The sequence below is a fragment of the Streptomyces sp. NBC_01257 genome, from assembly GCF_035917255.1.
GTDB lineage: Bacteria > Actinomycetota > Actinomycetes > Streptomycetales > Streptomycetaceae > Streptomyces.
In genome coordinates, this window is the sequence record NZ_CP108472.1 from 2,849,945 (window position 1) to 2,906,936 (window position 56,992).

Sequence of the window (56,992 nt, forward strand, 5' to 3'; positions counted from 1 at the left end):
AGCGGGACGTCGGCGCTGGAGGTGGTGACGATCCGGCCGGGCACCTCTGCAACGGCGGGGTCGGGCGACCACAGGTCGGTGTCGGCGCCGATGTGCACGACGTGGACGCGGCGGGGGTCCACCCCGAGGTGGTCGACGATCTCCTGCTTGGAGGAGCCGGAGACGGTGAGCACGGACGACAGCCTGCGGGCGACGCGCTTCTGCATGCGGGTGAAGGCGTACCAGCGGCGGACGGAGGCGCGGCGGCGGCGGTTCGGGGCCGCGTCCAGGTCGAGCTTCCGGTCGACGGTGATGGGGTGGTGGATCGTGGTGACGAGGGGGGCGCCGAGGTCGGCGAGGAGCCCGTAGCCGAGCGTCTGGTTGTCGTGGATGACGTCGAACTCGCCGCTGCGGGCGGCGAGATGGCGCCGGGCCCGCAGGCTGAAGGTGAGCGGTTCGGGGAAGCCGCCGGTCCACATGGTGGCGACCTCGGTGGCGTCGATCCAGTCCCGGAACTCGCCACGCTTCGGGGTACGGAACGGGTCGGGCTGCCGGTAGAGGTCCAGGCTGGGCAGTTCGGTGAGCGGGACGCCCTCGTCGAGCACGGGGTAGGGCTGGGCGCCGATCACCTCGACGCTGTGGCCGAGCCGGGCGAGCTCGCGGGCGAGGTGGCGTACGTAGACGCCCTGGCCGCCGCAGAAGGGGTTGCCCTTGTAGGTGAGGAGGGCGATGCGCAGGGGCCGGTCACCGGCGGCGTCGGCGCCTGTGTCCGACGTGGCGGCGCCCGCACGGGGGCCCGACTCTATGGCCTCAGCGGTCACACTCGGCCCCCTTCTCGCTGCGTGTTCGCCGGAGCGTAACCGCTCACGCTAATCTAGAACAAGTTTCAGACTGGATCGTTCAACCAGCTATGAATCTACCGGCAGGTAGCAACGGTTCCACGGCCGGATCAGGTGATTCGCGCCACGGCACACACCCTGGCATGCTGTGCGCCGCCGGACCCGGCCGCGCGCCCTCGCGGACGCGGACAGAAGCCTCGGGATGGGACACATGACAGCGGAAGCCAGACCGGCATCGCCGCCCCTGACGGAACGCCAGGAGGCACGCCGCCGCCGCATCCTGCACGCCAGCGCCCAGCTCGCCAGCAGGGGCGGCTTCGAGGCCGTGCAGATGCGCGAGGTGGCGGAGGCCGCAGGGGTGGCTCTGGGCACCCTTTACCGCTACTTCCCGTCCAAGGTCCACCTCCTGGTAGCCACCATGCAGGACCAGCTCCAGCACATGCACGGGACGCTCCGCAAGCGCCCCCCGGCCGGTGAGAACGCGGCGGACCGGGTGGCCGACACCCTGATGCGGGCCTTCCGCGCGATGCAGCGCGAACCGCATCTGGCGGACGCCATGGTGCGCGCGCTGACCTTCGCGGACCGCAGCGTGAGCCCCGAGGTGGACACCGTCTCGCGGCTCACCACGGCGATCATCCTGGACGCGATGGGGCTCGACCGTCCGACGCCCGAGCAGCTCTCGGCCGTTCGGGTCATCGAGCACACCTGGCACTCGGCCCTGATCACCTGGCTGTCGGGCCGGGCCTCGATCGCGCAGGTGAAGATAGACATCGAGACGGTGTGCCGGCTGATCGACCTGACCGCGGAGAAGCCCGCCGGCTGAGTCCCCCGGGCTCCTGCCCATGTACGGCACCCACATGGGCCCCGGGTCAGGTGGGGTGCCCTGCACCATATCGACGACGGCACGGTGTTCATACGGTTCGGCGACATCACAGGAACACGCCGAGGAGCCGGTCACCATGCGTCGCAGAGCCAGCAGATCAAGCAGATCCCGCACCCACGTCCGCACCCTCGCCGTCCTGGCCGCAGCCGGTCTGCTGCTGACCGGCTGCACCGCCGCCGGGAAGGCGGGCCAGTCCGATGCCGGCGCCGGCGGGTCCGGGAAGGCCGGTGGGACCGCCGCCGTGAAGGTGGGCCTGGTCTACTCCCGCACCGGGCTGCTCGCGGACTACGGCAAGCAGTACCGCGACGGCTTCATGGCGGGCCTGGACTACGCGACGAAGGGCACCGGGAAGGTCGCCGGCCACCGCATCGAGGTCACCGAGCAGGACGACGCGGGCGACCCCGGCAAGGCGGTCTCCGCGGCGAAGAACCTGATCGGCAAGGGGTACAAGGTGCTGGCCGGCACCACCGACTCCGGCGTCGCGCTCCAGATGGCGCCCCTGGCCGCGCAGAACAAGGTGCTGTACGTCAGCGGCCCGGCGGCCACCGACGCGGTGACCGGCATCAACGGCTACACCTTCCGTTCGGGCCGGCAGTCCTACCAGGACATCCTCACGGCGGGCGCGATGCTCGGCGACGCCGAGGGCAAGAAGGTCACGGTCCTCGCCCAGGACTCCACGTTCGGCCAGGCCAACGTCGCCGCGGTGAAGGCGGTGCTCGGCGCGAAGGGCGCGAAGGTCGGTTCCGTGCTGGCACCGCCGAGCGCGACGGACCTGACGCCGTTCGCCCGGCAGGTCAAGGCGGGCGGGCCGGACCTGGTCTTCGTCGCCTGGGCCGGTTCCACCGCCCCCGCGCTGTGGACGGCACTGGACCAGCAGGGTGTGCTGGGCGCGGGCAAGGTCGTCACCGGCCTCGCCGGAACCGCCTCGTACCCGGTCTTCGGGGCGGCCGGGTCCAAGGTGTCGTTCCTGGCGCACTACTTCCCGGGCGCGGGCGGCGGCAACGCCGTGGAGAAGGCGATGCTCGACTCGGTCACGAAGGCGGGCGGCACGCCCGACCTGTTCACCCCGGACGGCTTCACCGCGGCCCAGATGATCGTGCACGCCGTGGCCGAGGGCAGCGCCACCGACCCGGCCGCGATGGTGAAGGCCCTGGAGGGCTGGACCTTCGACGGCGTCAAGGGCAAGGCGCAGGTGCGGGCCGAGGACCACGCGCTGGTGCAGCCGATGTTCGTGGCCCGGCTGACCGGCAAGGGGGCCGCCCTGAAGCCGGAGCTGCTGGACACCGAGCCGATGGACACCGTGGCACCGCCCGTGAAGCCCTCGGCGGGCTGAACCGTGACCGCACCCCACACCCCCGGGCACCGGAACGGTGGCCCGGCGGACCTGGCGACCCCGGTGCTCCGGCTGGACGGGCTCGGCTGGAGCGTCGGCGGCGCGACCATCGTCCAGGACGTCACCCTGAGCGTCCGCGAGGGCGAGTTCCTCGCCTTCATCGGCCCCAACGGGGCAGGCAAGACGTCCCTGTTCAACCTGATCAGCGGGCTGACGCTGCCCACCGCGGGCACCGTCGCGCTGGACGGCACCGACATGACGCACCGGCCCGCGCACGTCCGGGCCCGGCGTGGCATCGGCCGCACGTTCCAGACGTCCAGCCTCTGGCCCGCGATGACCGTGGCCGACCACGTCCGGCTGGCCGCGCAGGCCGTCCGGGGCGGCTCGTACCGCATCTGGCGGCGCGCCGACCCGTACACCGCCGAGGTGGCCGGCGTCCTGGAGCGCACCGGTCTCGGCCACCGGGCCGGGGCCACGGCCGCCGAACTGTCGCACGGCGAGAAGCGGAAGCTGGAGCTGGCCGTGCTGCTGGTGGGCGAGCCGCGGCTGATGCTGCTCGACGAGCCGATGGCCGGGGTGAGCGCCGAGGAGGTCCCGGCGCTGACCGGACTGATCCGCACCCTGCACCGGGAGGAGGGGCGCACGGTCCTCATGGTCGAGCACCACATGGACGTCCTGCTGGGCCTCGCGGACCGGCTCGCCGTGATGCACCACGGCCGGCTGCTCGCCCTGGACACCCCCGCGGCCGTGACCGCCGATCCGACCGTGCAGCAGGCCTACCTCGGGGAGGGGCTGTGACGACGGAACAACCCCTGCTCGCCGTGCGGGACCTGCGGGTCCTGATCGGCGGCCGGCACATCCTGCACGGCGTCGACCTGGACGTCGCCGGCCACGGCGTGACCGCGCTGCTCGGCCGCAACGGCGCCGGGAAGACCACGACCGTGCGCGGCATCCTCGGCCTCGTCCCGCGCAGCGGCAGTGTCCGCCTGGACGGCGAGGAGACCGCGGCCCTGCCGACGCACGCGCTGGTCCGGCGCGGGATCGGCTACGCCCCCGAGGACCGCGGCATCTTCGCCGGGCTGACCGTCGCGGAGAACCTGCGGCTGGCCGAGCGGCGCGGCGCGGGCGAGCCCGCGTACGCGTTGGTGCACGAGCTCTTCCCCGAACTGAAGCAGCGCGCACGGCAGTTGGCCGGGACGCTGTCCGGCGGTCAGCAGCAGATGGTCGCCATCGGCCGCACCCTGCTCAACACCAACCGGCTGATCATCGCGGACGAACCCACCAAGGGCCTGGCGCCGAAGGTGGTCACCGAGGTGGCGCAGGTGCTGGAGCGGGCCGCCGAGGCGGTGCCGGTGCTGCTCGTGGAACAGAACCTCGCCGTCGTCCGCCGGCTGGCCGGGCACTGCGTGGTGCTGGCCGACGGCCGGACCGCCCACCGGGGCCCGGCGGACGGGCTCCTGGGCGACGCGGAGGCGGCCCGCCGGCTGCTCGGTGTGGGCCACGGCCCGCTGAACCCCCAGACCGCGGAGGCGGATTCCTGATGTCCACCCTCGTCCTGCTCACCATGACCGGACTCGGTCTGGGAGCCCTCTACTTCCTCATCGCGTCCGGACTCTCGCTGATCTTCGGCCTGATGGACGTCCTCAACTTCGCGCACGGGGCGCTGCTGTCCATCGGCGCGTACGGCACCTGGTGGGCCGCGTCCGGCCATCTGCCCGGCGCGGGTCCCGGCGGCGCCGGCTTCGTCCTCGCGGTCCTGTTCGGTACGGCGGTGGGCACCGCGGCCGCCGTGCTCCTGGAACTCGCGGTCGTCCGCCCGCTCTACACCCGGCCGCGCGAGCAGGTGCTCGCCACCGTCGGGGTCGGGCTCGCCGTGCCGGCGCTGCTGTCGGGCATCTGGGGCTCGGACGCCCGGACGTTCCCCGGGCCCGATGCACTGTCCGGCACCTTCGGGCTGCTGGGCGCGCAGGTCCCGGTCAACCGCCTCGTGCTGGTCGCGGCGGCCGTCGTGGTGCTGGTGGCGCTGCGGCTGTTCCTGGGCCGGACCCGGCACGGTCTCGTCGTACGGGCCGGTGTCGAGGACCGGGCGATGGTCACCGCGCTCGGCATCGACGTCCGCAGGGCGTTCACCCTCGTCTTCGCGATCGGCGGCTGCGCGGCCGCGCTCGGCGGGGCACTCGGCGGGCTGTACTTCGGCTCGGTCGACCCGCGCCAGGGCACCTCGCTGCTCATCTTCGCGTTCGTCGTCGTGGTCACCGGCGGCATGGGTTCGGTGACCGGCGCCGCCGTGGCGTCGGTCGTCATCGGACTGGTCCAGCAGTTCGCCAACTACTACACCGCGGCGGGCCTCGGCGATCTGGCGGTCGTCGTCCTGCTCGCCGCGCTGCTGCTGATCCGCCCGCGCGGACTGACGGGGAGGCTCGCGTGAGCACCGCCACCGAGACACACGACCGCACCGAGGGCTCTCCGGCCCCGGTGCTGCCGGTCAAGTCGCCCCGGCTGCTGCGCTGGTGGCCGGCGGCCGTCCTTCTGGTCCTGGCCGTCGCGCCGTTCAGCGCCGTGCCCGTGCCCGGTCTGCTGGACGGTCCGCTCGGCAGTGCGGGCAGCCTGCAACTCCTCGCCACCTGCCTGCTGTTCGGCGCCCTGGCCACGGGCTACGACCTGCTGCTCGGGCGCACCGGACTGCTCTCGTTCGGCCACGCCCTGTACTTCGCGGCCGGCAGCTACGCCACCAACATGTTCCTGCTGGAGGCGGGCCTTCCCTTCGTCCTGGCCTCGGTCCTCGGTCTCCTCTTCGGGATCGCGCTGGCCCTCGTCCTGGGGTCGGTGAGCCTGCGCGTCACCGGGATCGGCTTCTCCATGGTGACCCTGGCCTTCGCCCAGGCGGGCTCGATCCTGGTGTCCCGCAACCCCGGCGGGGTCACCGGTGGCGAGGAGGGCCGGGCGGCCCCGGCCGATCTCCTTCCCTCCTGGCTCGTCGGCATCGACAACACGGCGAACCTCTACTGGCTCGCGCTGGCCTACCTCGTGCTCACCCTGGCCGTCGTCCACCGGTCGGTCCGCTCCCCCACCGGCCGCGTCTGGGAGGGCATCAAGGAGAACGAGCGCCGGGTGGAGGTGCTGGGCCTGAAGCCGTACGGATTCAAGCTGACGGCCTTCGTCGTCGCGGGTGCGCTCGCCGCGCTCGGCGGCATCGTCCACCTGGTCCTGACCGGCGGTTCCACCCCCCAGACGACCACGTCCGACTTCACGCTCTCGCTGCTGGTGATGGTGGTGCTGGGCGGCTCGGGCACCCGCTGGGGGCCGATGGCGGGCGGCATCCTCTACACCTGGGCGGACCACCGGCTCGGCGATCTGGCCGGTTCGGGCGCGGTCGCGGACCTGCCCGCGGTGCTCCGGGTCCCGCTCTCCCAGCCGCTGTTCCTGCTGGGCGTGCTGTTCGTGGCCGTGGTACATCTGCTGCCGGGCGGCCTGGCCCGGTTGCCGTCCAGGCTGAGGTCCGTCCCGTACCGGAAGGAGACCGGAGACCAGTGATTCCGTACGAGGAGATCGAAGTCCCGGTGAGCGGGGGAACGTTGGCCGCTCTGCGCTGGCCCGCCGCCGATCCGGAGGCGCCGGTGGTGGTGGCGCTGCACGGCATCACGGCCAACGGGCTGTCCTGGGGCGCGGTGGCCCGGCAGCTGGCCGGCCGGGTCACGCTGATCGCCCCGGATCTGCGGGGCAGGGCCGGGAGTTCAGCGCTTCCGGGCCCGTACGGCATCGCCGCGCACGCAGACGACGTCGCCGCCCTGACCGAGGCCCTGGGCCTCGGCCGGGTGGTGCTGGCGGGCCACTCGATGGGCGCGTTCGTGGCGGCGCTGGCCGCGGTGCGCCACCCGGACCGGTTCGGCCCGCTGCTGCTCGTCGACGGCGGCGTCGGCTTCCCCGCGCCCACGCATCTGACGCCCGACGAGCTGCTGACGGCGGTGATCGGTCCGGCGATGGACCGGCTGTCGATGACGTTCCCGGACCGGGCCGCCTACCGCTCCTTCTGGCAGGCACACCCGGCGTTCGCCGGTGACGCCTGGTCGGACGAGGTGGACGCGTACATCCAGCGCGATCTGACGGGCGAGGAGCCCGCCCTGCGCTCGTCGTGCCGGATCGAGGCGATCCGTACGGACGGTGTCGGCCTGTTCGACGAGGAGGTGCTCACGGCCGTACGCAGGCTGCCCGCTGAGGCGACTCTGCTGTGGGCGGCGCGCGGTCTGATGGACGAGGAGCAGGGGCTGTACGACGAGAGCCGGCTCGCGGCGGCGGACCTGGACGGGACGCGGGTGGAGCCGGTGGCGGTGAAGGACGTGAACCACTACACGGTGCTCACGGGCGAGCGGGGCGGCCGGGAGGTCGCCGACCGGCTGGTCGCGTACGCGTACGCCTGAGGCGTGGGCCTGGCCCGGCAGTCCGTCTGCCGGGCCCGGCCCACCGCACGTGTCAACCGGTGGTGCAGCCGCTGTCCGCGATCACGAAGTAGCCCGCGGGTGACTCCTTCAGGGTGTGGGTGACGAAGACGTTGTACAGGCCCATGTTCTGGTTCGAGCCGTTGGCGTAGACGTATCCGCCGGTGGTGTGGGCCCTGCCCGCCGTGACCTGGGCGTAGTTGGTGGCGGTGAAGCACTTCGCCGGGGTGCTGCCGCCGGTGGTGGTCGCCGTCACCTGGGCCGAGGCGGTACCCGCCTTGCCCGATCCGTCGACGGCCGCCACGGTGTAGCGGTATGCGGTACCGGCGGTGAGGCCGGTGTCCGTGTGGGTGGTGGCGGTGGGCGACGCGATCTTCGTGCCGTTGCGGTAGACCGCGTACGAGGCGGCGCCCTCGACCGCGTTCCAGGACAGCGCGGCGGTGGTGTCCGTGGTGCCGGTGACCCGTACGCCCGCGGGCGCGGGGAGCTGGTCGCCGCCCCCGCCCGGGGTGCCGCCGTCCAGGCCCCAGAAGACGCCCGTGTAGTACGTCGAGCAGATGGCGTTCAGGAAGTACGCGGCCGTCGTCCCGCACTGCTGGTCGCCCGAGCCGGGGCTGACGGGAAGGCCGTGGCCCATGCCGGCGACGGAGTACGTCTCCACGGCCGGCTTGCCGGAGGCGTCGTTGTAGACGCTGCGGGTGGTGCTGCCGGGGAGGGTGTCGGTGGACGACGGGGTCTGGCCGATGTCCCAGACGTCCGTCCACTGGTCGCGCAGCGCCGTGGCGTTGGCCGGGTAGACCGTGTAGTCCGACGTGCCCTGCCAGATCGCCACCCGGGGCCAGGGGCCGGAGTAGCCGGGGTAGGCGGCGCGGACCTTGTCGCCCCACTGGGCGGGTGTCAGCTTCTGCGGCCCCGTCTGGCAGCCCGAGGCTGCGGCCTGGCTGGTCGCGCACTGGGCGGGCAGCCCGGAGGCGACGGACCCGCCCGCGAACACGTCCGGGTAGGCGGCCAGCAGGTCCGCGGTCATGCCGCCGCCCGCCGACAGCCCGGTGACGTACACCCGGTGGCCGTCGGAGCCGTACTGCTGCTTGGCGTACTCGACCATCTGCACGATGGACGCGGCCTCGCCCTTGCCGCGGGTGTCCTCGGCCGGGTCGAACCAGCCGAAGCAGGAGAGGGAGTTGTTCGCGGACGTGGTCTGCGGGAAGACCACGGAGAAGCCCCACTTGTCGGCGAACTGCGGCCAGCCGGAGTTGGTGTAGTAGGCGGAGGCCGTCTGCGTGCAGCCGTGCAGGGCGACGACCAGGGGCGCGTTCGCGGGGAGCGCGGCGGGGGTGTAGGCGTACATCTGCAGGTTGCCGGGGTTGGAGCCGAAGCCGGTGACCTGCTGGAGGCCGCCGGCGGCAGCGGCGGCCGGCTGCGCGGCGGCCGTGGCCCCCAGCGTCGCCGCGAGCAGGCCGAGGGCGGCCGCGGACGCGACGCGGCGGAAGAGACGTCTCAGGATCGGTGGGCGCACGGGTGCCTCCCTGGTCGGTACGTGCGGGGTACGGGTTGCTGCCGGAACCTATGAGCGGCGCCCGCGCACGCCCATGTGGCAGGCGGACACCGGCGGGTGCCAGGTGTGTGCGGCCGGTCCCTTGTGCCGTCCCCGGGCCCCTCGGCGGGGCGGCCCGGCGCCGGGCGGCACCATGTACGCCGCCACCATGCGGGGGCGGGAGGGTGTGTGCACCGACGCCGTGTGACACGGGCCGCCGCGTACCTACGGTGACGGCCATGGAGACTTCCCGCAGACCGGATCACGAGCCCGCCGCCCCCTCCCCCGGCGGCGGAACCCCGCAGCCCCCCGCAGAACCGGTCCTGGCCGGGCGCACCGCGCTGGTGACCGGTGCGGCGAGCGGGATCGGGCGGGCCTGCGCGCAGGCGCTGGCCGCGGCGGGCGCCCATGTGCACGTCGTGGACCGGTCGGGCGAGGCCGCGAAGAGCCTGGCGGAGGAGATCGGCGGGACGGCCTGGGTGGTGGACCTGTCGGACCCCTCGGTCGTCGACACGCTGCCGGCCGATGTGGACGTCGTGGTCAACAACGCGGGGATCCAGCACGTCGCCCCGGTCCACGAGTTCCCGCCGGACCGGTTCGCGCTGATCCAGCGCGTGATGGTGGAGACCCCGTTCCGCGTCTTGCGCCGGACCCTGCCGGGCATGTACGAACGCGGCTGGGGGCGCGTGGTCAACATCTCGTCGGTGCACGGGCTGCGCGCGAGTCCCTACAAGTCGGCCTATGTGACGGCCAAGCACGCACTGGAGGGGCTGAGCAAGGTGGTCGCGCTCGAAGCGGCGGAGCACGGGGTGACGAGCAACTGCGTCAGCCCCGGATACGTACGCACGCCCCTGGTCGAGAACCAGATCGCCGACCAGGCACGGACGCACGGCATCTCGGAGGCGGACGTGGTGGGGCGGGTGATGCTGGAGCGCAGCGCGATCAAGCGGCTGATCGAGCCGGCGGACGTGGCGGAGGCGGTCCTGTGGCTGTGCGGGCCGCGCACCGGGCACATCACCGGCACCTCGCTCTCCATGGACGGCGGCTGGACCGCGAACTGACCTGCCTCGGCCCCCCTTTCCTACGAACGCTGGACGCCATGCCTGAACCGCTCCCCTCCGCCGCACCCCACCTCCGGCGCCTGTTCGACCTGCTGGCCGACGACGCGCCCGCCGAGGCGCTGGGGGCGGTCTCCTCGCAGGCGCGGGGGGACGGTGTGCCCGCCGACGAACTCGCCGAGGTGGAACGGGCCACGGCCACGGCGCTGCGGATCAGGGGCGCCCTGCGCCAGCACCGGCGCCGGGAGCTCCAGCTGACCGCGCTCTTCGACACGGCGGGCGATCTGGCGGCCTCCCGCGACCTGGACGACGTGCTGAAGGCGATCGTGCGCCGGGCCAGGATGCTGCTGGGCACGGACACCGCCTACCTCACGCTCCCGGACGAGGAGGCGGGCGACACCTACATGCGGGTGACGGACGGGTCGGTGTCGGTGCTCTTCCAGCGGCTGCGCCTGGAACTGGGTGAGGGTCTCGGCGGGCTGGTGGCGCAGACGGCGAGCCCGTACGCGACCCCGGACTACCGCACCGACGACCGCTTCCGCCACACCCGCAACATCAATGCCGGGGTGCTGGACGAGGGCCTGGTCGCCATCCTGGGCGTTCCCCTGCTGCTCGGCTCCAGCCGGGGCGGTACGGGGAAGGTGATCGGCGTCCTGTTCGCGGCCGACCGGGCGCCCCGGGTCTTCAGCCCCGACGAGGTGGCGCTGCTGTGCTCGCTGGCCGCGCACGCCGCGATCGCCATCGACACCGCGCGCGCACTCGCCGACACCACATCGGCCCTCGCCGAACTGGCGGAGGCGAACGCGGAGCTGGCCGAGGCCAACGCCTCCGTACGGGCGCACTCGGCGGCCATGCAGCGGGCCGAGGAGTCGCACGACCGGCTCACCGACCTGGTGCTGCGCGGCCGGGACGTCACGGACGTGGCGGCGGCCGTGGCCGGGCTCCTCGGCTCCCCCCTGACCATCCACGACCCGGGCGGCCGCCCGCTGGCCGCCGTGCGTCCGGACGGTACGGGCTTCGCCGCGGACAGCATGGACGCCGGGTGGCTGGCGGAGGCGGCCGAGGAGTCCCGGACGGGGGCGCGTGCCGTGCACCGCGACGGGCGGGTGGTCTGCGCGGTGCTGGCCGGGCAGGAGCTGCTGGCCGGCCTGGTGCTGCACCGGGGCCGGCCGCTGGACGACTCCGACCGCCGGCTGTTCGAGAGATCGGCGGTGGTCACCGGGCTCCTCCTGCTCCTGCGGCGCACGGTGGCCGAGACGGAGAACCGGATACGCGGCGAGCTGATCGCGGACCTGCTGACGGACTCCGGGCGCGACCCGGCGGGCCTGGCCGAACGGGGCCGCCGCCTGGGCATCGACCTGGACCGCCCGCATCTGCTGCTGGTGGCGGAGACCGCGGCCCGGGAGCGGCTGGCGCCGGCCGCCATGCGCTATCTGTTCGGCGGCGACATCCACGGGGTGAGCGCCGAACACGCGGGTGTGGTGGTCCTGTTGGTCGAGGCGGAAGGGCCGGCGGCCGCGGGCGCCGCGGCCCGATCGGCGGCGGCCCAGCTCGGCCAGCTGGCCCAGTCCCCCGTCACCGTGGCCGCCGCCGGACCGGCCCGCGGCCCCCGGGAACTGGCCGAGGCCTACGGGGAGGCGGCGCGCTGTCTGCGGGCGATGCGGGTGCTGGGGCGGACCGGCGAGGGCGCGTGCGTGGAGGAGCTCGGTTTCCTGGGCGTGGTGCTGGGCAACGCGCAGGACGTCGACGGCTTCGTGTCGGCGGCCCTGGGGCCACTGCTGGAGTACGACGCGCAGCGCGGCACCCACCTGGTGCGGACGCTCAGCGCGTACTTCGGCGCGGGCGGCAGCCTGATCCGGGCCAAGGACGAGCTGCACGTCCACGTGAACACGGTGGTGCAGCGGCTCGACCGGATCCAGGTGCTGCTGGGCCGGGACTGGAACGAGCCGGACCGGGCGCTGGAACTGCAACTTGCCCTGAGACTGCACCTTTTGTCGGGCACCCGGCCCGCCGGCACCCGCTGAGGGCCGCCCGCGTGGCGGGTGTCCTACACTCCGGTCCATGAAGATCGCGACTGCCTCCGTCACCGGGGACCTGGCACCGGCCGGCGTGCTGAGGGCCTCGGTCAACCTCGGGAACCCGGTCCTGGCCCAGGGCACGCCCGCCGATCCGGCCGGGGTCACGGTCGACCTCGCGCGGGAGATCGGCGCGCGGCTGGGCGTGCCGGTGGAGCTCCTCTGCTTCGACGCGGCCCGCAAGTCGTACGAGGCGATGGCCACCGGCCGGGCCGACATCTGCTTCCTGGCGATCGACCCGGCCCGGGAGGCCGAGGTCGCCTTCACCGCCCCCTACGTACTGATCGAGGGCGTCTACGCCGTACCGTCGGGCTCGGACTTCGCCTCCGCGGCCGACCTCGACCGGGAGGGCGTCCGGATCGGGGTGAAGCAGGGCTCCGCGTACGACCTGTTCCTGACCCGCACCCTCCGGCACGCGACGGTGGTGCGTGGTGCGGAGGGCGTCGACGTCTTCCGCGAGCAGGGCCTGGAGGCCGCGGCCGGCATCCGGCAGCCGATGACGGAGTTCGTCGCGGCCGATCCGGACGGGGTGCGGCTGATCGAGGACAGGTTCATGGAGATCCGGCAGGCGGTGGGGACGACCCGCAGTCGGAAGCCCGAGACGGTGGACTTCCTGCGGGACGTGGTCGAGGAGCTGAAGGCCACGGGTTTCGTGGCGGAGGCGCTGCGCCGCTCGCACCGGTCCGATTCCCTGGTGGCCCCGCCCGCCTGAGGGGGGGGCGAGGAGGTGCCGGGTCGTCGATCACCCCTTCGCCCCCGTCCCCTCAGTCCTCCGGCGGGAACACCACTTCCCCCGAGTCGGCCAGCGCGATCGTGATGGCCTCGACCGGGCAGCCCTCGGCGGCTGCGAGGACCTTTTCGTTGGCGTCGGTCTCCGGGTCGACGGGGTGCGACTGCCGGGCGGTGTCCAGCCGGAAGCCGTCCGGCGCGTGATTCACGCACATCCCCGACCCGATGCAGACACCGCGGTCCACCTCAACGCTCCACCGGTCGCCCATCAGGCCTCTCCCCCGTACCCGGCGGGCAGGTGGATCATCTTGTGCTCGAAGTACTCCCCGTACCCCTCGGGCCCGAACTCCCTTCCCACACCGGAGTTCTTGTAGCCGCCGAACGGCCCGAGCATGTCGAGGCTGAAGGTGTTCACGCTGTACGTGCCCGTCCTGACCCGGCGGGCGATGTCGATGCCGCGCTCGGTGTCGGCGGTCCAGACGCTGCCGCTGAGCCCGTACTCGGAGTCGTTGGCGATCTTCACGGCCTCGTCCTCGTCGCCGTACGGCAGCAGACAGATCACCGGCCCGAAGATCTCCTCGCGGGCGACGCGCATGGAGTTGTCGACGTCGCCGAAGAGCGTCGGCTCGACGTACCAGCCGCGCTCCTGGGACGCCGGGCGCCCACCCCCGGTCAGGACCTTCGCGCCCTCCTCCTGCCCGATCCGGATGTAGTCGAGGGAGCGCTGCTGCTGGCGCTGCGCGACGAGCGGGCCGAGTTCGGTGGCGGGGTCGAGCGGGTCTCCGACCTTCAGCGCACCGGCGGCGGCGGCGAAGGCCTCGGCGGTCTCCTCGTAGCGGGACCGCGGCACCAGGATGCGGGTCTGGGCCACGCAGGCCTGCCCGTTGATCATCCAGGCGAAGGGCACGATGCCGGCGACGGCGGTGTCCAGATCGGCGTCGGGAAGGATCACGGCGGCGGACTTCCCGCCGAGTTCCAGGGTCACGCGGGTGAGGTTGCGCGAGGCGACCTCCATGACGCGCCGCCCGGCGGCGACGGACCCGGTGAACGAGACCTTGTCGACGCCCGGGTGCCCGACGAGGTACTCGCTGACCTCGCGGTCGGCGGGCAGGATCGACAGCACGCCCTCGGGCAGGCCGGCCTCGGCGACGATCTCGGCCAGGATGTAGGCGTCGAGCGGCGATTCGGGCGACACCTTGAGGACGGCCGAGCATCCGGCGAGCAGCGCGGGCGCGAGCTTGGCGGCGGCGGTGAACTGGGGGACGTTCCACGGCACGACGGCCGCGACGACCCCGACCGGCTCCCGCCGTACGAGCAGCGGCCCGAGCGCCCCGTCGCGGCGCTCCTCGTACGGGAAGGTGCGGGCGACGGTGATGGCCGCGTCCCACACCATCATCGCGGCGAGGGCCTGCACCATGACGCTGGAGGTGTACGGGGTGCCGTTCTCCGAGCTGATGACCCGGGCTATCTCCTCGTACCGCACGGCGAACGCGTCCTTGATCCGCGTGACGACGGCGATCCGCTCGTCCAGCGGCATCCGCGGCCAGGGCCCGTGGTCGAACGCCTGCCGGGCGGCGGCGACGGCCCGGTCCACGTCCCCCTCGGCGGCATGCGGCACCCGGCCGATGACCTGCTCGGTGTGCGGGGAGATGACCTCGATGACATCCCGCCCGAGCGGATCGACCAACTCCCCGCCGATGAACAGTTTTCCGTGTTCGACAAGCTCGCTCATGGCTGCTGCCTCCCGCGACGCGGCACGTGACCCGACCGACTCGATGACCGACTCGATGACGGGCTCCGCAATTGCCTGGCTTCAGATCTGACTCCGTGTCAGAACTGATACCAGTTCCAGTTCCAGGAGTCCACGGCTGGGACAGCAACCGCGGCACGACCCGGGCCGCAGACTGGCACCCATGACCGCGTCCCTGCACCACATCGTCATCGACACCCACGACCTGCCGGCCCTGGCCCGTTTCTGGGCCGCGGTACTGAAGTGGCGCATCCTGTCCGAGCGGGAGCGCGAGGTGGTGATCGGGCCGGACATCGGCTCCCCGGTCGGCATCTGCTTCATGCCGGCTCCCGAGACGAAGACCGTGAAGAACCGCCTGCACCTCGACCTGACGACGGCCCCGGGCGAGGGAGAGGCGGAGATCGAGCGCATCCTCGCGCTCGGAGCGCGCCGCGCGGACATCGGTCAGACCGGAGACGAGTCATGGACCGTGCTCGCGGACCCGGAGGGGAACGAGTTCTGCGTCGTGCGGCCGAAGGCCACGCTGATCGGATGACGGGCCCGTGCGGCCGATACGGATAGTCGACCGGGGCTACCACTGGAACAAGTTCTCGTTACAGTGGACGCGGCGCGTCGTGGCCGTATCCCGCACGCCGCCCAGGCCGCTCGGAGATGGGGAGCCCATGACGCAGGTGATCAACCACGGTGGCGGCGTCCACAGCATCAAGGTCCCCATCCCGGACAACCCGCTGGGCCACACCCTGGTCCATCTGCTCGACACGGACCGGGGCCCGGTCCTGATCGACACCGGCTGGGACGACCCGGAGGCCTGGGACACGCTCACCGCCGGGCTCACCGGCGTGGGCGTGGACGTCGCCGACATCCACGGCGTGGTCATCACCCACCACCACCCCGACCACCACGGCCTCTCCGGCCAGGTCCGTGAGGCGTCCGGGGCCTGGATCGCGATGCACGCGGCCGACACCGCGATCGTCCGCCGCACCCGCGCGTCGGAGCCGGGCACCTGGCTGGCCTACCTCGCGGCGAAGCTGGCGACGGTCGGCGCCCCCGATGACCACATCGCCCCGCTGCTGGCCGCCCGCGAGAAGGGCGGCCGGATGCGCACCCTGCCCGGTCTGCGGGCGGCGATCCCGGACCGCGAGATCGTGCCGGGCGAACTCCTCGACCTGGCGGGCCGCACCCTGCGCGCGATCTGGACCCCGGGCCACACCCCCGGCCACGTCTGCCTGCACCTGGAGGAGGACCACCCGGCCAACCTCCCGGGCCGCGGCCGCCTCTTCTCCGGCGACCACCTGCTCCCCGGCATCAGCCCGCACGTCGGCCTCTACGAGGACCCGGACGACGCCACGGCCGCCACGGACCCGCTGGGCGACTACCTCGACTCCCTGGAACGCATCGGCCGCCTGGGCGTGGCCGAGGTCCTCCCGGCCCACCAGTACGCGTTCGCGGACGCGGCGGGCCGCGTGCGGGAACTCCTGGACCACCACGAGGAACGCCTGACGGGCCTCCTCGCCCTCCTCGCCGAACCGCTCACACCGTGGCAGCTGGCCGAACGGATGGAGTGGAACCGCCCCTGGGAGCAAATCCCCTACGGCTCCCGGAACATCGCCGTCTCGGAGGCCGAGTCGCACCTGCGCCGCCTGGTGAAGCTGGGGCGCGCGGAGGCGGTGACGGGGAGCGAGCCGGTGACGTACGTGGCGGTGTGAGACCGGGATCGACGAACGGTCACCCGACGGCGTCGGCACCCTCCCGCGGCCCCGCCGGGGCGGTTTCGGGCGCCCGCCCGCCCGGCAGCACGGCGGGGCGGTCTTCCGGCTCACCGGCAAGGCTGTCGGCCGCCGCGCGCCGACGCGCCGCGTAGGCGGTCGCGACGAGGGTGAGGGCGACCGTCCCGGCGAGCGCGGGCCAGTACACGTAACGGTAGTTGGACTCGGGGGCTGTGGGCAGGTAGGCGAGGACGTACAGCAGTGAGCTCGCGCCGAGGAGCCGGAGTTCCCGGGTGTAGGGGCCGGGCCAGCGGCGTCGCAGCACCAGCACCAGCGAGACGGCCAGCCAGAACCAGCCCTGGAACAGCATCGGCAGGTCGCGGGCGAACCCGGTCACGTAGTTCTGCAGGGCGGACCGCAGCGTGTCGTTCAGCGGCTCCTTCCGCACGTCCGGGTGCAGCCGGGCGCCGGCGTTGACATGGGTGCCGTTCCAGAACCGCTGGTTGCTCTGGAAGAGCAGCTTGCTGAAGACCCGGCCCCGGTACTCGACGTACCCCTTCCAGTGCCGCGGCATCTGCTGCGTCCACATCCGGACGATGACGTCGGCGCGCCGGTCCAGGTACGTCACGTCGAACGGCCCGTCCTGCGGGAAGCACTGGAGGTACGCGTCGGAGGCGATCTGCCGCTTCTGGCAGTCGACGGCGGTGGCGACAAGGCGGTCGCGCAAGTCGTCGCTCGCACCGGCCTGTTCGGCGGCGGTGCGCACCTGGGCCGGGGTGAGCACGTGGACGAGGTCGTCCACCGGGATCACCGCGTACACCCGGGTGGTGAGCGGGGCGGTGGCCGCGGACACCCCGGCACCGGCCGCCAGCACGACCGCGACGAAGACACCGGTGGCGGCCAGCCAGCGGCGCCGGCCCGGGACGGGCCATGCGGCGAGGACCAGCAGGGCGAAGACGGGGATCGCGGCGGGGATGCCGTTCTTCCGCACGAGGGCGGCGTACACGAGGAGCAGCACACCCAGCACCAGCAGGGCCCAGCGGCTCCTGACCCGCTCCGGCGGCAGGTCGCGCACGGTGAGCGCGATCGCGAAGACGGCGAGGAGCGCGTACGCCAGGTGCACGTCCTTCCACACCACGCCGGTCAGGTTCATGATGTGCGGCGCGAAGCCGACGGCCAGCACGGCGAGGGAGAGCCCCCGGCTGCCGGTCTTCCGCCACGTCAGCCGGGCGAGGACCCAGAGCGTCCCCCACAACAGGGCGGCCTGCACGGCGGCCATGGAGGAGAAGTCCCCCGTGATCCCGATGAGGATCCGCCAGGCGAGCGCCATCACGGGCGGATGCCAGTCGTTCACCGGTTCGTCGCCGAGCGCCTGCCACAGCTGGGTGTTGCTGTCCGCGCTGAGGTATCCGGGGTGGAAGACGGTGGCCACGGCGTATCCGCAGACTGCCGCGATGCCCCCCAGACACCACGGCCACAGCGTGCCCGTCCTCCAGCCTCTGCGCAGTGCGGTGGTCCACCGGTCGACGGTTCCGGACATGAGGGCGGGGTCCTCCCAGCCGATGATGACGGGGCGCGGTGCCGCTCAACTGCGAGCAGGGAGCAAACAGTTCACGGACAGCATGAACCGGAATCTATGCGTAACGGACGACGGAGGACAAACCGGAACTACTATTCACCCGAACGGAGAGCGGCGCGGGCCGGCGCCGCACATCACCGGGCGGGAGCCCCGCAGGTCCCTTCCGGCCCGCGGCAGGGCACAATCCGGAGCTGTGACGATCACCGTGCGCGAACTCAACCGGGCGACCCTCAGCCGCCAACTGCTCCTGGCGCGTGAGCCGCTGACCGTCGCCGACGGGGTGCGGCGGGTGGTCGCGCTCCAGGCGCAGCACCCGGCGTCCCCGTACGTCGCCCTGTGGAACCGGCTCACGGACTTCGCCCCGGCCGAGCTCGACGCCGCCTTCACCGACCGCACGGTGGTGAAGGCCACGCTGATGCGGATCACACTGCACGCCGTGCACGCCGAGGACTACCCGGCCTTCCGCGCGGCGATGCGGCCGACGCTGTACGCCTCGCGCCTGGGCGCCCGCTTCGCCGCGGCGGGGCTGACTCCGGCGGATGCCGAGGAACTGGTGCCGGAGCTGCTGGCGTTCGCCCGCCGGCCGCGGACCTCCGCGGAGATGCAGGCGTGGGCCGAGGAGCGGCTGGGCGCCGAGAAGAAGGACGGCGGGTGGTGGGGGCTGAAGGGGTACGCGCCGCTGCACCACGCCCCGACGGGCGCGCCCTGGTCCTTCGGCCACCGCCCGTCCTTCGTCGCGGCGGGCGACAGCGGACCGGAGCCCACGGGCCGCGCGGTGGACACCCAGGCCCTGCGGACCTTGATCCTGCGGTATCTGGCGGGGTTCGGGCCCGCGTCGATCGCGGACGTGGCGCAGTTCGCCATGGTGCAGCGCGCACCGGTCCGCACGGCGTTCCTCGCCATGGGCGACTCCGTCGAACAGCTCCAGGGCCCGGACGGCGAGGCCCTGTTCGACCTCCCCGGCGCATCCCGCCCGCCCGCCGGCACACCCGCCCCGCCCCGCCTGATGGCCATGTGGGACAGCGTGCTGCTGGCGTACGCGGACCGCAGCCGGGTGATACCCCCGGAGTACCGCCCCCTGGTCATCCGGCGCAACGGCGACGTCCTGCCCACCCTGCTGGTGGACGGCCGCGTCGCCGGCGTCTGGCGCCCCACGGCGGACGGCATAGAGGCCACGGCGTTCCACCCGCTCTCCCCGGCGGCCTGGGACGGGCTCGCGGCGGAGGCCGAGTCACTGACGGCCTTCCTCGGCGATCGCGAGGCGGAGGTCTACAGCCGCTACCACCACTGGTGGAGCAAGCTTCCGGAGGGCGAGGTGCGGGTGCTGTAGGGGGCGGCTTCCGTCTCCGCGGTCAGGACTTCTTCGGCCACACGTACAGCGTGCCGCTCACCGACGCCTCGTTCGACGAGTCGTCGATGTTCTCGATCAACGCCATGGAGACCGCGCCCTGGTCCGTCACGGAGCACAGCGCCGCGCCCTCGACGAAGCCGCGCCCCTCGCGGTCGTAGCTGTCGAGCAGGTCCAGGGGTCCGAAGCCGGTCCTCGACGCCGCCTCGCAGGACTCGAAGGACTTCGGGAGTCCGTCCCGCAGGAGGCCCACGCGGGTGTTGGGCAGTGCGCGCAGCCGGTAGTTGTTGCTGTCGTTGCAGGAGTCGGGCCAGTAGAGGAGTTCTGCCCCGCCGGGGTCCTTGGCCACGCCGATCAGGTCGCCCTTGACGAGGGCTTCCACCCGGCTCATGCCGTCGTCGAGGTCCACCAGCTGCTGTTCGTCCTGGTTGCAGGGGGCGGGGGCCAGGCCCCACATCGTCTTGACCGCGTCCCCGTACCCGGCCGGTGCCGTGAGGTCGGTGTCCGCGGGGGCCGTGTCGCCCGGGCTCGGGGATACCGAAGGCTTCGGGGTCGCGGTGGGTGATTCGGTCTCCGCCGAGGCGTGGTCCGGGCTGGACGGGGCCGAGGGCTCGGACCGCGGGCTGCTGGAGGCGGGGGCCGGGGACGCTGCGGGGGCGGGGTCGGGGTTGTTGCTGAAGATCACCGTCGCCACGATGCCGATCATGGGGATCGCGATACCGCCGACCCACCACGCCCACCTGGGCGGATCCGTGCGCGGTGGCGCCGGTGGCACGGGGGGATGGGGCGGCGGGGTGCCCGGCGGGCGGGAAGGGGGCGGGGGGAATCCCCCGGTACCTGTCGTCATGCCCGTCCGCCGCCCCTCAACCCGCCTGATTCATAAGCCGGTTGCAGTTTAACGATCACTGTTCGAAAGGGCCATGGACTATTCCGGGCGTTCCGGGCGGGCAGCCTCCGTCGCCGCGCCGCCCCCGCCTCCGGCGCCCGGGCCGGGGGCCTCAGCGGCCTCCCGGTAGAGTGGGCAGGTCGTCATCATGCCCGTTCAGGGGGAAGCCGGTGCGAATCCGGCGCTGGCTCGCAGCCGTGACCGCGTCCACGCGGAAGTCGGAATGCCCTGTCCGAGTTGTGACCGGCTCGTGCCGTCGGGAACCCCCGGCGGCCGGCACCGTCGAGGTATGCGGAGCCGGAGCTGGGTGCCTGTGTGTGCCTGTGCCCGGTTCCCCCAGGAGAGGCCCCGCCCGCCATGACCGTACGCCGCAGCGCAGCCGCGCTCGCCGCCACCGCCACCGTGCTCTGTGCGGCCGCAGCCCCGGCCGCAGTCGCCGCGCCGTCCCCCTCCCCCTCGCCGTCCGTGGCCCTGCCCTCGGGGCTGTACGGCACGAAGGACCCGACGTACGACGGGGTCTGGCGGCAGTCGCTGGCCTTCGCCTCGCAGCGCGCCGTGGGCGTCACGCCCGCCGCCAAGGCCGTCGACTGGCTGATCGGGCAGCAGTGCGACAGCGGGGCGTTCCCCGCGTACCGTCCGGACCCGTCCGTGGCCTGCGACGACAAGACCATGATCGACACCAATGCGACCGCGGCCGCCGTACAGGCGCTGCACGAGGTCCGCGGGCACGAGGACCTCGTGCACAACGGGGTGTCCTGGCTGAAGTCCGTACAGAACAAGGACGGCGGCTGGGGTTACACCGCCGGCGGCCCGAGCGACGCGAACTCCACCTCGATCGTGATCGGCGCCCTCGCCCGGGCCGGGGAGAAGCTCGGCGATGTGACGACGGACGGCGGCAAGACGCCGTACGACGCCCTGCTCACCTTCGCCATCCCCTGCGGCGGCAAGGACGGCGGCGCGTTCGCCTACCAGCCCGACAAGGCAGGCAAGCTCGTCGCCAACGGTGACGCCACCGCGGCCGCGGTCCTCGGCTCGCTCGGCAAGGGGCTCGTCGTCGGGAACAACGCCGCCGTCAAGGACCCCACCTGCACCAAGGGCGCCGTGGCCAAGCCCGAGCAGGCCGCCCAGAACGGTGCCTACTACCTCGCCGGCGCCCTCGCCGAGTCCGGTCACCTCGACTCCCCGCCGATGCCCGGCGCCGAGGACAGCGCCCCGCAGCCCGACTTCGGCAACACCGCCGACGCGGTCGTCGCGCTGTCCGCCTCCGGCCACAAGGACAAGGCCGCCGCCTCCGTGAAGTGGCTGGAGAAGAACTCCGCTGCCTGGGCGAAGGAGAACGGCCCCGCCGCGTACGCGCAGCTCGTCATGGCCGCCCACGCCACCGGCACCGACGTCCACGACTTCGGCGGCGCCGACCTCGTCGCCCAGCTGAACGCGACCGGGCCCGAGCCCGCCGCGGTCAAGAAGCCGACGGCGTCCGAGACCAAGGAGGAGGAGAAGAAGGACAGCGGCGACGGGGACGGGATCGGCGGTGTCTGGTGGTTCGTCGGGATCGGCCTCGCCGTCGGCGCCGGCGCCGGGTTCCTGATCAGCGGCCGCCGCAAGAACCAGCAGCTGTGAGCGCCACCCGGCAGCCCCCGCGGCGCGCCGGACGTGCCGCCGCGCCGCTGGTGGTCCTGCTCCTGGGCGCCTTCCTGGCCGTGCTCGGTGCGGGCACGGCCCAGGCAGCGGGCTACCGCTACTGGTCGTTCTGGGAGGGCTCCGGCACCGGGTGGGCCTACGCCACCCAGGGGCCGTCGCTGGTGCGTCCGGACGACGGTTCGGTGCAGGGCTTCCGGTTCTCCGTGAGCGCGGACTCGCAGGACGCGTCGAAGCCGCGCCGCGCCCCCGACTTCGCGAAGATCTGCGCGGACACCCCGGCCAAGGACGGCACCAAGCGGGTCGCGCTCGTCATCGACCCCGGTACGGCCGCCGACGCCCCGGACGGGGAGACTCCGCCCGCGCGGCGGAGCGTGTGCGCGCAGGTCCCCGAGGACGCGAGCAGTGCGGACGCCCTCGCCTCGGTGGCCAAGCCGCTGCGCTACGGCAGTGACGCGCTGCTCTGCGCGATCTCCGGCTACCCGGCCTCCGGCTGCGGTGAGCAGGTGTCCGGGAACGGGGACGGGGCCAGTACCGGGGGCAGTAGCAAGAAGGCCTCTGCTCCCGCCGGCGACAGCGGGTCCGACGGCGGCGGGCCGTCCGCCGGGGTTCTCGTCGGGATCGGCGCCGTCCTGCTCCTCGGCATCGCCGCAGTCGCGCAGGCCCGCCGCCGCCGCGGATGACCGGGCGGACGGCGGCCGGCGGCACGGGCGCCGCGGCCGGCCCGTTCCGGGCCTGGCGCGCGCCCGTCGCCACCCGGAGCAACGCGCTGCCCGCCGGGGCCTGGTGGCTGTGGGCCCTCGGGCTCGCCACCGCCGCATCCCGGACCACCAACCCGCTGCTGCTCGGCCTGCTGGTCGGCGTGGCCGGGTACGTCGTGGCCGCGCGGCGCACCGACGCTCCGTGGGCCCGTTCTTACGGGGCGTTCATCAAGATCGGGCTGTTCGTCATCGGGGTGCGGCTGCTCTTCTCCGTCTTCCTCGGCTCCCCGATCCCGGGGACGCATGTCGTGTTCACGCTGCCCGAGGTGCCGCTGCCGGAGTGGGCGAAGGGCGTGCGGATCGGCGGTCGGGTGACCGCCGAGCAACTGCTGTTCGCGCTGTACGACGGGGCGAAGCTGGCCGCGCTGCTGATCTGTGTCGGCGCCGCGAACTCGCTGGCCAATCCGGCCCGGCTGCTGAAGTCGCTGCCCGGTGCGCTGTACGAGGCCGGAGTGGCCGTCGTCGTCGCGATGACGTTCGCGCCGAACATGGTCGCCGACGTGGTGCGGCTGCGGACCGCCCGGCGGCTGCGCGGCCGGCCGACCGGCGGGGTGCGGGCCGTGCTCCAGATCGGGCTGCCGGTGCTGGAGGGCGCGCTGGAGCGGTCGGTCGCGGTGGCCGCGTCGATGGACGCGCGCGGTTACGGGCGTACCGCCCACGTGCCGGCCGCCGTCCGGCACACCACGAACGTCCTCACGCTCGGCGGGCTGCTCGGAGTCTGCGCCGGTACGTACGGGCTGCTCGCCGCGCAGGGTGCGGTGTACGGGCTGCCGCTGCTGGCCGTCGGGCTCGTCGCCGCGATGGCCGGGCTGCGGCTCGGCGGGGCGCGGTCTGTGCGGACCCGCTACCGGCCCGACCGGTGGGGCGCGAGGGCCTGGCTGGTCGCGGGGTCCGGTGCGGCGGTCGCGGTGGCGATGATCTGGGCGGGCAGCGCGGATCCGGCGGCGCTGCACCCCGGTGTCGTACCGCTGACCGCGCCCGTGCTGCCGCTGTGGCCCGCCGCCGCGGTGCTGACCGGACTGCTGCCGGCGGTCGTCGCGCCCGTCCCGCCGTCCCCCACAGGCTCGCCCGCCGCGCCTTCCCCCACAGGCTTCGAGGAGCAGGTGTGATCCGGTTCGACGATGTTTCGGTGCAGTACGAGGGGGTCGGGCACCCGACCCTGTCGGGGGTCGATCTGACCGTTCCGGAGGGTGAGCTGGTGCTCCTCGTCGGGCCTTCGGGGGTCGGCAAGTCGACTCTGCTGGGTGCCGTGTCGGGGCTCGTACCGCACTTCACCGGTGGCCGGCTGACCGGGCGGGTCACCGTCGACGGGCGCGACACCCGCACCCACAAGCCCCGTGAGCTGGCCGATCTGGTCGGCACGGTGGGCCAGGACCCGCTCTCCCACTTCGTGACCGACACGGTCGAGGACGAGCTGGCGTACGGCATGGAGTCGCTGGGCCTCGCCCCGGACGTGATGCGGCGGCGGGTCGAGGAGACCCTCGATCTCCTGGGCCTCGCCACGCTGCGCGACCGGCCGATCGCCACGCTCTCCGGAGGCCAGCAGCAGCGGGTCGCGATCGGTTCCGTCCTGACCCCGCATCCCCGGGTCCTCGTGCTGGACGAGCCGACGTCCGCGCTGGACCCGGCGGCGGCCGAGGAGGTTCTCGCGGTCCTCCAGCGGCTCGTCCACGACCTGGGGACGACGGTCCTGATGGCGGAGCACCGGCTGGAGCGGGTGGTGCAGTACGCGGACCAGGTCGTCCTGCTGCCGTCCCGGGGCGCCGCCCCGGTGATGGGGGCGCCCGCCGATGTGATGGCGCTCTCGCCGGTGCATCCACCGGTGGTGGCGCTGGGGCGGACGGCCGGCTGGGATCCGCTGCCGTTGTCGGTCCGCGACGCCCGGCGCCGGGCCGAGGGGATGCGGGAGCGGCTGGCGGGCGTGACGCCCGGACCGGTCGGCGGCAGCGGCGAAGCCCGGCGGCTTCCCCCGCAGGTGCCCGCTCCGCACCCCGCGCCGCGGCGGTCCGCCCTGGCCCGGCTGTTCGCCCGCGCCCCGCAGCAGGAGGCCCCCGGGCCGGACGCCGACGCCACCACCCGCGTGGAGCGTCTCGCGGTGCGGCGCGGCCGTGTCGAGGCGCTGCGCCGGGTGACCCTGACCGTCGCCCCGGGCGAGACCGTCGCCCTGATGGGGCGCAACGGCGCGGGCAAGTCCACCCTGCTCGGCGCCCTCGTCGGCATGGTCGAGCCCACCTCCGGCACCGTCCTCGTCGGCGGCCGCACCCCGCACCGCACCCCGCCGCACGAGATGGTGCGCCGCGTCGGGCTCGTACCGCAGGAGCCGCGCGATCTGCTGTACGCGGACACCGTCGCCGCCGAGTGCGCGGCGGCCGACGCCGACGCGGGCGCCGCGCCGGGCAGCTGCCGGGCCCTGGTCTCGGAGCTGCTGCCGGGTGTGGCGGACGCCACGCACCCCCGGGATCTGTCCGAGGGCCAGCGGCTCGCGCTGGCGCTCGCGCTCGTGCTGACCGCCCGGCCCCCGCTGCTGCTCCTGGACGAGCCGACCCGCGGTCTGGACTACGCGGCGAAGGCCCGGCTCGTCGCGGTGCTGCGCACGCTGGCGGCCGAGGGCCATGCGATCGTGCTGGCCACCCATGACGTGGAGCTGGCCGCCGAGCTGGCCCACCGGGTGGTGATCCTCGCCGACGGAGAGGTGGTGGCGGACGGTCCGACGCCGGAGGTCGTGGTGTCGTCCCCCGCGTTCGCCCCGCAGATCGCCAAGATCCTCGCCCCGCAGGAGTGGCTCACCGTGTCCCAGGTCCGGGCGGCGCTGGACGGTGACGCATGACCGGCACGAAGGTCCGGGGCGCGCGGCCGGTGCGGCTCGGGCCGCGGGCCGTCGCCGCGCTGGTGCTGATCAGCGCGATCGGGGTGGCCGCCTTCGGCTGGCCGCTGCTGGCCGGCCCGGACTCCGGGCTCGCGCATTCGCAGGACGCGCCGTGGCTGTTCGCCGCGCTGCTGCCGCTGCTGGTCGGGGTGGTGGTCGCGATGATCGCGGACGCCGGGCTCGACGCGAAGGCGGTGGCGATGCTGGGGGTGCTGGCCGCGGTCGGTGCCGCGCTGCGGCCGCTGGGGGCGGGCACGGCGGGGCTTGAGCCGATGTTCTTCCTGATGGTGCTGAGCGGGCGGGTGCTGGGGCCGGGCTTCGGCTTCGTGCTCGGCTCGGTGACGATGTTCGCCTCCGCGCTGCTGACCGGCGGAGTGGGTCCGTGGATGCCGTTCCAGATGCTGTCCATGGGCTGGTTCGCCATGGGCGCCGGGATGCTGCCGGGGCCGGACCGGCTGCGCGGGCGCGCCGAGCTGCTGATGCTCGCCGCGTACGGAGCGGTGGCGTCGTTCGCGTACGGGACGGTCATGAATCTGTACGGGTGGACGATCGTGCCGGGGCTCGGCTCGGGCATCTCCTTCCATCCCGGTGACGCGCTGGCCGACAACCTGGTGCGGTTCCTGGCGTACTGCACGGCCACCTCGCTGGGCTGGGACCTGGGGCGTGCCGTGCTCACCGTCGTCCTGACACTCACCGTCGGAACCGCGCTGCTGAAGGCGCTGCGCCGGGCCACCCGCCGCGCGGCCTTCGAGGCCCAGGTCACATTCGGGGTCCCGGAGGAGTGAGGGCACCCACAGGACCTTGGTCCTGTACGAAGCGGGTTAGGAGGCGCGAGGAGCGTCCACTGGACCCCGTTGCGCACCCTCCGACCTGCTATGACGCGGTTTGGGGCGGTTCGGGACCTTCGGCCCGGGGTGCGAGGCGGGGTCGTACCGGGGGTCGTTGCGGTCGTTGAACGGCGCGGCTAACCATGGAGATGTCGCCGAGCACCGCAGCGTCCACCGGAACGGACAGCGGTCAACGCGCAACGGTCCACGCAGGATTCGGACCGGAGCACGCGACTCCCCCGTACCCGACGTTAGGTTCCCTGTGTCGTTCGCCCGTAACATCCTCGCCCGTCGCAAGTCCGCCGTCGCCGGTGCAGCAGTGCTGCTGGGTGCCTCCGGTGTGGCTCTGGGCGTCTCCCCGGCCATGGCGGCCACCACCGCCGCGCCGACGTCCGCTGCCGCGAGTGCGCAGGACACGGCGAAGTCGATGATCGGTGACGACGCGCAGTTCCAGTGCTTCAGCAACATCGTCAGCCACGAGAGCGGCTGGAACCCGAGCGCGACCAACGCCTCCTCCGGCGCCTACGGCCTGGTCCAGGCCCTGCCCGGTTCGAAGATGGCGTCCGCCGGCTCCGACTGGCAGACCAACCCCAGCACCCAGATCAAGTGGGGCATGGACTACATGAACTCCCGCTACGGCAGCCCGTGCGGCGCCTGGTCGTTCTGGCAGGCCAACAACTGGTACTGAGTCCACCCGGACCGCAGCCAGTAGCACCGAGGCCCCCCGACCGCTTCCGCGGCCGGGGGTCCTCGGCGTTTCCCGTCATCCGCGCGCGGCCAGCGCGTCGAACCAGCGCACGATCTGCGGACCGGACTTCAGGTAGGTGCCGTTGTGGTCGGCGGCGCCCTGGTCGGTCACCGGCACCTTCGTGCCGTGCGCCGCCAGATCGGCGGCGCAGGCGCGGGCGTTGGCGATCGGGACGTCGGTGTCGCCCGACGCGGAGTAGAGGCGCACCGGCACGCCCGGCCGCCACGCGCAGTTGCCGTCCTGTGCGCGGACCGCTGCCAGCAGCGCCCCGCTCGGGTGCTGGACCTTCTCGTAGTACGCGTCGGTGAGCAGGTCCTTCAGCGTGCCGGGCAGGGCCGTGAAGATCTCCTCCTCGGTGTGGTGGGTGTCGAAGAGCTCCTCGGCGATGTCCGCGTACGGTGCGCGGAACACCCCCTGGGGCCCGCCACCTCGCCGTTGTCCGCTCCGTGCGCCATCCGGCGGCCTGTCCGAAAGATGTTGGGGGCCCGTTGTCGTGCCTGCGTCCCCCCATTAACGTGCGCACCGCAGAATCCAGTTCACATCTGACGCACCATCCGCGGCCCTGACCAAGGAGTGCTCGTGACGCAGCTGTCGAGACGTACGCTACTGACCTCCGCCGGAGCGGTCGGTGTGACCGCCGCCCTCGGGACGCAGATCCCGGCCGTCGCCGGTCCGGCACGTGAGGCGGGGGGCACCGCGGCCGCGCACGCGGCACTGGAACGGCTGCTGGGCGCGCAGGCCGGGCAGTTCCGGCTCACCCTCCTCGATCCGGCGGACGGCGGCGAGCGATTCCGGATCGGCGGCCGACGGGGCCGCGTCGAGGTCGCCGGGACCAGTCCGGCGGTGCTCCTGACCGGGGTGCACTGGTATCTGAAGTACGTGTGCGACGCGGTGATCTCGTGGGCGGGGAGCCAGCTCGACCTGCCGGCCGTGCTGCCCGCGCCCGCCCGGCCGCTGGAGCGGCGGGCGACGGTCCCGCACCGGTTCACCTTCAACGACACGTATGACGGGTACACCGCCCCGTACGCCGACTGGTCGCGCTGGGAGCGCACCATCGACGTGCTGGCCCTGCACGGCTGCAACGAGGTGTTCCTGACCGTCGGTCAGGAGGCGGTGTACCACCGGGTGATGCAGGAGTTCGGCTACAGCGACGCGGAGACCAGGGCCTGGATCCCGGCACCGACCCATCAGCCGTGGTGGCTGCTGCAGAACATGAGCGGGTACGGGGGGCCGCTCGGCCCGGAGCTCATCGCCCGGCGGGCCGCCCTGGGCCGCCGGGCCGCCGACCGGATGCGCGAGCTCGGCATGGCCCCGGTCCTGCCCGGCTACTTCGGCACGGTCCCGGGCGGCTTCGCCGACCGCAATCCCGGCGCCGCCGTCGTCCCGCAAGGCCAGTGGTCCGGATTCCGGCGCCCCGACTGGCTGGACCCGCGCACCGACACGTTCGCCCGGGTCGCCGAGTCCTTCTACCGGCACCAGCGCGTGCTGTTCGACGACGTGCCCTCGTACAAGATGGACATCCTGCACGAGGGCGGCAGCGCGGGCGGGGTGGACATCCCCGAGGCGGCGCGCGGCATCGAGCGCGCGCTGCAGACCGCCCGGCCCGGTGCCACCTGGGTGATCATGGGCTGGACCGGCAATCCGCGCCGGGAGCTGCTGGACGCGCTCGACAAGACCCATGTGCTGATCGTGGACGGCCGCTCCGAGCTGGACGAGGCCACGGACCGCGAGAAGGAGTGGGGGAACACTCCGTACGCGTTCGGCGCGATCCCGAACTTCGGCGGCCGGACCACGCTCGGCGCGATGGCCCCGGCCTGGACACAGAAGTTCCCGGCCTGGCGCGACAAGGCGGGCAGCACCCTGTCGGGCACCGCCTATCTGCCGGAGTCCACCGACCGCGACCCGGCCGCCTTCGAGCTGTTCACCGAACTGGCCTGGCGCGAGGAGCCCGTCGACCGGGCCGCCTGGTTCACCCGGTACGCGCGATTCCGCTACGGCGGCCGGGACGGGCACGCCGCCGAGGCCTTCGCCGCGCTGCGCGACACCGCCTACGACGTGCAGAGCAGCGACGGCCGTCCGCACGACTCGCTGTTCGCCGCCCGCCCCGACCTCGCCGCGGTCAACGCCACGTACTGGGGCACCACCCAGCTGTCGTTCGACTCGGCCGGTTTCGACCGTGCGTTCGCCGGGCTGCTGCGGATGAAGGAGTCGCTGCGCCGCTCGGAGGCGTACCGCTTCGACCTGACCGACTTCGCCCGCCAGGCGCTCGCCAACCGTTCCCGGCAGCTGCTCCCGCAACTGCACGCCGCCTATGCGCGGGGGGACCGGGCCGCGTTCGCCGTCCTGTCCGGGCTGTGGCTGAAACTGATGCGGCTGAGCGACGAGATGACGGGCGGACACCGGGCGTTCATGCTCGGACCGTGGCTGGACGAGGCGCGGCGCTCCGCCTCGTCGCCCGCCGAGGCGGCCCAGTTGGAACACAGTGCCCGTGCGCTGATCACCACCTGGGCCGACCGTCCGGCGGCCGACGGCGGTCTGCTGGCGAACTACGCCAACCGCGACTGGCAGGGCCTGATCGCCGACTTCCATCTGCCGCAGTGGCAGACCTACCTGGACGAGATGGCGGACGCGCTCGCCCACGACCGGGCGCCCGAGGTCTTCGACTGGTACGCCGTCGAGGAGCCGTGGACGCACGAGCGCAAGACCTACCCGCTGCGGGAGCTGAGCGCACGCGCCGCGCACCGCACCGCCCTCCGGGTGTACGACACGCTCGCCGCCGCCCCCTACCAGGGCACGGTCACCGTCGCGGCCGACCGGGCCGCCGTCCCGCCGGGCGGCTCGGCCGTCGTCGAGGCCGGGTTCCGCAACGTCAACGGCCTGCGCGCGACCGGTCCGGTCCGCTTCCTCCTCGGGCTGCCCGGCCTGGAGTCCGTGGCGCAGGGGCCCGTCGAGCTGCCCGGGGTGGAGGCGGGCGGCAGCGCCCGGGCGAGCTGGCGGATCACCGCCCCGCAGGCCGCGCCGAAGGAGCCGCTGGAGGCGCATCCGTTCGAGCTGCGGACGCGGTACGGGCCGCGCGGGGAGCGGCCGGTCACGGCGGTGGTGCGGGGGCAGGTGTACGTGGCCGGGCCGCTGGAGGCGGACTGGCTGGTCCACAACGCGAACGACGCGTCGTTCGGCCGGCTGGCCGACCGCTTCGCCATCGACGGGGCGGGACGCGATCTGTGGGGGGCCACGGCCGAGTTCGGCGCGGTCTACCGGGCGGCGGCGTTCGGGGAGGGCGGATCGGTGACCGTGCGGGTGGACTCCCAGGAGAACACCGGGAACTGGGCGCGGGCCGGGCTCGTCGTCCGCAACGCGATGCCGGCGAGCGGGTCCCGGGGCTTCCTGAACCTGGCACTGACCCCGGCCAACGGGGTGGTGCTCTCGTACGACGCCAACGGTGACGGCACCCTGGAGAAGCGGGACTCGCTGCCCGGCGTGCAGGGGCCGGTGCTGCTGCGGCTGACCCGGTCCGGCGCCTCGTACACGGGCTCCTGCTCGACGGACGGCGGAGCCTCCTGGCGGGCGATGGCCGCGGTGACGGTGCCGGGTGCGGCGGCCGTCCAGGACGTCGGGTTCTTCATGACGGCGGCGAACGGCGGTTCCGGCCGGCGCGGCCGGGCGGACTTCAGCGGCTGGTCGCTGACGGGCTGAGGCGTGCGTGGCCGGGGTGCGCCCCGGCCACGCGTCCGTCCGTCGGGGGCCTACAGGCGCTGGATGATCGTGCCGGTCGCCAGCGCACCGCCCGCGCACATGGTGATCAGGGCGAACTCCTTGTCCCTGCGCTCCAGTTCGTGCAGCGCGGTGGTGATCAGCCGGGCGCCGGTCGCGCCGACCGGGTGCCCGAGCGCGATCGCACCGCCGTTGACGTTCACCTTCTCCAGGTCCTGGTCGAAGACCTGCGTCCAGCTGAGCACCACGGACGCGAAGGCCTCGTTGATCTCCACGATGTCGATGTCCCTGAGCGACATCCCGGCCTTGCCGAGCACCGCGCGGGTCGCGTCGACGGGGCCGTCGAGGTGGAAGTGCGGGTCGGAGCCGACCAGCGCCTGGGCGACGATCCGGGCCCGCGGCTTGAGCTTGAGCGCGCGGGCCATCCGCTTGGACGCCCACATGATCGCGCAGGCGCCGTCGGATATCTGCGAGGAGTTGCCCGCGGTGTGGACGGCGGTGGGCATCACGGGTTTGAGCCGGGCGAGTCCCTCCATCGTGGTGTCGCGCAGCCCCTCGTCGCGGTCGACCAGCCGCCACATGCCCTGGCCGGCGGCCTGCTCCTCCTCGGTGGTGGGCACCTGGACCGCGTACGTCTCCCGTTTGAAGCGCTCCTCGGCCCAGGCGACGGCCGCCCGCTCCTGCGAGATGAGGCCGAGCGAGTCGACGTTCTCCCGGGTGAGGCCGCGTTTGCGGGCGATGCGCTCGGCGGCCTCGAACTGGTTGGGCAGGTCGACGTTCCACTCGTCGGGCCACGGCTTGCCCGGGCCGTGCTTGGAGCCGCTGCCCAGCGGTACCCGCGACATCGCCTCGACCCCGCAGCTGATGCCGACGTCGATCACCCCGGCCGCGACCATGTTGGCGACCATGTGGGAGGCCTGCTGCGAGGAGCCGCACTGACAGTCCACGGTCGTCGCGGCCGTCTCGTACGGGAGCCCCACGGTGAGCCAGGCGTTGCGTGCCGGGTTCATGGACTGTTCGCCGGCGTGGGTGACGGTGCCGCCGACGATCTGTTCGACGCAGTCGGCGTGGATGCCGGTCCGGCCGAGAAGTTCACGGTAGGTCTCACCCAGCAGATAGGCGGGGTGCAGATTGGCGAGCGCGCCTCCGCGCTTGCCGATGGGGGTGCGTACGGCTTCGACGATGACGGGTTCCGCGGCCATGAGCTCGTCCTCTCCTCGCACTTCCGCAGAGGCGTCCCGGCGCCCGCGGAAGGAACTAGTACGCGTTCTAGTTCTTCCTGCAGTCTTATGAGGCTTACCCCCGGTACGCAAGGGTCTTGCACGCACCTTGCGCGGCCTTCACGGCCAGCACCCGCTTCGAACCTGGCCGGTTCACCGATGCTTCACGCAACAGATCCGGCCATGCCCCTTGTCAGTTGTAGAACTCGTTACTACCTTTCGGGCAACTTCTGATGGGTCGTCAGACACTGCTCGGACGGCTCTCGGACCGACCTGGAGTTCTTGACCTGGAGCTGCCGATGCCCTGCCCCCATCTGCCCGAAGGGTTCGACTTCACCGATCCCGACCTGCTCCAAGCCCGGGTCCCGCACCCGGAGTTCGCCATGATGCGGGAGACCGCGCCGGTCTGGTGGTGCACCCAGCCCACCGGCATCTCCGGCTTCGACGACTCGGGCTACTGGGTCGTCACGCGCCACGCGGACGTCAAGTACGTCTCGACCCACCCCGAACTCTTCTCGTCGAACACCAACACCGCGGTGATCCGCTTCAACGAGACCATCAGCCGGGACCAGATCGACGTCCAGAAGCTGATCATGCTGAACATGGACCCGCCCGAGCACACCCGGGTCCGCCAGATCGTCCAGCGCGGCTTCACCCCCCGGGCCGTCAGGTCCCTGGAGGAGGCGCTGCGCAGCCGGGCGCGGTCGATCGTCGAGACGGCGCTTGCCGCGGCCGACGAGGACGGCTCCTTCGACTTCGTCAACAACATCGCCGTGGAGCTGCCGCTCCAGGCCATCGCCGAGCTGATCGGCGTGCCGCAGGAGGACCGGGCCCGGATCTTCGACTGGTCGAACAAGATGGCCGCGTACGACGATCCGGAGTACGCGATCACCGAGGAGATCGGCGCCGAGGCGGCGATGGAGATCGTCTCCTACTCGATGAACCTCGCGGCGGCCCGCAAGGAGTGCCCGGCCAAGGACATCGTCTCCCAGCTGGTCGCGGCCGAGGGCGAGGGCAACCTCTCCTCCGACGAGTTCGGCTTCTTCGTGATCCTGCTCGCCGTGGCCGGCAACGAGACGACGCGCAACGCCATCAGCCACGGCATGCACGCCTTCCTCACCCACCCCGAGCAGTGGGAGCTCTACAAGCGCGAGCGGCCGGAGACGACCGCCGAGGAGATCGTCCGCTGGGCGACGCCCGTGGTCTCCTTCCAGCGGACCGCCACCCAGGACCTGGAACTGGGCGGGCAGCAGATCAAGAAGGGCGACCGGGTCGGGCTGTTCTACTCCTCGGCCAATAACGACCCCGAGGTGTTCGAGAACCCGGAGCGGTTCGACATCTCCCGCGACCCGAACCCGCACCTCGGCTTCGGCGGCGGCGGTCCGCACTTCTGCCTGGGCAAGTCCCTGGCCGTGATGGAGATCAACCTGATCTTCAACGCGATCGCGGACGTGCTGCCGGACCTGCGGCTGACCGGTGACCCGCGCCGGCTGCGGTCGGCCTGGCTCAACGGCATCAAACAGCTCCAGGTGAGCGCGACCGCCTGAGCCCCGGCCTCGTACCCCTGCCCGCCCCGCGTTCAGGGGTACGAGGATCATGGCGGGCATGCCCGCCCTGCTCTCCGGTTTCACCCCCATCTGGATCCTGACCGGCATCGGTTACGCGGTCGGCCGCAGTGGACTCCTCGGAGCGCAGGCGGAGTCCGTGCTCGGCCGGTTCGTCTTCCATGTCGCCATGCCCGCAGCCCTGTTCACCATGGTGTCCGGGTCGCGGCCGGGCTCGTTCGCCCATCCGTCGATGGTGGCGTTCGCGGCGGGGACGGCGCTGGTGTCCGGGCTGGGATACGCGGTGGGCCGGCGCTTCTTCGGCCGCAAGCGCGCCGACGGGGCGATCAGCAGCATGGCGTCCGGCTACGTCAACTCGGCCAATCTGGGCATCCCGGTGGCGGTGCAGGTGCTCGGGGACGCCTCGTTCGTCGCGCAGGTCATCCTGTTCCAGGTCCTGCTGGTGTCGCCGGTGATCCTGACGCTGCTCGACACCGGCACCCGGGCGAGCGGCGGACCCGGCGGCGGCCGTACCGGCGGCGGGCTGCGGCGGATGCTCACCATGCCGGTCCGCAACCCCGTCATCATGGCCTCGCTGCTCGGGGTGGCCGTCTCCGTGACCGGGCTGCGGCTGCCGGCCGCGGTGACCCATTCCTGCGACGTGCTCGGCGCCGCCGCGGTGCCCACGGCGCTGATCACGCTGGGGCTGTCCCTGCACGGCGGCCCGGCCGGCGGGACCGGGCGGCTCGCGGGCCGGGCGGAGGTCGGTGTCGCGGTCCTGCTCAAGACCCTGGTGCAGCCGCTGGTGGCCTTCGCCGTCGCCGGACCGCTCCTGCACCTGCCCGACCACCAGGTGCTGGCCGTGGTCCTCTGCTCCGCGCTGCCGACCGCGCAGAACGCCTACATCTACGCCCGCGAGTACGGCCTGGACACCGGCCTCGCCCGGAATGCCGTGGTGGCCTCCACGGTCGTGTCGATGGTCACGCTGTCCTGCGCCACCTGGGCCCTGGGCCCGTCCCGCTGACCCGTTCGAGTGGCGGACCCCGTCCGGCGGGCGGATGCTGGGAACGCGACGATCCACATGCCGAAGGGGTGCCGGGCGCTTTCGCTGCCCGGCACCCCTTCGGCGGTCGGCCCGGTCCCGCGTCGTCAGGCCCTCTCGGTGACACGGCCGGCAGGACTCGGTGACGTCGTCCCACCGCCGCCCGGCGGTTCCAGGCCGCCGTCCGCCCGGCCACCCTCGCTGGACCCCACCACGGGCTCCTCCAGCCGGCGCGGGCCCGACAGGGCGTAGGTGAGGCCGAAGCCGAGGGCTACCACCGTCGCGCCGCCCACCGCGTCCAGCACCCAGTGGTTGCCCGTCGCGACGATCGTGGAGAGCGTGAACAGCGGGTGCAGCAGCCCCAGCGCCTTCATCCAGATCCTCGGCGCGAGCATCACGATCACCACACCGCACCACAGGGACCAGCCGAAGTGCAGCGAGGGCATCGCCGCGTACTGGTTGGTCACCCCGGTCAGCGTGCCGTAGTCGGGCTTCGCGAAGTCCTGGACCCCGTGGACGGTGTCGATGAAGCCGAGGCCCGGCATGAGCCGCGGCGGGGCCAGCGGGTAGAGCCAGAAGCCGACCAGGGCCAGCACCGTGGCGAAGCCGATGGAGCTGCGGACCCAGCGGTAGTCCGCGGGGCGGCGCACGTACAGGACACCGAGGATGGCCAGCGGGACGATGAAGTGGAACGTCGAGTAGTAGTAGTCGAAGAAGTCCCGCAGCCAGCCGACCTTGACGACCGAGTGGTTGACCCAGTGCTCGATGTCGATGTGCAGCCACTGCTCGATCGAGTGGATCTGCCGGCCGTGGTGCTCCGCGGTGGCGCGGCCCGCCGTCGCGGCCAGCCGGACATGCTGGTACGCGGAGTAGACGACCCTGATCAGCAGGAGTTCGAGCAGCAGGTTGGGCCGGCTGAGGACGCGCCGCCAGAACGGCAGCAGCGGCACCCTGCTCCAGCGGGCGGCGACCGGGGCCGCGTAGTCGGTGGGGACGGGGTGCTGCCAGTACGGCGAGGTGCGGGGCAGGAACGGGGCGGCGCACGCGGCCCCGAGCGCGGCGATCAGCAGCACGTTGTCGCGGACCGGGAACACCGCCTCGATGTTCGGCAGCAGCATCTTGCCGGGCAGCGTGATGACGAGGATGACGACGGCCGGCCACACCAGCCGGTCGGAGGCCCGCTTGCCGACCCGGCCGACCACGGCGAGGAGCACCCACAGCAGCTGGTGCTGCCAGGCGGTCGGTGACACGGCGACGGAGACGCAGCCGGTCACGGCCACGGCGAGGAGCAGCTGCCCGTCCTGGGCGTACCGGGCGGCCCGGCGCAGGCCGAGGAAGCAGACGGCCGCGGCCAGCACCAGGAAGAGGACGATCTCCAGCGGGCCCGCCAGGCCGAGCCGGAGCAGCGCACCGTGCAGGGACTGGTTGGCGAGGCTGTCCGCGTGGTCGCCGAGGCCGGCGCCCGCGACGTGGTGCACCCAGTACGTCCACGAGTCGTGCGGCATCGCGGCCCAGGCCAGCGCGGTGCAGCCGGCGAACGCGACCCCGCCGGTGACCGCGGCGCGGCGTCTCCCGGTCAGCCAGAGCAGGGCGGCGAAGAGCAGCACGGTCGGCTGGAGCGCGGCGGCGATTCCGATGAGCACGCCGGAGGCCCGTTCACCGCGGACCACGAAGCAGCCGACGAGGACCAGCAGGACCGGCAGGATGCTGGTCTGGCCCAGGTACAGGGCGTTGCGCACCGGCAGCGAGACCATCAGCAGGCTGATGGTGACGGGGGCGGCGAGCAGGGCGGTGCGGCGGCTGACGGGGGCGGGCAGGGCGCGGGCCGCGATGATGCCGAGCGCGGCGACGAGCAGCAGCGAGCCGAAGGTCCAGGCGACGCCGAGGCTCTGTTCGGCCGTACGGGTCAGTGGCTTCAGGACCAGTCCGGCGAAGGGCGTGCCGGTGAACCGGTCGGTGTCGTACAGCGAACCCGTCACATGAAGCACACCGTTCTCACCGATCCAGGTCTCCAGGTCGGTGAGCCGCTCGCCGGGCGGCTGCCTCAGCACCACCGCCATCTGCCGTACGGCCAGTGCGGCCACGACCAGCCAGAGCACGGCACGGGCAGCACCGGTCCTCGCTCCCGTCGCCGCATTTCCGCGCACACTGTGCTCCGCGTTCGCCACGTTGCGCCGATCCTCCCCACGTTCGTTGCCGGATCTCCATCCGGTCATGCTGTGAAACCTTCGCATTGCGCTATGAGGTAGACCCAATCAACCCCCTCTTCGCCTGACTGTCATCCGGCATTTGTCGGAAAGAATGCCCGGCCATGCTGTGTGGCGGACCCGACTGCCGGAACCGGTGGGGCCGTGCTCACGTCTGAGCCCCTGATCGGTGACCACGGGGAGGAACGCGGGACATGCGGTGTGCGGGGCGTGGACAAGAGGTGCGGCACGGGCCGCGCGCGTGGGCGGTTCGGGCGCTTTCCCTGGTCATGGTGGTGTTCTCGCTCCAGCTCGGCTCGTTGATCGCACCGGCGTACGCCTGCGGCTGCGGGGCGATGGTGGTGGACCGGGACGCCCGGGTGTCGGTCGACCGGGAGACGTCCGTCGTCGGCTGGGACGGCACCACCGAGCAGATCGTGATGCAGCTCACCGTGCGCGGGGACGCCCCCGATGCCGCGTGGATCATGCCGGTGCCGCACCGCGCGACGGTCGGGCTGGGCGACGCCTCGGTCTTCTCCGAGCTCCGCGACCTCACCGCTCCGGTGAGCCGGACGCGCCACTACTTCTGGCCGCGCGCGGAGGACTGGCCGTTCGGCGGCGGCAGCTCCGGGGACGGCGCCGCCGCTCCTTCGGCCGCCGCACCGGTCGAGGTGGTGGGCCGGGAGCGGCTCGGTCCCTTCGACGTGGCCCGGCTGGCCGCCACCGACCCCGCGGCGCTGGAGGGCTGGCTGAAGGAGAACGGCTTCGAGCTCCCGGACCGGCTCGCGACGGCCCTGCGCCCGTACGTCGAGCAGAAGTGGGAGTACGTGGCCGTGCGCCTGGCGCCCCGCGAGTCGGGCAGCCGGCTGGCCGGCACGCTCGACCCGCTGCGGCTGCGGTTCGCCAGCGACCGGCTCGTCTATCCGATGCGTCTGTCCCGGCTCGCCACGACACCGCAGTCGCTGGGGCTGTACGTGCTCGCGGCCCACCGCATGGAGCCGCGCGGCACGATCGGCGGGCAGCGGCCCGAGGTGACGTACGCGGGCCGGCTGGACGGCGGCGCGTACGACGCGCTGGACGCGCTGACGGGCGGGAAGCCGGTGTTCGTCACGGCGATCGGCCAGTCGTTCCCGCGGCCGGAGCTGATCGACGGCGACCACGAGCTGCGGGCGGCCGCCGCCGACACCCCGTACCGGACCACGTACTACCGGGACGAACTGCTGACCGTGGGCGGCGTCCCGGCCTGGGTGCTGTCGCTGCTCGGTGCGGTGGCGGTGGCGCTCGCGGCCCTGCTGCTGGTGCTGCGGGCCCGGCGGCGGCGCCCGGTGACACCCCCGCCGCCGGTCTTCGCGCCACCGCCCCTGCGGTGAGGACGGGCGCGCACCTGCTCGTACGTACGCACGCAGGGTGACGCACGGGACCGTCGTACGCACGACACCCCCACGCCCCGCACCCGAATTCGTTTCTCCATACAGGCATGCGCGGGAAACAATGACCCGATGACGTGGACCGTGACTCCCGAGCACTTCGACTCTCCCGACGCCGCCCTGCTGCGAAGGGACTACTACGACGAGGTCGCCAGCCGCTACTGGGGGCGGCCCGCGACGGCGGAGGAGATCGACGAGGGGCTCACCGACGACGGTGCCGAACAGCTCGTCCCGCCGACCGGCGGATTCGTCGTCGGCCGGATCGGGGGCCGCGCGGCGGCCTGCGCCGGTCTACTGGTGAAGGACGCGGACACCGCGGAGCTGACCCGGGTCTACGTACGCCCCGAGGCGCGCGGCACGGGCGGCGGCGGACTGCTGCTCGGAGCCGTCGAGAGCCTGGCGCTGGAGCTCGGCGTACGGCAGATCCGGCTCGACACCCGAAGCGACCTGATCGAGGCGCGCGGACTGTACGCCAAGCACGGCTACGAGGAGGTCCCGGCCTTCCACCGCCGCATGTACGCGGACCACTGGTTCGCGAAGCAGCTCGACCGGCCGTAGCCGTACCCGGCGGATCCGTCAGGCGGGCGGCTGGTGCGGGCGGCCCGCCGAGTGGTCCCGCTTCGGCTCGGGGCTGTGCGGGCGTTCCTTGCTGGACCCGCTCGTCTCCGCGGTCAGTTCCGACACCAGGGCGACCAGGTCGGTCGGCCGGTCCGGCCCCCACCAGTCGCCCAGCAGCTCGGCGAGCGAGTCCTCACGGGCCTGGGCGAGCTTCACGACGGCCTCGGCGCCGGGCTCGGTGAGCACCATCTGCACGCCCACCCGGCGGGCCAGACCACGCTCCTCCAGCTGCCTGGCCGCGTCGCTGATCACCCGCAGCGGCACGGGGGCGACGTCGGCGAGCCGGGCGGGTTCGACGGTGCCGTGCCGCTTGATGCGCAGCAGCATCCAGCTGGCGGCGGGCAGCAGGTCGAAGCCGGCCCGTTCGGTGATCTTCACGTAGACCTCGCGGCGGCCCTCCCGGGTGGCGAGGACCGAAAGGGCGCGTGCGCATTCGTCGTACGAGGAGCGCTCGACCGGGTTCGAGGCCAGCGTCTCGGTGACCTCGGGGGCGGTCACCGACCCGCGCAGCTTGTCCTCCTTGAGCAGCCAGGCGAAGACGAAGGCGATCAGGACGACGGGGGCCGCGTACAGGAACACGTCCGTGATCGACGTCGAGTACGCGTGGAGCACGGGTGTCCGCAGATCGGGCGGCAGCTGGCCGATGGCGCGCGGGTCGGCGGCCAGTCCGTCGGCGCTGACGCCGGGCGGCAGCGACTGGCCGGCGAGCGCCGAGCCGAGCTTGTCGGTGAGCCGGTTGGTGAAGACGGTGCCGAAGATCGCGACACCGAACGAGGCGCCGATGGACCGGAAGAAGGTCGCCCCCGACGTGGCGACGCCGAGGTCCTGGTACGTCACGGCGTTCTGCACCACCAGGACCAGGACCTGCATCACCAGGCCGAGTCCCGCGCCGAAGACGAAGAAGTAGATGCTCATCTCCCAGGTGGGGCTGGTCTCCGTCAGCCGGTGCAGGAGGAGCAGGCCGACCGCGGTGAGGCCGGTGCCGACGACCGGGAAGACCTTCCAGCGGCCCGTACGGCTGACGATCTGGCCCGACAGCGTCGAGGTGATGAGCAGGCCGAACACCATAGGGAGCATGTGCACGCCGGACATCGTCGGCGTGATGTCGTGCACCACCTGGAGGAACGTCGGCAGATAGGTCATCGCGCCGAACATCGCGAAACCGACCACGAAGCTGATCACCGCGACCAGGCTGAACGTCCTGATGCGGAACAGCTTCAGCGGGAGCACGGGCTCGGCCGCGCGCCGCTCCACGTACACGAAGGCGATCAGCAGCACCACGCTGAGCACGGCGAGACCGATGATCTGGGCCGATGCCCAGGGCCAGGTCGTGCCGCCGAGCGAGGCGACGAGGACCAGACAGGTGGCGACCGAGGCGATGAGGAAGGTGCCGAGGTAGTCGATGGTGTGCTTCGTGCGGCGGACCGGGATGTGCAGCACTGCGGCGATCACACCGAGGGCGACGACGCCGATGGGGAGGTTGATGTAGAAGACCCAGCGCCAGCTGAGGTGCTGGGTGAAGAAGCCGCCGAGGAGCGGTCCGAGGACGCTCGTCGCGCCGAACACCGCTCCGAACAGCCCCTGGTACTTGCCGCGTTCGCGCGGGGCGACGATGTCGCCCACGATCGCCATCGACAGCACCATCAGCCCGCCGCCGCCGAGCCCCTGAAGGGCGCGGAAGCCGATCAGCTGCGGCATGTTCTGGGCGATGCCGCAGAGGGCGGAGCCGATCAGGAAGATGACGATGGCGATCTGGAAGAGCCGCTTGCGCCCGTACTGGTCGCCGAGCTTGCCCCAGAGCGGGGTCGCCGCGGTCGATGCCAGCAGATAGGCCGTGACCACCCAGGACAGGTGCTCCAGACCGCCGAGGTCGCTGACGATGGTCGGCAGTGCGGTGGAGACGATGGTCTGGTCGAGTGCGGCGAGGAGCATGCCGAGAAGCAGTGCGCCGATCGCCACCAGGACCGACCGGGTGGAGCGTTCGCCGCCGGGGGCCGGGGCCGGAGGGCTCAACTGCTGGGCCATGAAACATCTCCTCGGATCCGATACACCCCCATCCTGTCCGTTCCGTCCCGTTATGGCCTGCGGAAGGGCTCCATGATTGGGCTTCCTGGCGGCGGGCTGCATAATCGCAGGCAGTTCAAGGGGAGGGGACCCACAATGACCGGACATATATGCCCGGAGTGCGGTACGGACAACAGACCGGGCACCGGCCAGGGCTGCGCCTGCGCGGGACGCGCGGAACGCGGCGGCGCCGGACCGCAGGACAGCGCCCCCGGGCAGCAGGGCGCAGGGGGGCAGCATCACCTCGGCGACCGGGAGCGGGCAGCCGAGCAGCAGCGCATCACCGAGCGGCACCACGCCGAGCGGTCGGCGGAGATGGCGGCGGCGGAGGACTTCGATCCGCTGCGCATCCGGCCGTACGTGACGCTGGGCGGCGAGGACGCGGGGGCGGCGGCCGCCGGTCCGCACCAGGAGCACGCGCCGGGGGACGCCGCCACGACGATGCCGCTGTTCCTGGATCCGGCGGGACCTGGCCCGGGCCCCGGCCCGCTGCCGGACGCACTGGCCCCGGAGGGCACGGCCGCCCTCCCGGCCGCCTCGCTCATCGCCTCGGGCCCGGACCCCGTGCAGCCGCGCCGCCGCAAGCCCTTCGCGGCCCTGATCGCGGGAGCGGCCGTCGTCGCGGTGGTCGGCACCGCGGCCTTCGTCGGCGGACTGTTCCACGGGGACGAGGGCAAGGAGGCCGACCTGGACCAGGCGCTGCCGTCCAGGGTGAACAGCCTTCCCGAGGAGAGCGCCGAACCGTCGGCCTCCGACACGGCGTCCGCCTCCGCGTCACCATCACGGTCTGCGGCCGGCCCGCCGTCCGCCTCCGCCTCCGCGTCACCCTCTCCGTCCGCGTCCGTGACGGCGTCCCGTTCCGCCCCACCGTCCCCGTCAGCGTCGGCGGTCACCTCGTCCCCGTCGGCCACGGCGGGGAGCAGCGCCCCGGCGGCGGTGGCGCCGTCCGCCCAGCCACCGGGCGGCCCGACGCTGCGGCGGGGTGATCGCGGCACGGAGGTGGCCGAACTGCAGATCCGGCTCCAGATGGTCGGGGCGTTCAACGACAGCATCGACGGCGACTACACGGACCGGGTCGAGAGGGCCGTGCACGACATCCAGACGTGGTGGGGCATCGACGGCGATCCGGACGGGGTCTACGGACCCCACACCCGGAGCACGCTGGAGCAGTACACACCCGGGGCGGGACGCCACTGACCCGCACCGGAGACCCGGCCCGGGCAGGGATTCGCTTTCCCGGGCCGGTTTTTGTATCGTGGAGGAACAAAGTGGCCTCCGCGCGCACACCCTGACCGGCGAGCGGGGGCCGCTTGTTCTCTTTCCCGCGTCTCTTCCCGCGCCTTGTTCGCCTTCCCGCGCCGCACATCTCCCCGCGGCGTTCGCTTCCCCCGTTCTGGAGCCCGCCCATGCCGGCCACCGCCCTCACCGCCCACGCACTCCTCCTCGACATGGACGGCACCCTGGTGAACTCCGACGCCGTCGTGGAGCGCTGCTGGCGGCGCTGGGCACTGCGCAACGGCCTGGACCCGGAGGCGGCGCTGAAGGTGGTCCACGGCCGCCAGGGGTACGCCACCATGGCGGTGCTCCTCCCGGACCGCCCGATGGAGCTGAACCACGCGGACAACCGGGTGATGCTCGCCGAGGAGACCGCCGACACCGACGGCGTCGTCCCGGTCGGCGGCGCCCCGGCCTTCATGGACGCGATCGCCTCCCTCCCGCACGCCCTGGTCACCTCGGCCGACCTGGCGCTGGCCCGGGCCCGGATGACCGCGGCCGGGCTGCGGATGCCGGAACTCCGCGTCACCGCCGAGAGCGTCGGCGCCAGCAAGCCGGACCCCGAGGGCTTCCTCAAGGGCGCGGCCGGACTGGGCTTCGAGCCGGCGGACTGCATCGTCTTCGAGGACTCCGAGGCGGGCATCGCGGCGGGCCGGGCGGCGGGCATGCGTGTCGTGGGCGTGGGCCCGCGCGCGGCGGCACTCTCCCCCGACGCACACGTCGACGACCTGTCGCAGATCCGGGTGGAAGCGGCGTCGGACGGCTCGATCGTGCTGCACTTCGACGCGCGGGCGTAACCGCGCAGGGCGGCGGGGCGGTCACCGCGGGGCGTCGTCTCCGAGGGTCGCCTCCGGGAGCCACACCCGTGGGCGTCACCTCCGGTCGTCACCCCCGGTCCTCACCTCCGGTCGTCAGCGCGCCGGGTCCGCCTCCCCCGTCGAGTCCCCCCTCGAATCCCCCGCCCGATCCCCCTCCGAGGGCTCCGCCGACTCGCGGTGCAGCCTCCCCCGCGCCACCAGTTCCAGTACGGTCGCGACGGCCGCCGCCTGCACGGCCATCAGGGCGACCAGCACGAACAGCTGTACGGCGCCCGCCTGTACCGGTGAGGCGCCGCCCAGCAGCATGCCCACGAAGGCCCCGGGCAGCGTGACGAGCCCCACCGTGCGCGTCTGATCGAGCCCCGGGAGCAGCGCGTCCGACGCCGCGGGCCTGGCGATCTCCAGCCGCGCGTCGCGGTCCAGGAAGCCGAGCGCCATCGCCGCCTCCACCTCGCCCCGCCGCGTCGACAGTTCGTCCAGCGCCCGCCGGCCGCCGAGCACCGTCGCGGTCAGCGCGCCCCCGATGAGGATGCCCGCGACCGGGATCAGCGCGATGCCCCGCACCGGCACCAGGCCGGTGAGCAGCAGCACGACGACGACCGGCGCGACGCCCGCCCCGATCGGCACGGCCGCCCACCACCAGGTGCGGTTTCCCGTGACCCGGCGGCCCGCCGTCCACACGGCCACGGCGTACATGAGCGCGATGAACGCGAACATCGGCGCGAGGGCGTGGACCACCCAGCCGATGAGCGAGGAGACCACGGCGAGCTGGACCGCGGCCCGCAGCCCGGCCACGACGATCTCGCGCGACCGGCCGAGCGAGGCGAACGAGGCGACGGCGGCGGCCGCCGCGAGCAGCAGCGCCAGGACGACGCCGAGCGTGATGTTGACCGGAAGCAGCACGCGGCCACCTTAAGACCGGCCGCACCCGCTCCCGCGTCGCGAACCGGAACCGCGGTGCCGGCCCGGGCCCGGCCGGCACCGGCCCCACCGCGCGCCCACCCCTCGTACCTGCCGCACCCTCAGTTCCGTACGCCCGCGCACTCAGTTGCGCACGCCCCCGCACTCCGAGCCTCTTTGTCAGACCCCTTGATGTGACGTGCCCATGTCGCCACCCTGTTACCTGGCGCCCACCCCACGGAAACCCGGCGCCGCCACGATGGCCGGGCCGTTCCGGACAGCCCGTCCGACATCCCCCCACATCAAGGGAGTTCGCATGTCAGGTGTCTACGCGCGTCGCATAGCCGTCCTCGCCGCATCCGCCGCCCTCGCCGCAACCACCGGCCTGCTCACCGCCCCCAGCGCGCAGGCGGCCATGCCCACCCCGGTCGCCGCGTCCACCGCCCGTACCTACCTCGGCGAGCTCACGGTGCAGGCCGAGGGCTCGTCCACCGGATACAGCCGGGACAAGTTCCCGCACTGGATCACTCAGTCGGGTGCCTGCAACACCCGCGAGGTGGTCCTGAAGCGCGACGGCACGAACGTCTCGCAGGACTCCAGCTGCGCCGCCGTCAGCGGCAGTTGGTACTCGGAGTACGACGGCGCCACCTGGACCGCCGCAGCCGATCTGGACATCGACCACATGGTCCCGCTCGCCGAGGCCTGGCGCTCGGGAGCGTCGAGCTGGACCACCGCCCAACGACAGGCGTACGCCAACGACCTGACGCGCCCCCAGCTCATCGCCGTCACCGACAACGTCAACCAGTCCAAGGGCGACAAGGACCCCGCCTCCTGGCTCCCCTCGCTCGCCGCCTACAAGTGCACGTACGCCCGCGCCTGGGTGCACGTGAAGCACTACTACGACCTGACCGTCGACTCGGCCGAGAAGAGCGCCCTGCAGTCCGTCCTCAACGGCTGCTGACCCCCGCGACCGCGGGTCGGCCGGCCAGCTGACCGGCACACGGCGGCCGGGACGTGCCTCCTACGGCCCGGCCGCCTCCCGTCCCACCCGCTGGTACGGAGTCCCGCGTTCCGAGGGCGCTTTCCGGTCGATCGCCTCACCACCGGAATCACCCGCGGGCGCCGGGTTCCGCCGCCCGGCCGGGGACAACCCATCCAGAAACAGGAGAATCACGCGTCACACAGCTCTCCGGCCACACCGATCGGCGTGGCCGGAGACCTCAGGTAGTCCTTGTTGAGCCCGACTCCCCGTGCGATAAATCAGCCGTCTCATTGGGGGGGCTCCGGCCCGGAGACATCAGGGGTGCACGACGTACCGGCCGCAGGCACACGCCCTGCGGCCGGTACGCCTTCGCGCCTTCGACATCAACGGCTGAAGGAGTACGAAGGAATGACGCGTACAACGATCGTCGCTGCCGCACTGCTCACCCTCGCCGTCGCCGTGCCCACCGCCTCCGCGGTGGCGGCGGTGGACGCCTACGGCGGCGGTGCGCACGGGTGGTCCCCGGCTCAGAACGACAGGGGACGGGTCGCCGTCAAGGACAACAGCAGCGACGGGGACCCGGTGAAGGCCGAGTACTACCGGATCAGCAACGTGGGGGCGAAGAAGACGCTGTGGAACCACAGCGGCCCGGGCACCACCTCGTACTCGGCCGACGGGGGAGAGATCACCCAGTTCAAGGTCTGTGACGAGAACTACGGCGCACCGGACGACTGCTCGGGCTGGAAGTTCCCGTAGTCGCCGCACCTCAAGGCACCACTGCCGCACCAGGCCCACCGGGGCTGGTGCGGCACCCTCGTTTCCCAAGACAAGAGGCAAGTTTCTGTGGACCGGAATGACCTGTCAGGGCTCCATGTCAGCGATCTGCGCTACCAGGTCGGCGGGCGGACCCTCCTCGACGGCGTGGAGCTGTCCGTGGCCCCGGGCGAGTCCGTCGCCGTGACCGGCCCCAGCGGGTCCGGCAAGTCGACCCTCCTGATGTGCATCCTCGGCCTGGTCAAACCGCAGGCGGGCACCGTCAACGCGGCAGGACAGGACATCACCGGGCTCGGCTCCGCACGCCTCGCCCGGGCCCGCCGGGAGACGCTGAGCATGGTGTTCCAGTTCGGCGAACTCCTTCCCGAGCTCAGCCCGGTGGAGAACGTCGCCCTGCCCGTCCTGCTCGACGGGGGACGTCACAAGGAGGCGTATCTGCGGGCGGAGGAACTCCTCGCCGAGCTCGGCGTCCCCACCGGCTCCACCCCTACCGGCGCACTCTCCGGCGGCGAGCGCCAGCGGACCGCTGTCGCCCGTGCACTGATCACCGAGCCCGCCGTCCTGCTCGCCGACGAGCCCACCGGCGCACTCGATCCGGAAGCCAGGGAGTCGGTCGCCGCGCATCTGTTCACGGCCGCCCGCGACCGGGGCTGCGCCCTGCTGGTGGTCACCCATGACCTCTCGGTGGCCGACCGCGCCGACCGGCGCCACGAACTGCGCGGCGGACTGCTGGCCGAAGCGCGGGCCTTCTGATGGCGAACCGCATACGCACCGCGTCCACGCTGTTCAGGATCGGCATAGCCGCGGGCCGGGCCACGCCGGGCGACCGACTGCGCTGGTGGGGGCTGTTCGGTGCCGCGGCCGCCGTCGCCTTCGTCGTCCTCGCGACCGTGGCCACGGTCGCGACCTTCGACGGCCGGGAAGCCCGGGCGGAGGCCCGGGGACCGGTGGTCGCCTTCGGTGAGAACGCCGAGCCCCGCCTGCTGTACCGGCAGGGGGGCGACTCCGTCGGCGGCAGGCCCGTCTCCCTCGTCTTCGTCCGGCCGCTCAGCGCCGATGCGCCGGTACCCGCCGGTGTGACCCGCTGGCCGGAGCCGGGCGAGGTGCTGCTCTCTCCCGAACTCCTCCGCACCGGGGCGGGGGAGGGAATTCTGACCCGCTACGGACGGTTCGCCGGCACCATCGGCGCGGACGGCCTGGTCACTCCGTCGGAGCGGATCGCCTATGTCCGGGTAGGGGACGAGGCACCCAAGAGCGACCGAAGGTGGCTTCCTCTGGCCGCCTTCGGCAGAAACGGCGGAGCGACGGGAGAGATGGTCGACCAGCCGGCCGTCACCTCTCCCCTCCTGGCGCTGTGGGCCCTGGCCGGACTGCCCGCCCTCGCCCTTGCCGTCGTCGCCGCACGGGTCGGCTCCCGCACCCGCGACCGGCGCAGCGGTCTGCTCCAGGCGCTGGGCGGCACAGGGCGGCACCGCATGATCGTCAACATCGGCGAGGCGGCTGTCCCGGCCGTGCTGGGCACGCTCGTCGCGCTCGCCCCGTACGCCGTCGCATCCGTGCACAGCACGCGCCTGGCGCCCACCGGATACATCCTCGACCACCGCGATGTACAGGGCGCCTGGCCCATGGCCGCCGCTTCGGCCGCGGTGTCCCTGCTGGTCGTGCTCACGCTCGTGGTGGGCACGCACCGGGTCCGCCGGGACGGCACGTCCACCCGTCCCGCCTCCTTCGGCGACCGGGTCCCCGCATGGCGTCCGGCGCTGTGCGGTGTGGGCGTCGCGCTGGTCCTGACGAGCCAGTATCTGCCCCGCAAGGCGCAGCTCCTCGTGTTCACCTCCGGAACCGTGGTGATGTGGGCCTTCCTGTCCTCCGTCGTGGCCCTGCTCACCCGTCGCCTGGGGTCCTGGGTCGCCGCGAGCGGGAGGCGGAAGGGCCACCCGGGCCGTCTGGTGGGCGGGCGCTGGACGCATGCGCACCCCGGCGTGATCGTCCGCCTCGCGCTGGCGATGGTGATCGGGATCGGCATCGTCGCCCAGATGCAGGTGTGGACCAGCAGGCTGGGAGTTCAGTCGCAGGCCGCCGTCGCGACGCATCAGCGGATCAAGGACACCGTGGTCGAGGTGACGCCGAGCAGGATGACCGCGGCTCAGACCGACCGCTTTCGTTCCTCCCTGCCGGCGGGCTCGGTGCTGCTGAGCCACGCCTTCCACGATCCCGGACCGCCGAAGGAACCGTGGATCACCGTCGGCGGAACCTGCCGCGACCTGCGCGCGTTGCGCGTGTCGTGTCACGGCGCCAAGGCGACGGCGGGTGGTAACGCCCAGGTGGCGGAGATGCGCCGCTGGTACGGCGATTTCGTCTTCGTACCGGCTTCCCGGATCGGCGTGAAGGCGGACGGCACCGAGTCCCTCATCGTCGTGACCCCCGTCGCCGGGCAGCTCGCCGCGGTGAAGCAGGCCGCCTTCACCCTCCCCAACCCCGCCGTCCAGGTGGAGGCGTTGGGGAGTGGCTGGCAGGGGTCCTCGCGGTCCCGGCTGCCGAACTGGATCCAGCTGTTCGGCATCACGGGCATCCTCTTCGTCCTCGTGGCCGGAGCGGTGAGCGCGGCCGCGGAGTTCGTCCGGATCCGCCACGCTCTCGCACCGCTGGCCGTCCTGACCGGCAGACGCGGCGTGTTCCGGTCCGTGGCCTCGTGGCACCTCACCGTGCCGCTGCTCGTCGCGACGGTGGTCACCGGGGTGGTGACCGCCTGGCACTCGGTGTTCTTCATCGCCCTGGTGAAGGAGGGCTCGGTGTCCTGGACCGTCCTGGCAGCCGGTGTCTCGGCGTGTGCCGCGGTCTCGTTGGCCGTCGGACTGCTCGGCGCACGGGCGTCCGCCCGCGAGGCGGAGCGGTGGAAGCCGGCCGCTGACTGACGAAACACCTGCCCGGAACCGCCCCGCACCTCCCCGTCGTTCCGTACGGTACGAACCCGCTGTCCGCATCCGCGGTCGGCGCCCCCCACGGAATCGTCCGGACCGTCCCGTACGGAACGACGCGAGGAGCTTCACATGGCCGGCCTGCGACTGGGACCACTGCTGCGGTACGTCGACTGGGAGACCGCCACCACCGCGACCGTCTGGGTCGAGGCGGACCGGCCGTGCACGGCCGAAGTCCGCTGCGCGGACGGGGCGTCGGGCTCGTCCCGCACCTTCGCGGTCTCCGGGCACCACTACGCCCTGGTCGTCGTGACCGGACTGACGCCCGGCTCCACCACGCCGTACGAGGTCCTGCTCGACGACCGCACGGTGTGGCCGCCGGAGGACTACCGGTTCCCCGCGAGCACGATCACCACCCCGCCCATAACCGGCGCCCCCGACGGGGGCGAGGAGGGCGACGGGGCGGCCGGGCCGGGGGCGGTCAGGGTCGCGTTCGGCTCCTGCCGCTGGGCCGCCCCGCCCGCCGACGGCCATCTGCCCGGCCGGGGCGATCCCGTCGGGCCGGACGCCCTGGACACCCTCGCCGCCCGGCTCGCCGCCGACCCCGATGCCGTACGCCCCGATGTCCTGCTGCTCCTGGGCGATCAGGTGTACGCGGACGAGACCTCGCAGGCGACCCGGCGCAGGCTGGCCGCCCGGCGCGACCTGGACGAGCCGCCCGGGGCCGAGGTGGCGGACTACGACGAATACACCTGTCTGTACGACGAGTCGTGGCGCGACCCCGAGGTGCGGTGGCTGCTCTCGACGGTCCCCAGCTGCATGATCTTCGACGACCACGATGTCATCGACGACTGGAACACCAGCGCCGCCTGGCTCGCCTCCATCCGCGCCACCGCCTGGTGGAACGAGCGCATCGTCAGCGGGCTGATGTCGTACTGGGTCTACCAGCACCTGGGCAACCTCTCCCCCGCCGAACTCGCCGCTGACCCGCTGTACGCGGAGGTGCACGCGACCCCGGACGCCACCGAAGCGGTCCGCGGCTTCGCCGCCGAGGCGGCCGCCGACGCCACGCGCACGAGCTGGAGCTACCGACGTGTTTTCGGCCGAGTACGGCTGCTCATGGTGGACAGCCGCGCCGCCCGGGTGCTCGGCGAGCAGGAGCGGGCGATGCTCCACCCGCGGGAGGCGGCCTGGCTGCGCGAGGAGGCGCTGGCAGCCCCCGGTTCCCGCGACCACCTCCTGATCGGCACCTCGCTGCCGTGGCTGCTGCCGCCCCTGGTCCATGACGCGGAGCAGTGGAGCGCCGCGCTGTGCCGGGGCGAGCGGGGCGGTCCCGACGGCCGCTGGGCGCGCGTCGGCGAGTACCTGCGGCAGCGCTCCGACCTGGAGCATTGGGCGGCCTTCCCGGACTCGTTCGGACAGCTGACGGAGCTGATCCGGGAGGTGGCCGACGGTCGGGACGCCCCGGCGACGGTATGCGTGCTGTCGGGCGATGTGCACCATGCGTACGTCGCGGAGCCCGACCGGCCCGCCCCGGCGCCCGGCACCGCACCGGCGACCCGCGTCCTGCAGCTGACCTGCTCTCCCGTGCACAACTCCATTCCCGCGCCCCTCAGGGCCGGGTTCCGGTTCGGCTGGAGCCGGGCCGGACGGCTGCTCGGCCGGCTGCTGGCGCGGCACGGGCGCACCGGTACGCCGTCGGTGCGATGGAGCAAGACGGACGGGCCGTGGTTCGGCAATCAGCTGATGACGCTCACCCTGAATGGCCGGAAAGCTGCGCTGTCATTGGTTCAGGCCAAGTCAAGCAGGACAGGGGCCCTGTTGGAGACGGTATTCGATCGCACACTGACCGACGAAGCCCCGTCGACTTTCAGCCAGTCGACAAAACGTTGAACTTGCAAGTATTGGTGAGGTCTACCTAATCTGTGGCGCTCAGTCGGTTCACGTCCCCACCAGACCGAAGGAGCTCTCCCCCCATGTACACACGCCTGAACCGGGCTCAGCCCTATGCCCTCGCGCTCTTCCGCATCGTCGTCGGCCTGCTCTTCGCCTGCCACGGTGCCGCCTCGCTCTTCGGCGTCCTCGGCGGCGCCATGGGCGGCGGATCGATACCCGCCGGCACCTGGCCCGGCTGGTACGCGGCGGTCATCCAGCTCGTCGGCGGCGGACTCGTGGTGCTGGGCCTCGGGACCCGTATCGCCGCGCTCGTCTCGTCCGGTTCCATGGCGTACGCGTACTTCAAGGTCCACCAGCCCGGGGCGCTCTTCCCGCTGGAGAACGGCGGCGAGCCCTCGGCCGTCTACTCCTGGGTCTTCCTGCTGCTCGTCTTCACGGGCCCCGGCGCCCTGGCCCTGGACCGGCTGTTCACGTCCCGCGCCGCCGCGACGCGGGACGACCAGGACCGGGCGTCCGAGGCGAAGTCCCCCGTCGCCGTCTGACACCCGCCGCGTTCACCGTCTCTCCCGTGCCCGTGTACACCGGGACACCGCTCCCCGGCGTACACGGGCACACGGGTACACGGGTACACGGGCACACGGGCACACGGGTACACAAGTGCAGCGAAAACGTGAGGGGCGGGTGTGGCTCACGTGAGATGCCCAACATCGCGCATATATAGGGATCTCCCGGTGAACGGCAGGCGTACGCTGTACAGCTGGCCCTGCCGCTCCTGCCGCTCCCCTGCGACGTCGCGGCGTTGTTACGGATCGGGGAGTAGAAGGTGCTCGAGAGTGTGGGTGCGCTGACCAGCAGCCCATGGATCTACGCCGTGGTCGCCCTCTCCGTGCTGCTGGACGTCTTCCTTCCCGTGCTGCCGAGCGGCGTCCTCGTGATCACGGCCGCCACGGCCGCCGCCGCGGGCACCACCACGGTGGCCACCGGCGCCGCGGGCGCGGCCCGCCAGGTGACCGAGGTGCCCTCGCTGCTGGCCCTGATCCTCTGCGCGGCCACCGCCTCGGTGCTCGGCGACCTCGTCGCGTACAAGCTGGCATGGCGCGGTGGCGAGCGGCTGGACCGGGCCATCGCCCGTTCGCGGCGTCTCACCTCGGCGCAGGAACGTCTCGGCGCCGCCCTGAGCCGCGGCGGCGGTGTCCTCGTCGTCATCGCACGCTTCGCCCCGGCCGGCCGGTCGGTCGTCTCGCTGGGCGCGGGCGCCTCGCACCGCGCCGTGAAGGAGTTCCTGCCGTGGTCCGCCGTGGCCGGCGTGGCATGGGCCGGCTACAGCGTGGGCCTCGGCTACTTCGGCGCCCAGTGGCTCGGCGCGAGCTGGCTGGGCACGGCCATCTCGGTGCTGGCCCTGTTCGTCGCGGGGGGGTTCGCGGCACTCCTGATGAAGCGTCCCGCCGCGGCGGCCGCAGCGGCCGCGGCCGCACCGGTCTCGGTGCCTACGGCGTCCTGACACCACCCCGCACTTCCAGACCGTCCAGCAGCGCGGCCGTCGCCGCTGCGATCTCGTCGACGGCCCGGTCGAAGACCTCCTTGTTGTGTGCGGCCGGGGCGCGGAAGCCGGACACCTTGCGGACGAACTGCAGGGCGGCGGCGCGGATGTCCTCCTCGGTGGCCTCTTCGGGGAGGACGGGCGGGCGAAGGGTCTTGATACTGCGGCACATGTCTCCAGTGTGGACCGCGCCACTGACAACGTCCCGGGCTGCGGGCGCGCCACGGCCGAGCGGCCACGGCGCACCCCGGTACCCGGCCGGCCCGGTCCGTCAGCCGGCCAGCCCGCTGATCGCGTCCCCGATGTACTTGGCTCCGAGGACGACCAGCACCGTCGTCATGATCGCGGCGTTGTGCCGCCCCATCCACGCCTTCCACTCCCCCAGCACCTTCGCGGACCGCTCCCCGCCGAAGAGGTAGACGGCCAGGGGCAGCGCGGTGCAGAGCGAGGCGACGACCACCATCAGGACCCCGGCGACGGCCTTCCCGCCCCCGCTCGCCGTGCTCGACGCGATGGAGACGGCGCCGCCGACCGCAAGAACCAGGTTCTTCGGGTTGGCGACGGCCAGCGCCGCGGCCAGCCCCGCCGACTTGCCGGGCGTGAAGCCGTCGATCGCCCGCATCCACGCGGGCTGCTCGGCGTCCTGCCCCTCCTTCGGCCGCCCCTTCCACTGCTTGGCCGCCATCAGTACGAACAGCGCGCCCAGCCCCAGCTTCAGCCACAGCGTCCAGGTCGCGGGCCCGTCGTCCCCTGCGGAGGCGTCGGCCCCCGAGCCGGCGAGTACGACGACCGTGACCAGGACGGCGAGCGAAACCGTCCAGCCGAGCGCGAAGGCGATGCCGTTGGACCGGCCGCTCGGGGTGGCGAGCATGAGAATGATCGCGATCAGTGGCAGCGGGCTGATCGCGATGCCGACGGCGGACGCCAGCATCTGCCCGATCGCGTCACCCATGGCCGCCGCCGTCGATCCGCCGGACGGCGGGGATCTCGTACCGCCCGTCGAGGACGGCCGACTGCGGCATGTACAGCCTGAGCATGGGCCGGAACCCGCCCTCGGGCGCCGGCAGCCAGTTCGCCGCGGCGGCCGGGTCGGCGGGCCGCTCCCGGCTGATGCGGAGGGTCAGCGACCCGTCGTCACCGCGCACGATCCCGGGCGTACGGTCCCCGATCGAGTACCGCCCCGCCGGGTTGGCGACCAGGAAGTAGTCCGGGGTGTCGTACATTGTCACGGACCAGAACGCGTCGACCGGCGGCGGTTCCTCGAAGCGGAGCTCGTAGCGGTGCGCACCGCTGAGCGGCTCGCCCTCGGCGTCGTGGAAGGTCTGCGCGTACACCGCCTCGTAGCCGTGGTTCCCCCACAGCCCGACCCGGGCGGCGACGGCCCTGGCCAGGTAGGAGGCCTCCCGGTCCGCGATGCGCCACTGCGGCGAGTCGATGGTCCCCACACCGAAGTGGTCGAGGTTGTAGTCGAAGAGATGCGGATCGACCGTCCACCCCCCGGCGGCACCGTCCCCGGCCCCGCTCGCCGCTTCCACCCGCTCCTTGCCGAGCGCCAGCCCCTCGGTCAGGGCGCGTACGAGAGCGGCACCGGCCGGGACGTAGGGCGAAGGGCCCTCCTCCAGGAGTCCCAGCGGCTGGAACCGGTCCTGGTACGCCCGGTCGGCGGCGGACGGCGGGAAGTCGGCCATCCACACCCTGAGCTGCTCGAAGAAGCGGAGCCCCGTGGGCACACCGGCGTCGGGGGCGGGCAGACCGGTGCGGTGCTCGCCCGGTTCGAGGTGGGTGACGGTGAGCTGCTCCTGAAGCGGACGGACCCGCCGCGCCAGGTCCTCCGGGCCGTCGCAGGCGTTGCGGCCGACGACGGTGACGACCGAGGTGGGGGCGTCGATCACCCCGCGCACGTCGTCGGGCGCGGTGCCGGCCCAGCCGGGCGGTACGACGAGCCAGTCGCCCGCCTCGGTGCCGGTGGCCCGGCGGCCGACGTAGGCGAAGTTGTTGGTCCAGGCGTCGACGAACTGGAGGACGTAGTAGGCCCCGTCGGTGTCCGGGACGTGCAGCCGGACCGGGCCGCCGGAGAGGTCGAGCTGCGCGATCGAGTACACGGTGTCGTTGTTGACGGACACGAAGTGCGTGTCGGCGTCGGCGAGCCGTTCGGAGTGGGCGAACTGGTTGAAGGGCGCGGCCGCCAGGCTGCCGAACCCCTTGTGCAGGGACGTCTGGACCATCGACAGGTCGAAGACGAGCGGATAGCCGTAGACGTAGGCCTCGGCGGCCAGCTCGACGAGCTCGTTCGTGCGCTCCTCAGGCATGGAGAACCTCCCCTTCGGTGGTCGTGCACGGTGCGTTCAGAGGTCGTGCACGGCGAGCGTCGGCATGGGCCAGCCGCCGTCGAGGACGGCCGGTCCGGGCCCGTAGACACGGATCATGACGGTGAAGGGCCCGTCGGGCGCGGGCAGCCAGTTGGCCGCCCGCTTCGGGTCCTCCGGCCGGTCCCTCTGCACGTACAGGGTCAGACCGCCGTCCTCGTCGTACAGCAGGCCCGGGGTGCGGTCGCCGATCGAGTAGCGGTCGGCCGGGTTGTCGACGAGGAGCCGCTCGGGCAGCCGGTACATGGTGGCGGACCAGAAGAAGCGGGCGGGCGGGAGCTGTCCGGCGGGGAAGTGCACGGTGTAGTCGTGGGCGGAGGCGTCGGGCGGCCGGTTGCCGCGGTCGTCCTCCAGCCACCCGGCGTACCAGGCCTCGGCCGACGGCAGACCGTAGAGACCCTTGTCGGCGCCGACCGCACGGGTGAGGTAGTCGTCGCCGTGCTCGGCGCGCGTACCGAACATGCCGACGGAGACGGCGGTCGTGCTCCTGGCCTCCTCCAGGCGCGCGCGTCCGTCGGCGATCCCGAGCCGGACCGCCTCCTGGACCTCCGGCGTCAGCGCGGCGGGTTCGAACTCGCCGCTGCCGTCGACACCGAGGGCCGCGAGCCGCTCGCGCAGGTCCCGTTCCCCGTCGAGCACGGGGAAGAACTGGAGCAGGAAGTCGAGCAGGGTGAAGAACTCGGCACTGTCCAGATCCTCCTCGCGCCACACCGGCCAGACGGGCTCGCCGACGGGGTGCGGGGCGGCCGTGTCGAGGAACTCCGACAGCGGCCGCAGCCGGTACCGCTCCTGGATGTCCCGCAGCGCCGGCACGTCCTCGGGTCCCGCCAGATACGTACGCCCGAGGATTCCGACGAGGAAGGTGTCCGCGCGCAGCACACCGCTGATCCCGTCGGGCACCTGTCCCCGCCACCCGGGCCCGGCGATCAGGTGGTCCCCGGCGTCCGTCCCGGTCGTGCGGGTGCCGACGTACCCCACGTACGAGGTGTCGAGGTCGTGGAACGGCAGGACGTAGTACCGGTCGACGGCCGGCACGGACACCACCCACGGCTCGTCCCGCAGATCGAGCCACGCCCAGGAGTAGGGCGTGTCGTTGTTGGGCGTCACCACATCGGTGTTGGCCGGGGTGAACGGCTGCGGGTAGTGCCGGAACCGTCCGAAGCCACCGGCCGAACGGGGGTCGTCCGGGTCGATGGCCTGCGGGTACATCGTGCGGTAGTTCTGCAGCAGCGGATACCCCCAGATCCAGGCCTCCGCCGCTGTGGAACGCGCCGGCCCGGCGGTGGGAGCCACCGCCGGGCCGGCGCCGTCGCCGCCGCTCATCCGATGACGGACTTCGAGCGGTCCGTGCACAGGGCCCAGATCACGAAGGTGTCGATCGCGAGGGAGACGACCGCCCAGACCGGCTGGTAGGGCAGCCACATGAAGTTGGCGATCATGTTGAGCGCCGCCAGTCCCACACCGGCGCCGCGCGCCCAGACGGAGCCCTTGAGGATGCCCCAGCCGACGACGGCGATGATGACGCCGAGGATGAGGTGGATCCATCCCCAGGTCGTCACGTTGAACTCGAAGACATAGTTGTTGATGCGTGCGTAGACGTCGTCGGACGCGATGCCGGCGATGCCCTTGATCGCCCCCAGCACCCCGTCGACCATCAGCAGCACACCGGCGAACATGACTCCGCCGGCCGCCCAGGGGTCGACGCCCCCGGGAGGGGAGGAAGGTGTGGAAGAGCTGCCCGGCGTGGGCGCGGTCTGTGCCATGAGTACTCCTTGGCCGGTGGGACTGCACGTCAGACCGACCCTCATCGGCACCTTCGGGCGCGGCTACTTGGACGCGGCCGTACGGGTGACGGCGGCGGGGCACGACGGCGCGCGTGCGACGCCTCGGGCGCCCGCACCGGCGGTCCCCCGCACGCCGGCCCCGGCTACTCCAGTCCGCGCCTGCCCGGAGTCCAGAAGGGCTTCGTCAGCACCGACCGACGGTCCCAGCCGCGCTCGCGCACCAGCACGCCGCGCACCATCTGCACCGTCCGTGCCTCGCCCGCCACATAGGCGACGGCGCCGGGGGTCCGGGCCGGGTCCGGGAGCTCAAGTCCGCGGACGGCGTCCGCCAGTTCCAGGGACCCGGCGGCCGATGCGTCACCGCGCACCTGCCAGTGCAGCCGCTCCGCGTGGGCGAGCGGCAGCCGGCCGGCCGCGGTGGCCGTCTGTACGACGCCGTGGACGCCGGAGGCGTCCGGAAGGGCGGCCAGAACGGCGCCGAGGGCGACCGACGCGGTCTCCTCACCGATGACGACGTGGTGCGGGGCGCCGGGGCGCAGGACGAAGCCGCCCTCCGGCTTCCCGAAGCGGACGTCGTCCCCCACCCGCACCGACCGGCCCCAGGCCGCCCCCGGGCCCGAGCCTCCGTGGTCGTACACGCACAGGTCCAGGCTGCCCTCGGGGTCGTGGCTCCAGACCGAGTACGTACGGCGGGTGGTGAGCCCGTCCACGTGGACCCTGATCTGCTGGCCGGGCAGCACGGTGAGGCCGGCGAGTTCCGGACCCGCGAGGCGGAGCCTGCGCATCCGGTCGGCGACGGGTTCGGCCTCGGTGACCGTGCCGCAGAGAGTGAACAGGCCGAGGATGCGCTCACGCACCCCGGGACTGCGGGTGGTTCCGGAACTGCCTGGGCCGGTGCTGTTCATACCGTCTCCCGTTCGCCCTCGCGCGGATCCGCGGCCGGGGCTCCGTC

At 72.8% G+C, this 56,992-nt stretch carries 51 protein-coding genes and 1 riboswitch (2 of these 52 cut by a window edge); of the genes, 33 read left to right on the forward strand and 18 right to left on the reverse strand.

Annotation, left to right across the window (positions count from 1 at the left end; all coding sequences use genetic code 11):
* On the reverse strand, positions 1–800 hold the 5' portion of the coding sequence (locus tag OG408_RS12065) for a glycosyltransferase family 4 protein (RefSeq protein ID WP_285565238.1). 541 nt of this gene lie to the left of the window's left edge; the window shows 800 of its 1,341 coding nt (coding positions 1–800); it begins with the start codon at positions 798–800; its stop codon lies off the left edge, out of view.
* Positions 801–1,029: 229 nt separating this feature from the next.
* On the opposite strand from OG408_RS12065, the gene OG408_RS12070 reads away from it, so the two are divergent.
* The 7 genes from OG408_RS12070 (at position 1,030) to OG408_RS12100 (ending at position 7,452) form a co-directional block, all read left to right on the forward strand.
* Positions 1,030–1,641: a TetR family transcriptional regulator gene (locus OG408_RS12070; RefSeq protein WP_266778193.1), complete on the forward strand. Its 612-nt coding sequence runs from the start codon at positions 1,030–1,032 to the stop codon at positions 1,639–1,641.
* A gap of 136 nt (positions 1,642–1,777) precedes the next feature.
* On the forward strand, positions 1,778–3,034 hold the full coding sequence (locus OG408_RS12075; protein ID WP_326669794.1) for a substrate-binding domain-containing protein: 1,257 nt from the start codon (positions 1,778–1,780) through the stop codon (positions 3,032–3,034).
* Between the two features lie 3 nt (positions 3,035–3,037).
* Positions 3,038–3,832 (forward strand): ABC transporter ATP-binding protein, encoded by a 795-nt coding sequence (locus tag OG408_RS12080; RefSeq protein ID WP_285565240.1) that lies wholly within the window; start codon positions 3,038–3,040, stop codon positions 3,830–3,832.
* Entirely contained in the window at positions 3,829–4,575 is a 747-nt protein-coding gene (locus OG408_RS12085; RefSeq protein ID WP_326669797.1) for an ABC transporter ATP-binding protein, read from the forward strand. The genes OG408_RS12080 and OG408_RS12085 overlap by 4 nt, the downstream gene beginning before the upstream one ends.
* A complete protein-coding gene (locus tag OG408_RS12090; protein WP_266778201.1) occupies positions 4,575–5,462 on the forward strand; it encodes a branched-chain amino acid ABC transporter permease in 888 nt (295 codons plus the stop codon). The genes OG408_RS12085 and OG408_RS12090 overlap by 1 nt, the downstream gene beginning before the upstream one ends.
* The gene (locus OG408_RS12095; protein ID WP_326669799.1) at positions 5,459–6,568 is read left to right on the forward strand and encodes a branched-chain amino acid ABC transporter permease; all 1,110 of its coding nucleotides are present in this window, start codon (positions 5,459–5,461) and stop codon (positions 6,566–6,568) included. The genes OG408_RS12090 and OG408_RS12095 overlap by 4 nt, the downstream gene beginning before the upstream one ends.
* Entirely contained in the window at positions 6,565–7,452 is an 888-nt protein-coding gene (locus tag OG408_RS12100) for an alpha/beta fold hydrolase (protein ID WP_326669801.1), read from the forward strand. Before OG408_RS12095 ends, OG408_RS12100 begins: the two co-directional genes overlap by 4 nt.
* Before the next feature lie 52 nt (positions 7,453–7,504).
* On the opposite strand, the gene OG408_RS12105 is transcribed toward OG408_RS12100, so the two are convergent.
* Complete coding sequence (locus OG408_RS12105; RefSeq protein WP_326669803.1) at positions 7,505–8,986, reverse strand: extracellular catalytic domain type 1 short-chain-length polyhydroxyalkanoate depolymerase; 1,482 nt, start codon at positions 8,984–8,986, stop codon at positions 7,505–7,507.
* Between the two features lie 257 nt (positions 8,987–9,243).
* On the opposite strand from OG408_RS12105, the gene OG408_RS12110 reads away from it, so the two are divergent.
* The 3 genes from OG408_RS12110 to OG408_RS12120 are packed head-to-tail and all read left to right on the forward strand — an operon-like array spanning position 9,244 to position 12,849.
* Positions 9,244–10,065 carry a 3-hydroxybutyrate dehydrogenase gene (locus OG408_RS12110; protein WP_266778209.1) on the forward strand — a complete coding sequence of 274 codons (822 nt, stop codon included), beginning with the start codon at positions 9,244–9,246 and terminating at the stop codon, positions 10,063–10,065.
* A 38-nt stretch (positions 10,066–10,103) separates the two neighbouring features.
* Positions 10,104–12,086: a helix-turn-helix domain-containing protein gene (locus OG408_RS12115; RefSeq protein WP_326669806.1), complete on the forward strand. Its 1,983-nt coding sequence runs from the start codon at positions 10,104–10,106 to the stop codon at positions 12,084–12,086.
* A gap of 37 nt (positions 12,087–12,123) precedes the next feature.
* Complete coding sequence (locus OG408_RS12120; protein ID WP_266778214.1) at positions 12,124–12,849, forward strand: transporter substrate-binding domain-containing protein; 726 nt, start codon at positions 12,124–12,126, stop codon at positions 12,847–12,849.
* A gap of 52 nt (positions 12,850–12,901) precedes the next feature.
* Here the strand turns inward: OG408_RS12120 and OG408_RS12125 are convergent, their stop codons facing one another.
* Together OG408_RS12125 and OG408_RS12130 are read right to left on the reverse strand one after the other, a co-directional pair.
* Positions 12,902–13,135: a ferredoxin gene (locus tag OG408_RS12125; protein WP_266778216.1), complete on the reverse strand. Its 234-nt coding sequence runs from the start codon at positions 13,133–13,135 to the stop codon at positions 12,902–12,904.
* On the reverse strand, positions 13,135–14,598 hold the full coding sequence (locus OG408_RS12130) for an aldehyde dehydrogenase (protein ID WP_266778218.1): 1,464 nt from the start codon (positions 14,596–14,598) through the stop codon (positions 13,135–13,137). Before OG408_RS12130 ends, OG408_RS12125 begins: the two co-directional genes overlap by 1 nt.
* Positions 14,599–14,779: 181 nt before the next feature.
* Between OG408_RS12130 and OG408_RS12135 the strand changes: the two genes are divergently transcribed.
* Together OG408_RS12135 and OG408_RS12140 are read left to right on the forward strand one after the other, a co-directional pair.
* Positions 14,780–15,151 (forward strand): VOC family protein, encoded by a 372-nt coding sequence (locus OG408_RS12135; protein ID WP_285565246.1) that lies wholly within the window; start codon positions 14,780–14,782, stop codon positions 15,149–15,151.
* 127 nt (positions 15,152–15,278) lie between these two features.
* Positions 15,279–16,322: an MBL fold metallo-hydrolase gene (locus OG408_RS12140; protein ID WP_266778236.1), complete on the forward strand. Its 1,044-nt coding sequence runs from the start codon at positions 15,279–15,281 to the stop codon at positions 16,320–16,322.
* A 19-nt stretch (positions 16,323–16,341) separates the two neighbouring features.
* Here the strand turns inward: OG408_RS12140 and OG408_RS12145 are convergent, their stop codons facing one another.
* Complete coding sequence (locus tag OG408_RS12145) at positions 16,342–17,862, reverse strand: hypothetical protein (RefSeq protein ID WP_285565248.1); 1,521 nt, start codon at positions 17,860–17,862, stop codon at positions 16,342–16,344.
* A 232-nt stretch (positions 17,863–18,094) separates the two neighbouring features.
* Here OG408_RS12145 and OG408_RS12150 point away from each other — a divergent pair, with 232 nt between their 5' ends.
* Positions 18,095–19,231: a winged helix DNA-binding domain-containing protein gene (locus OG408_RS12150; RefSeq protein WP_266778240.1), complete on the forward strand. Its 1,137-nt coding sequence runs from the start codon at positions 18,095–18,097 to the stop codon at positions 19,229–19,231.
* A gap of 22 nt (positions 19,232–19,253) precedes the next feature.
* Here the strand turns inward: OG408_RS12150 and OG408_RS12155 are convergent, their stop codons facing one another.
* Positions 19,254–19,955 (reverse strand): hypothetical protein, encoded by a 702-nt coding sequence (locus tag OG408_RS12155; protein ID WP_326669810.1) that lies wholly within the window; start codon positions 19,953–19,955, stop codon positions 19,254–19,256.
* A gap of 291 nt (positions 19,956–20,246) precedes the next feature.
* A riboswitch (cobalamin riboswitch) is annotated at positions 20,247–20,382 on the forward strand.
* Positions 20,383–20,492: 110 nt separating this feature from the next.
* Here OG408_RS12155 and OG408_RS12160 point away from each other — a divergent pair.
* The 6 genes from OG408_RS12160 (at position 20,493) to OG408_RS12185 (ending at position 26,915) form a co-directional block, all read left to right on the forward strand.
* Complete coding sequence (locus tag OG408_RS12160; RefSeq protein WP_326669812.1) at positions 20,493–21,755, forward strand: prenyltransferase/squalene oxidase repeat-containing protein; 1,263 nt, start codon at positions 20,493–20,495, stop codon at positions 21,753–21,755.
* The gene (locus OG408_RS12165) at positions 21,752–22,456 is read left to right on the forward strand and encodes an SCO2322 family protein (protein ID WP_442806024.1); all 705 of its coding nucleotides are present in this window, start codon (positions 21,752–21,754) and stop codon (positions 22,454–22,456) included. Before OG408_RS12160 ends, OG408_RS12165 begins: the two co-directional genes overlap by 4 nt.
* On the forward strand, positions 22,453–23,643 hold the full coding sequence (locus OG408_RS12170) for an energy-coupling factor transporter transmembrane component T (RefSeq protein WP_285565253.1): 1,191 nt from the start codon (positions 22,453–22,455) through the stop codon (positions 23,641–23,643). Before OG408_RS12165 ends, OG408_RS12170 begins: the two co-directional genes overlap by 4 nt.
* Positions 23,640–25,361, forward strand: a complete 1,722-nt coding sequence (locus OG408_RS12175) for an ABC transporter ATP-binding protein (protein ID WP_326669815.1) — start codon at positions 23,640–23,642, stop codon at positions 25,359–25,361. The genes OG408_RS12170 and OG408_RS12175 overlap by 4 nt, the downstream gene beginning before the upstream one ends.
* On the forward strand, positions 25,358–26,185 hold the full coding sequence (locus OG408_RS12180) for an ECF transporter S component (RefSeq protein ID WP_326669816.1): 828 nt from the start codon (positions 25,358–25,360) through the stop codon (positions 26,183–26,185). Before OG408_RS12175 ends, OG408_RS12180 begins: the two co-directional genes overlap by 4 nt.
* A gap of 304 nt (positions 26,186–26,489) precedes the next feature.
* Positions 26,490–26,915, forward strand: a complete 426-nt coding sequence (locus OG408_RS12185; RefSeq protein ID WP_266778254.1) for a transglycosylase SLT domain-containing protein — start codon at positions 26,490–26,492, stop codon at positions 26,913–26,915.
* A 75-nt stretch (positions 26,916–26,990) separates the two neighbouring features.
* On the opposite strand, the gene OG408_RS12190 is transcribed toward OG408_RS12185, so the two are convergent.
* Positions 26,991–27,386, reverse strand: coding sequence for a hypothetical protein (locus OG408_RS12190; RefSeq protein WP_326669818.1), 396 nt, complete (start codon positions 27,384–27,386; stop codon positions 26,991–26,993).
* A gap of 168 nt (positions 27,387–27,554) precedes the next feature.
* Here OG408_RS12190 and OG408_RS12195 point away from each other — a divergent pair, with 168 nt between their 5' ends.
* Positions 27,555–30,668 (forward strand): alpha-N-acetylglucosaminidase, encoded by a 3,114-nt coding sequence (locus OG408_RS12195; RefSeq protein WP_326669819.1) that lies wholly within the window; start codon positions 27,555–27,557, stop codon positions 30,666–30,668.
* A gap of 50 nt (positions 30,669–30,718) precedes the next feature.
* Here OG408_RS12195 and OG408_RS12200 read toward each other — a convergent pair whose 3' ends face one another.
* Positions 30,719–31,888: a steroid 3-ketoacyl-CoA thiolase gene (locus tag OG408_RS12200; RefSeq protein ID WP_266778261.1), complete on the reverse strand. Its 1,170-nt coding sequence runs from the start codon at positions 31,886–31,888 to the stop codon at positions 30,719–30,721.
* Between the two features lie 317 nt (positions 31,889–32,205).
* Between OG408_RS12200 and OG408_RS12205 the strand changes: the two genes are divergently transcribed.
* Both OG408_RS12205 and OG408_RS12210 read left to right on the forward strand, forming a co-directional pair.
* Positions 32,206–33,453, forward strand: coding sequence for a cytochrome P450 (locus OG408_RS12205; protein ID WP_266778263.1), 1,248 nt, complete (start codon positions 32,206–32,208; stop codon positions 33,451–33,453).
* 58 nt (positions 33,454–33,511) lie between these two features.
* Positions 33,512–34,474, forward strand: a complete 963-nt coding sequence (locus tag OG408_RS12210) for an AEC family transporter (protein WP_285565258.1) — start codon at positions 33,512–33,514, stop codon at positions 34,472–34,474.
* A gap of 125 nt (positions 34,475–34,599) precedes the next feature.
* On the opposite strand, the gene OG408_RS12215 is transcribed toward OG408_RS12210, so the two are convergent.
* The gene (locus OG408_RS12215; protein WP_326669822.1) at positions 34,600–36,708 is read right to left on the reverse strand and encodes a bifunctional glycosyltransferase 87/phosphatase PAP2 family protein; all 2,109 of its coding nucleotides are present in this window, start codon (positions 36,706–36,708) and stop codon (positions 34,600–34,602) included.
* A 260-nt stretch (positions 36,709–36,968) separates the two neighbouring features.
* On the opposite strand from OG408_RS12215, the gene OG408_RS12220 reads away from it, so the two are divergent.
* A complete protein-coding gene (locus tag OG408_RS12220) occupies positions 36,969–38,048 on the forward strand; it encodes a DUF2330 domain-containing protein (protein ID WP_266778266.1) in 1,080 nt (359 codons plus the stop codon).
* 129 nt (positions 38,049–38,177) lie between these two features.
* Positions 38,178–38,663 carry a GNAT family N-acetyltransferase gene (locus OG408_RS12225; RefSeq protein ID WP_266778267.1) on the forward strand — a complete coding sequence of 162 codons (486 nt, stop codon included), beginning with the start codon at positions 38,178–38,180 and terminating at the stop codon, positions 38,661–38,663.
* An 18-nt stretch (positions 38,664–38,681) separates the two neighbouring features.
* On the opposite strand, the gene OG408_RS12230 is transcribed toward OG408_RS12225, so the two are convergent.
* Complete coding sequence (locus OG408_RS12230) at positions 38,682–40,748, reverse strand: MDR family MFS transporter (protein WP_266778269.1); 2,067 nt, start codon at positions 40,746–40,748, stop codon at positions 38,682–38,684.
* A gap of 135 nt (positions 40,749–40,883) precedes the next feature.
* Here OG408_RS12230 and OG408_RS12235 point away from each other — a divergent pair, with 135 nt between their 5' ends.
* Together OG408_RS12235 and OG408_RS12240 are read left to right on the forward strand one after the other, a co-directional pair.
* A complete protein-coding gene (locus OG408_RS12235; protein ID WP_326669825.1) occupies positions 40,884–41,984 on the forward strand; it encodes a peptidoglycan-binding domain-containing protein in 1,101 nt (366 codons plus the stop codon).
* A gap of 209 nt (positions 41,985–42,193) precedes the next feature.
* Positions 42,194–42,859 (forward strand): HAD-IA family hydrolase, encoded by a 666-nt coding sequence (locus tag OG408_RS12240; protein ID WP_266778273.1) that lies wholly within the window; start codon positions 42,194–42,196, stop codon positions 42,857–42,859.
* Positions 42,860–42,973: 114 nt separating this feature from the next.
* On the opposite strand, the gene OG408_RS12245 is transcribed toward OG408_RS12240, so the two are convergent.
* The gene (locus tag OG408_RS12245; protein WP_326669827.1) at positions 42,974–43,783 is read right to left on the reverse strand and encodes an ABC transporter permease; all 810 of its coding nucleotides are present in this window, start codon (positions 43,781–43,783) and stop codon (positions 42,974–42,976) included.
* A gap of 313 nt (positions 43,784–44,096) precedes the next feature.
* Here OG408_RS12245 and OG408_RS12250 point away from each other — a divergent pair, with 313 nt between their 5' ends.
* From OG408_RS12250 to OG408_RS12280, 7 genes are all read left to right on the forward strand, one after another.
* Positions 44,097–44,741, forward strand: a complete 645-nt coding sequence (locus OG408_RS12250; protein ID WP_285565262.1) for an HNH endonuclease family protein — start codon at positions 44,097–44,099, stop codon at positions 44,739–44,741.
* A 429-nt stretch (positions 44,742–45,170) separates the two neighbouring features.
* Positions 45,171–45,518, forward strand: coding sequence for a hypothetical protein (locus OG408_RS12255; RefSeq protein ID WP_266778279.1), 348 nt, complete (start codon positions 45,171–45,173; stop codon positions 45,516–45,518).
* A gap of 87 nt (positions 45,519–45,605) precedes the next feature.
* Positions 45,606–46,289, forward strand: coding sequence for an ABC transporter ATP-binding protein (locus OG408_RS12260; RefSeq protein ID WP_266778281.1), 684 nt, complete (start codon positions 45,606–45,608; stop codon positions 46,287–46,289).
* Positions 46,289–48,451 carry a permease gene (locus tag OG408_RS12265; RefSeq protein ID WP_326669830.1) on the forward strand — a complete coding sequence of 721 codons (2,163 nt, stop codon included), beginning with the start codon at positions 46,289–46,291 and terminating at the stop codon, positions 48,449–48,451. The genes OG408_RS12260 and OG408_RS12265 overlap by 1 nt, the downstream gene beginning before the upstream one ends.
* A gap of 135 nt (positions 48,452–48,586) precedes the next feature.
* Positions 48,587–50,347, forward strand: coding sequence for an alkaline phosphatase D family protein (locus OG408_RS12270; protein ID WP_326669832.1), 1,761 nt, complete (start codon positions 48,587–48,589; stop codon positions 50,345–50,347).
* 83 nt (positions 50,348–50,430) lie between these two features.
* Entirely contained in the window at positions 50,431–50,892 is a 462-nt protein-coding gene (locus OG408_RS12275) for a DoxX family protein (RefSeq protein ID WP_326669834.1), read from the forward strand.
* A 281-nt stretch (positions 50,893–51,173) separates the two neighbouring features.
* Positions 51,174–51,851, forward strand: a complete 678-nt coding sequence (locus tag OG408_RS12280) for a DedA family protein (protein WP_326669835.1) — start codon at positions 51,174–51,176, stop codon at positions 51,849–51,851.
* Here OG408_RS12280 and OG408_RS12285 read toward each other — a convergent pair.
* The 7 genes from OG408_RS12285 to OG408_RS12315 all read right to left on the reverse strand — a co-directional run.
* Positions 51,838–52,062, reverse strand: coding sequence for a DUF2277 domain-containing protein (locus OG408_RS12285; protein ID WP_266778288.1), 225 nt, complete (start codon positions 52,060–52,062; stop codon positions 51,838–51,840). The two genes, OG408_RS12280 and OG408_RS12285, sit on opposite strands and share 14 nt — an antisense overlap.
* 99 nt (positions 52,063–52,161) lie before the next feature.
* Entirely contained in the window at positions 52,162–52,842 is a 681-nt protein-coding gene (locus OG408_RS12290; RefSeq protein WP_326669836.1) for a GAP family protein, read from the reverse strand.
* Entirely contained in the window at positions 52,835–54,199 is a 1,365-nt protein-coding gene (locus tag OG408_RS12295; RefSeq protein WP_266778292.1) for a DUF1254 domain-containing protein, read from the reverse strand. The genes OG408_RS12290 and OG408_RS12295 overlap by 8 nt, the downstream gene beginning before the upstream one ends.
* Before the next feature lie 36 nt (positions 54,200–54,235).
* Complete coding sequence (locus OG408_RS12300) at positions 54,236–55,579, reverse strand: DUF1254 domain-containing protein (RefSeq protein WP_266778294.1); 1,344 nt, start codon at positions 55,577–55,579, stop codon at positions 54,236–54,238.
* Complete coding sequence (locus OG408_RS12305; protein ID WP_266778296.1) at positions 55,576–56,019, reverse strand: DUF7144 family membrane protein; 444 nt, start codon at positions 56,017–56,019, stop codon at positions 55,576–55,578. Before OG408_RS12305 ends, OG408_RS12300 begins: the two co-directional genes overlap by 4 nt.
* Positions 56,020–56,183: 164 nt before the next feature.
* Complete coding sequence (locus OG408_RS12310; protein WP_326669840.1) at positions 56,184–56,945, reverse strand: siderophore-interacting protein; 762 nt, start codon at positions 56,943–56,945, stop codon at positions 56,184–56,186.
* A protein-coding gene (locus OG408_RS12315; protein ID WP_326669842.1) for an MFS transporter crosses the window boundary here: on the reverse strand, positions 56,942–56,992 show its 3' end. The gene runs 1,422 nt beyond the window's last position; the window shows 51 of its 1,473 coding nt (coding positions 1,423–1,473); its start codon lies beyond the right edge, outside the window — the gene reads right to left on this strand; it ends in the stop codon at positions 56,942–56,944. Before OG408_RS12315 ends, OG408_RS12310 begins: the two co-directional genes overlap by 4 nt.

Coding starts and splice junctions, on each gene's coding strand:
- OG408_RS12070 (WP_266778193.1), top strand. CDS start 1,030: ATGACAGCGGAAGCCAGACCGGCATCGCCGCCCCTGACGGAACGCCAG.
- OG408_RS12075 (WP_326669794.1), top strand. CDS start 1,778: ATGCGTCGCAGAGCCAGCAGATCAAGCAGATCCCGCACCCACGTCCGC.
- OG408_RS12090 (WP_266778201.1), top strand. CDS start 4,575: ATGTCCACCCTCGTCCTGCTCACCATGACCGGACTCGGTCTGGGAGCC.
- OG408_RS12110 (WP_266778209.1), top strand. CDS start 9,244: ATGGAGACTTCCCGCAGACCGGATCACGAGCCCGCCGCCCCCTCCCCC.
- OG408_RS12115 (WP_326669806.1), top strand. CDS start 10,104: ATGCCTGAACCGCTCCCCTCCGCCGCACCCCACCTCCGGCGCCTGTTC.
- OG408_RS12120 (WP_266778214.1), top strand. CDS start 12,124: ATGAAGATCGCGACTGCCTCCGTCACCGGGGACCTGGCACCGGCCGGC.
- OG408_RS12125 (WP_266778216.1), bottom strand. CDS start 13,135: ATGGGCGACCGGTGGAGCGTTGAGGTGGACCGCGGTGTCTGCATCGGG.
- OG408_RS12130 (WP_266778218.1), bottom strand. CDS start 14,598: ATGAGCGAGCTTGTCGAACACGGAAAACTGTTCATCGGCGGGGAGTTG.
- OG408_RS12135 (WP_285565246.1), top strand. CDS start 14,780: ATGACCGCGTCCCTGCACCACATCGTCATCGACACCCACGACCTGCCG.
- OG408_RS12140 (WP_266778236.1), top strand. CDS start 15,279: ATGACGCAGGTGATCAACCACGGTGGCGGCGTCCACAGCATCAAGGTC.
- OG408_RS12145 (WP_285565248.1), bottom strand. CDS start 17,862: ATGTCCGGAACCGTCGACCGGTGGACCACCGCACTGCGCAGAGGCTGG.
- OG408_RS12155 (WP_326669810.1), bottom strand. CDS start 19,955: ATGATCGGCATCGTGGCGACGGTGATCTTCAGCAACAACCCCGACCCC.
- OG408_RS12160 (WP_326669812.1), top strand. CDS start 20,493: ATGACCGTACGCCGCAGCGCAGCCGCGCTCGCCGCCACCGCCACCGTG.
- OG408_RS12170 (WP_285565253.1), top strand. CDS start 22,453: ATGACCGGGCGGACGGCGGCCGGCGGCACGGGCGCCGCGGCCGGCCCG.
- OG408_RS12180 (WP_326669816.1), top strand. CDS start 25,358: ATGACCGGCACGAAGGTCCGGGGCGCGCGGCCGGTGCGGCTCGGGCCG.
- OG408_RS12200 (WP_266778261.1), bottom strand. CDS start 31,888: ATGGCCGCGGAACCCGTCATCGTCGAAGCCGTACGCACCCCCATCGGC.
- OG408_RS12205 (WP_266778263.1), top strand. CDS start 32,206: ATGCCCTGCCCCCATCTGCCCGAAGGGTTCGACTTCACCGATCCCGAC.
- OG408_RS12210 (WP_285565258.1), top strand. CDS start 33,512: ATGCCCGCCCTGCTCTCCGGTTTCACCCCCATCTGGATCCTGACCGGC.
- OG408_RS12215 (WP_326669822.1), bottom strand. CDS start 36,708: ATGACCGGATGGAGATCCGGCAACGAACGTGGGGAGGATCGGCGCAAC.
- OG408_RS12220 (WP_266778266.1), top strand. CDS start 36,969: ATGGTGGTGTTCTCGCTCCAGCTCGGCTCGTTGATCGCACCGGCGTAC.
- OG408_RS12225 (WP_266778267.1), top strand. CDS start 38,178: ATGACGTGGACCGTGACTCCCGAGCACTTCGACTCTCCCGACGCCGCC.
- OG408_RS12230 (WP_266778269.1), bottom strand. CDS start 40,748: ATGGCCCAGCAGTTGAGCCCTCCGGCCCCGGCCCCCGGCGGCGAACGC.
- OG408_RS12235 (WP_326669825.1), top strand. CDS start 40,884: ATGACCGGACATATATGCCCGGAGTGCGGTACGGACAACAGACCGGGC.
- OG408_RS12240 (WP_266778273.1), top strand. CDS start 42,194: ATGCCGGCCACCGCCCTCACCGCCCACGCACTCCTCCTCGACATGGAC.
- OG408_RS12250 (WP_285565262.1), top strand. CDS start 44,097: ATGTCAGGTGTCTACGCGCGTCGCATAGCCGTCCTCGCCGCATCCGCC.
- OG408_RS12255 (WP_266778279.1), top strand. CDS start 45,171: ATGACGCGTACAACGATCGTCGCTGCCGCACTGCTCACCCTCGCCGTC.
- OG408_RS12265 (WP_326669830.1), top strand. CDS start 46,289: ATGGCGAACCGCATACGCACCGCGTCCACGCTGTTCAGGATCGGCATA.
- OG408_RS12270 (WP_326669832.1), top strand. CDS start 48,587: ATGGCCGGCCTGCGACTGGGACCACTGCTGCGGTACGTCGACTGGGAG.
- OG408_RS12275 (WP_326669834.1), top strand. CDS start 50,431: ATGTACACACGCCTGAACCGGGCTCAGCCCTATGCCCTCGCGCTCTTC.
- OG408_RS12285 (WP_266778288.1), bottom strand. CDS start 52,062: ATGTGCCGCAGTATCAAGACCCTTCGCCCGCCCGTCCTCCCCGAAGAG.
- OG408_RS12290 (WP_326669836.1), bottom strand. CDS start 52,842: ATGGGTGACGCGATCGGGCAGATGCTGGCGTCCGCCGTCGGCATCGCG.
- OG408_RS12295 (WP_266778292.1), bottom strand. CDS start 54,199: ATGCCTGAGGAGCGCACGAACGAGCTCGTCGAGCTGGCCGCCGAGGCC.
- OG408_RS12300 (WP_266778294.1), bottom strand. CDS start 55,579: ATGAGCGGCGGCGACGGCGCCGGCCCGGCGGTGGCTCCCACCGCCGGG.
- OG408_RS12305 (WP_266778296.1), bottom strand. CDS start 56,019: ATGGCACAGACCGCGCCCACGCCGGGCAGCTCTTCCACACCTTCCTCC.
- OG408_RS12310 (WP_326669840.1), bottom strand. CDS start 56,945: ATGAACAGCACCGGCCCAGGCAGTTCCGGAACCACCCGCAGTCCCGGG.